Source organism: Streptomyces sp. 6N223 (genome assembly GCF_052246635.1).
GTDB lineage: Bacteria > Actinomycetota > Actinomycetes > Streptomycetales > Streptomycetaceae > Streptomyces.
The window spans coordinates 1-56,718 of record NZ_JBQQCA010000014.1 but is presented as its reverse complement, the minus strand read 5'-3'; the positions used below and the strand labels follow the sequence as shown (position 1 = coordinate 56,718).

Sequence of the window (56,718 nt, the reverse complement as noted above, 5' to 3'; positions counted from 1 at the left end):
CTCCGGCGACCGTCAGGACGGTCAGTGCGCTGCCCACGGAGCGGCAGCCGTCCCAGAGGGGGGTGATGCCACCGTCCGGCATGCCAAGGCGCCCGAGTGCGTCACCGATGTTCGCGACCGAGTGCTTCTGGAACTCCTCCAGCAGACGCCTGCCGGGACGCTGCCACTCAGGACCGACCTCTATGTTCGCCGAGCCTTCCGGGGCCGTCGCATAACCATGTACGGACGGTGCGTCTGCCATCTGTGCCGTTCTCCTGTCATGTGAGGAACTGGGTCTCCGTGCCGCGGGATCGGATGAGGATCCGAGCGGCGGATCTCTCCTGTGTCAGACCGTCTGGATGCCGGGCCGATCGGCGTCCTGTGCCTGGACGGCATCGATCCCGAGCGAGGTGTCCGGGAGCCCGTGAGCCCGGGCGGTCAAGGTGATCCGGCCCGTTTCCCCGGTGGCCCGGATGATGGCCAGGGCTCGGCCCTTGAACGACGTGGTGGAGCTGTCGAGGAAGCTCTCCTCGGTGGACGGGGCTCCGGAACCGAATCCTTGGAGGACGGCGGGACCGTCGACCTCGATGGTGATCTTCGTGTCCCGGTTCGGGTTGATCACGCCGTTCGCGTCGACGAGGCGGACGTCGATGTGGGCCAGCCGCTGCGGATCGGCGGAGAGCGCGCTTCGGTCCGTCTCCAGCCTCAGGCGTGCGGGTTCGCCGGCGCTGTGGAGTGCCGAGCGCCCCACCTCCGCTCCCTCGCGGTACGCGACGACCTCCAGGACGCCTGGCTCATAGGGCACGTCGGCCTCGGCGACGAAGCTCCGCTCGGTACCGACGGGCACGGTCGCGACGGTGGTGCCGTTGAGCCGGAACTCGACATCCTCGGCCACGGCGTAGGCCTCCACGTGGAGCGGTGAGCCGGTGGGGAGGTCGAAGGTCCAGCTGGGCGAGACGTCGGTCCAGGTCCACGCCTTGGGCTTGATGAAGTATCCGTCGTCGCGAGGGCGTCGCACCGCGAGGTAGGGCGTCTGCGTGAGCCCGTAGACGATCTCGCGGTAGTACGAGATCGGCTGGCGCTGTCCGGTGATGTCGATGTCCCCGCACTCGGCGGTGAGCCAGGGGTAGGGGGCGCGGTGCTCCTGCTGGTCCTCGGGATAGACGTGCCGTCCGGTCCCGACCTCGCCGAGGAACTCCCACGCGGTCCAGGTGAAGTCGCCGATGACATGGGAGTTCTCGGTGACGAGCTGCCAGAGCTGGTCGATCTTCGTCGGGAACGTCTCCGAGCCCACGACCACACGGTTGGGAAACGCCTCCTTGTCCAGCACGTACCGGCTCTCGCCGTAGTTGAGTCCCACGACGTCGAGGACGGAGGCGGGCTCGGCCAGCCGCTCGCCGACGACCGGCGAGGCCATGAGGGCGTCGAGCAGATGCACGGCCTGGCCCAGGTAGTCGTTCAGCCCTCGTGGAGCGGTGTCCAGCCGCAGCTCGGCCTTCAGGGCGGGGATCTTGTCACGGGCGATGTACATGCCCTGGAGGGCGTGGGTGACCAGGCGCGTGGGGTCCACCGCGCGCACCCGTTCGGCGAGGCGGCGGCCCCAGCGGGCACCGTGCGGGGTTCCGGCTTCGATGATCTCGTTGCCGATGGAGTACATGATCACGCTGGGGTGGTTGACGTCCTTCGCCACGGCCGCGTCGACGTCGCGTTCCCACCACTGCGGGAATCTCCGCGAGTAGTCGTCACCGGACTTCGCGACCGTCCAGACGTCGAACAGCTCGTCCATGACGAGCATGCCGAGGCGGTCACAGGCATCGAGCATGGCGACACTCATCGGGTTGTGTGCGGAGCGCACGGCGTTGAAGCCCGCGGCCTTGAGCATCCGCACCCGCCGTTCGGCGGCGTCGGCGAAGTCCGCGGCGCCGAGGATTCCGTTGTCGTGGTGGACCGCACCGCCGCGGAGCTTGATGGTCTCGCCGTTGATCCGCAGGCCGCGGATCGGGTCGGCGGTGACGGTACGGATACCGAAGTGCGTGGACGCCTCGTCGAGCGGGCCGCTGTTGCCGCCGTGGTCGCGGAGGCACACGGATGCGTGATAGAGGTGCGGTGTCTCGACGCTCCACAGCGACGGCTGCCGGACGTACGCCCGCTGATGGGTGGTGATCGTGTCGCCGGCCAGGAGCGTGACCCGGGACCGGTCGGATGATGCCACGACCGCGCCCGTGGCGTCCCGGATCTCGAGACGCACCTCGACCACGCGCGTGGAGACGTCCTCGTTGACGATCTCGGTCGACGCCACCACCGTGGCGAGCTCGGCGTCGACGTCCGGTGTGGTCACGCGCAGGCCGGTCGGCGTGACATGGACGAACTCACCGACGAGGAGGTTGACCGGACGGTGGATGCCGCCTCCCGAGTACCAGCGACAGTCCTCGTGCGCCTGGGCGTCCACCCGGACCGTGTTGACCCGGCCGTACTCCAGGAAGGGGTCCGCGCTGACGTGGAAGCGGGAGTATCCGTTGGCCCACTGGCCGGCGAGAGCGCCATTGATGTAGACCATGGCGTCGCGGTAGACGCCCTCGAACTCGAACGTGACGCGCTTCGTCGCCCATGCCGCCGGAACGTCGAACTGCTTCTCATAGGTCCACTTCCCGTCGCGGAAGTAGGCGGTCTGAGGTCCGCCGGAGTTCTCGGCGGAGCGCCCTCCCGTCAGCATGGCGTCGTGCGGCAGGGTGACCTCTTCCTCCCCGGCGCCGGCGACCACGATGGCCTCGTGGACGGACACCAGAGGGCCGACGCGCCAGGTGTCGTTGAACGGAATGCGGATCATGCGACTTCCTTGCTTGGTGATGGCGTGCCGGGCGATCGCAGCAGGGCCGGCGGGCTCACTTCACGCCCCCGGCAGCCAGGCCGGAGCGCCAGAACCTCTGGAGGAAGAGGAACGCGACGATCAGCGGGATCACCGACAGGAACGCCCCCGTGATCGTGACGCTGTAGGGGATACCCTGGTTCACCCCTTCCCGCCAGTTCGCCAGCCCGACGGTGACCGGTTGAAGTGTGTCGCTGTTGAGCATGAGGAGCGGCAGGAGGTAGTTGTTCCAGATGCCGACGAACTGGAACAGGAAGATGGTGACCAAGGCGGGGGACATGATCGGCATGGCGACTCGCCAGAAGATCCGGGCCTCGCTGGCGCCGTCGAGCCGGCCGGCCTCGAGCAGCTCGTCCGGCACGGACGCCGCGGCGTAGATGCGCGACAGGTAGACCCCGAACGGGCTGACGATGCTGGGCAGGAACACCGCCCAATAGGTGTTGACGAGGTGTACCTCGCTGAACATCAGGTACAGGGGGAGGGCGAACATGACGTCCGGGATCAGGACGGCGCCGAGGATGATGCTGAAGACCAGGTCTCGGCCACGGAAGGCGTACTTCGCCAGCGCGTATCCGGCCAGGGCCGACAGCAGTGTGCTCACCGTGGCGCCGCCGACGCTGTAGATGACGCTGTTCACGAGCCACCGGGCGAAGATGCCGTTCTGCTCCTGGAAGACGTCGCGGATGTTGGTCCACAGGTCGAAGTGCGAGAACCACAACCCGTTCGTGGTGAAGAGGTGGCCCTTGTTCTTCGTCGCGGTCACCAACAGCCACCAGACCGGGACCAGGGTGTACACGGCGAAGAACAGCATGACCGCGAACACACCCGCCCGGCTGGCCAGCGGCGTCTTGTGTGCGCGCCGGCGGGCACGGACCTGCTCGGCGGCGGGTGCGGGAGTGACAGCCTGGAGGGAAGTGACAGTCGTCATGAGAACGTGCCCTTCCGCTGGGTGAACTTGAGGAACCCGAAGGACAGCGCGAAGGTCAGCACCGCGAGGATGATCGACTGCGTGGCGGCGTAGTTGTAGTTGTTGATGTCCGCCGACTGCTTCGCGGCCAGAATCGGTGTGTAGGTGGAGGAGACGGTCGGGGCGACCCGATTCAGGATCGCCGGCTCGTTGTACAGCTGCGCGGTGCCGATGATCGAGAACACCGTGGTGAGGATCAGCGCCGGACGCACGGCCGGGATCTTCACATGCCACGCCACCCGCCACCCGGAGCAGCCGTCCATGACCGCGGCCTCGGTGAGCTCGCCGGGGATCGCCTGCAGCGCGGAGTAGATGATCAGCATGTTGAAGCCGGTCCACGCCCAGGTGATCATGTTGCCTGTCGAGGCCAGCACGAGGTTGTCGGACAGGAAGTTCACCTCGAGCCCGATGTGCCGCAGCGCCGAGGTGAACGGGCTGATGCTCGGTTCGTAGAGGAACGACCACATGATCGCGGCGATCACGCCCGGCAGCGCGTACGGCAGGAAGTAGATCTGCCGGAACGTCCGCTTGAACACGGCGGCGCGTGAGTCCAGGAGGAGCGCGAGGAGCAGCGCCGACCCCAGCATCACCGGCACCTGCACGATGCCGAGAACGAAGACCCGCAGGAACGAGGACATGAACCGGCTGTCGTGCAGTGCCGTCACGTAGTTGTCGAGCCCGGCGAAGACGGTCGTCGGCGGTGCCAGCCCGAGACCGCTGCGTTCGAGTTTGAAGAAGCTCTGGTACAGCGCGTAACCGATCGGTGCGAGCATCATCGCCGCGAAGAGGAGCCCGAAGGGTGCCAGGAACAGCACCGCGGAACGGGTGTGCCGTCGGCCGGGGACGCGCCTGGCCGTCGGGCCGGCGACGGCGCGGGTGACCTTGTCGCCGGGCGTTGTTACCGCCATGCCTGCTCCTTGTCCATGCTGTGGACCCCGCGCGGTGAAGTGAAGGATCCGTTGGTCATTTCCGTTTGGTCTTGTCGCGTCGACGTCCCGTGCCGAGGGCTCGGATCGATGGGGCTGGCCGGGCTTCCCGTGGCTGTGCCCCGCGGGCGCGGCCACCCGGCGGCAGAGGACCGCCGGGTGGCCGCTGTCACCCAGGTGGGCATCAGTTCCCGACGTCCAGTCCCTGGTTCTCCATGGCCGCGACCGTGCTCTCCTGCGCCGCGGTCACCGACCGGGGGATCGTGCCCTGCCCGGCACCGGCTCTCTGCAGGCCGTCCCTCAGGTCGGACTGAACCTGGCTCATGGTCGGCCCCCAGACCCAGCCCGTGCTCGTGTTCTCGGCGGCCGTCTTGAACACCTGGTAGATGTTCTGCCCGCCGAAGTACTCCGACGGCTGGTTCGCAGCCGGGAGTTCCTGTCCGCTCGTGGTGGCCGGGTAGATGCCCGTCTGCTCGATCAGGGTCGTGACGCTGTCGGGGTTCGTGCTGAGCCAGACGGCGAACTCGGTCGCCTGCTGCGGGTGCTCGCAGCCCTCGAGCACGACGGTCGTGGAGCCGCCGCGGTTGCCGGCCGCGTGCTCTCCCGCGGTCCACTGCGGCATCGGTGCTACGGCCCACTTGCCGGACAGATCGGGCAGGTTCTCGGCGATCAGCGGCGCCGCCCACACGGCGCTGATCAGCGACAGCACCTGGCCGTCCTGCACCTTCTCGAACCAGGCCGTGTCCAGCATCGGCTCACTGGTGACCAGGTCCCTGTCCAGCAGGTCCTGCCAGTACCGTGCCACCGTCATCGTCGGGGCGCTGTCGATGGTCACCTGCCACCGGTCGTTCGCGGTGTCGAACCAACGGCCTCCGGCCTGCCAGGTCAGCGCTCCCAGGTCATAGGCATCCTGCGGCGTGGTCGTGAGATACGCGGACGGGTCGGCGGTGTGCACCTCCTGCGCAGCGGCGGCGAACTCGTCCCACGTCGTCGGCACCGAGATCCCGTATTCCCTGAACAGGTCGGACCGGTAGAACAGCGCCATCGGCCCGGTGTCGACCGGGATGCCGAATACCTGGTCACCGACGCTGGACATGTTCCAGGTCCACGGCACGAACTGGCCCTTGCTTGCGTTGGCGTACTGGGAAATGTCCTCCACCGCGCCACTGGCGACGAAGTTCATGAGCGTGTCGTAGCCCACCTGTCCGAGGCAGGGTGCGTTGCCGGCCCTGACCGCGTTCTGCATCTTGGAGTAGCCGCCGACACTGCCCGCCGGGATCTGGCTCAGGTTGATCTTGATGTCGGGGTGGGACTCGTTCCACAGCGCGACAACCTTGTCGTAGCCGTTCGCCGAAGCCCAGAAGTCCAGTGTCACCGTCTCCCCGTCGGAACTCGACTCGCTGGAACTGCTGCAGGCGCTGAGGGTGACAAGCGACGCAAGGGCCAGCGCCAACCCAGCACCCTTCACCCATCGTGAAGCCATCGGAACTCCTTCTTGCCGGCCGGAGTGCGCGGGCCATCGCCGCTCACGCCCTCGTCTCAGCCTGAATTATCTACGATTCGTTTCTCATTTAGGGATGTGTCGGCCTTGCGTCGACTCCGCCCCTGATCGAGGTGAAGGGCGACATCAGCCGGGCAGTGTCCAGGTACCGGCATGCCTGGCCCTCGGTGGAGGTGACCCGCCGTAGAAGTACGACATGGATCTCAGTTGGGTTGACTATGAGGCTCGGTCGGCCGCATGTCAACCATTCGTCGCTGATGAGCGAAAAAGGGCCATGCGTCGACGTTCCGTGGCAGTCGGAGACGGGCGCGATTGCCGGCGTTCTGGGACAGCTTTCTGGGAGGGCGCCGCCCTGAGCGGACGGGGCCGGTCACGGTCAGTACGTGGCCGCACTCGTCGCGCGGAGCACGGCCGAACATGTCCTGCCGCCAGGCCGGAAACAAGAAGTTTGTGGAGGTGTGGCGTAACCGTGATCTAAAGCGCACGAGGCAGTCCTGTCCGGACCGTGGCTCGGGCGCCGGTGACTGAATTGGCTCGGTGCAAGATCCATTGCGGGCCGGTCATCGTCGATTTATTGTGCCCGTGGTGAATTGCAAACTCCGGGCGACGGCTTCTTTTCCCATGAGCGGTGCCCGACCGCCGCCCGTGACATAGCTGAACTAAAGCGCCTTGATGACGTGGGCGAAGCGGCGCAGTCCTTCTTCGAGCGTCGCCTCGTCGGTAGCGAAGGACAGCCGTACATGCCCTTCGCCTGAAGGACCGAACTCGGATCCGGCACGTACGAGCACGCCACCGTCGGCCAACCGTTGGACTAGTTCCTCGGAGGAGAGGGAGCTGTTGATGCGGGGGAACGCGTAGAACGCTCCGCGCGGCCGTACGACGCTCACGACATCCAGACCGTCAAGGTGCCGCATCACCAGATCGCGGCGACGCTGATAGCTCGCCGAGAGTGTGTGCAGCTCCTCGGGGATGCGCAGTGCTTCGACTGCTGCGTCCTGGACGAAGGTGTTCATGGGCCCGTTGAAGGTGCGGTGAACAAGGTTGATCTTGTCGGCGACCTCGGCAGCGGCGCAGACGAACCCGATGCGCCAGCCCGTCATCGCGTACGACTTGGAGAAGGTGCCGGCGAGGACGACCCGGTCCAGCACGGGGGTGAGTGTCAACGCCGAAGCGAACGCGATGTCGTCGAAGACGATGTCGCGGTATGCCTCATCGGACAACAGAAAGAGGTCGGGGTGATCACGGAGGATCGCGCCGAGGCCCTCGACATCGGACTCCGGGAGCACCATCCCGGTGGGGTTCACGGGATTGCACAGGATGAGCATCCGTGCACCGGACGCGGCCTCCGCGAGTTTCCGCAGGTCGAGCGAGCCGTCGGGGAGAGTGGAGACCCACACGGCCTCGGCGCCTGCCATGGCCACATGATCCGCGTACAGGGAGTAGGTCGGCTCCGGGATCAGCACCCGATCGCCGGGGCCGACCAGAGCGAGGACGGCTGCCGCGAGTCCAGCGCTGCCGCCGTGTGTCGCGACGACATTGGCGGCGTCGAACCGGTGTCCCGCGGTTTGTGACAGGTGCGATGCGATCTCCCGGCGGAGATCCGGCGACCCGGTGACCTGTGAGTAACGGGTGCGCCCCGCGCGCAGCGCACGGACGGCAGCCTCAACGACTACCGCTGGCGTGCCGCCATCCGGTTCGCCCATCGCCAAGGAGACGATGCCTGGGACCGCGCCGCCCAGCGTCCTCGGCCGCCTCGACGCCGCCCTGATGCGGTCCGGAAGGGGGGCGGCCCGTTGTGGAACGCTCGTGCTCATCCGACCTCCATGGACTCAGGGCTGAAAAGTGAGATTAGAGTCGCACATCGCCTCGAGTGATTCAAGGGTCCTGTCGCCGCCTCCGGCCGCCCTCCCGGATCGGGGGCCGAAGGGGCCTTGGGGTGGACGAGAGACGGACGCCGCCTGGGCTCACTCGGCCGAGCGCCCGAGACGCTTCGTCGCGGACCGACCACGGCATTCTTGGCCTCGCGCAGGATCCAGCCCACGAAGAATTGAGAGATATGTCTTAGTTCTCTGGCGCATGGACAGCATGCGCAGCCGCACCAGGACGCCGGTGGTCGCCTAGGGGTTCGCGCACTGCCCGCAGCGCAGGGCAGGACCGGGGCGTTAGAGTGCCCGAAGGGGCCGGACTATCTTTCCCCAGACCTGAGAGACGACTCTTTCCACACAGGCGCCCGGGAGGTTCCCCTGACGGTCAAGGACGAGGAACAAGGCACCGGACGCGGCATGCGACGCGACGCGATCCGCAACCGGCGCAAGCTCCTGGAGGCTGCCGGGGAAACCCTCAGGGCGGAGCCCAGTGCGGCAACCATGGCAGTCATAGCGGAACGGGCCAACCTATCGGTGGCCACGGCCTACCGCTACTTCCCGTCACTCGATGAGCTGCTCAACGCCTACCTGCTCGGGGTCATCGTCAAGCTGCGCGACTACAGCCACGACTGCCCGAAGACGGGCCCGGCCCTGTTCGAGGATGTTGTCCGGGAATGGGCTCGCCTGGTCCGTAGCTACGGTCCCGCCATGGTCCACATCCGATCACGCACAGGGTTCCTCACCCGCCTGCGCGAGAACGACGAGGTGATCACCCCGGTCCGGGACACCTGGGAGCGCCCCATCCGCACCGTGATGCGGCACCTTGGCGTGCCAGACGAACATTTTGATCACGCGCTGTTCCTGTACAACGCCATGTTCGACCCCCGCGAGATCCTCGACCTGATCAACACCGGGCTGACCGAAGAAGCGGCGATCAGTCACATGACCGCGGCGTACTACGGCGCTCTCCAGGGCTGGGCCCGCGGCTGAAGCCGGGCAGTGGACAGTCTGTGAACTGGCAGGACCTTCGGATAGCCGCAGGCGGCGGTCCGGGCGTCCACAAGGCGGCCCTGGCGCCCACCGTCCCGCGCGGCCACGACCTCGCGACGGAAGCGGGCCCGTAGGAAGTCATCCTGGGCGAGCCACAGCAGCACGACCTTGATCGCGACCAGCCGACCGCCCGGCGAGCACCCGGGGTGGACGACACCCATGCCGGCCTCGCCCGATCGGCCCAGCGCCCGGTACTTGCGCATGCGCTCCGGGCCGCCTCGCTGCCGCGACCTGCCAGAAAGCGTCCCCTGCCTGACGACGTCGCGGTCGCCCCGTCGAGGGGTTGCCATGCCCATGCCAGCTCCCTAAGTTGAAGTGGGGATTGCGACGTTGCAACAAGGCGCCGCACCGGGCGGCGGATCCGCCGTGCCCGCCCCTGGACGGAGTCCACGTCAGTCCACTCTCCTCACGGGACGGAGAAGAAGATGCGTTTCCTCCTCGAACGGACCGCGCCGGGCATCCGGCACGACGGCCCGCCGGGCGGGCGCCGCTCGCTGCGGCGGACCCTCGTCGGTGCCGGGGCCCTGGCCGGTGCGCTGGTGCTGGGACTGCTCGGCGCCCCTGCCGGTGCCGACCCGGCCGCCCCGCCGGGCGCGCCCACCGGCACCGCCGCTCCCGCCCAGCCGCGCCAGTGCGCCGAGCCGGTCAACCCCAACGCGACGCCCCAGGCGCGCGACCTGCTGTGCTACCTCTACTCGCAGTACGGCAACCACATCCTCTCCGGCCAACAGGAGTCCACCTGGGTGGGCGGCCCGGAGTACGAGATGGACTACATCCTGGACAACGCCGGCAAGCTGCCCGCCATCCGCGGCATGGACCAGGCCACCAGCGACTACGTGGGCCGCGCCCTCGAGTGGTGGAACGCCGGCGGCATCGTCGACGTCGCCTACCACATGGGGGCGCCGACCCATCCCGACACGTACGAGGGCACCCAGATGGCGGTCCCCATCGACGCCGTCCTCACCCCCGGCACGGCCGAGAACGACTCCTTCCTGCAACGCCTGGACGCGACCGCCGCCAACCTCCAGCTCATGGAGGACGCCGGAGCTGCCGTCATCTTCCGGCCCTTCCACGAGGCGGGCGGCACCTGGTTCTGGTGGAGCAAGGAAGGCGGCGACCAGTACCAGCGGCTGTGGCGCTACACCTACGACTACCTGACCAACGCCAAGGGCCTGGACAACCTGCTCTGGATGTTCGGTGCGAACGGTGAGCCGGACTCCTCCTTCTACCCGGGCGAGGAGTACGTCGACATCGCCGGCGCCGACACCTACAACAGCCCGCAGAACTACGACCCGCTCAGCGGCCTCTACACCTCGGTCCGCGACATCGTCGGCGAAAGCCTTCCCATCGCCCTGCACGAGAACGGGCCCATCCCCGACCCCGACCTGCTCCAGGAGACCGGCACCCGGTGGCTGTGGTTCCACACCTGGAACGACACCCACCTCACCCAGAGCAACTCGGTCGACCATCTGCGCGCGGTCTACGACCACGACTACGTCATCACCCGAGACGAGCTGCCCGACTTCGGCTGACCGCCTCCGGGCGTACTGCGGCCCCCTGCCCCGAGCCGGGCAGGGGGCCGCACACGGGCCACCGCGCCGGGCCGGGCGGGCGGGCCGCGGCCCTCGTGGTCGGGGGGAACCGTGCCCACCGTCGGCTAAGCTGATCGCGCTGCCGCGTGCCACACCTGCGGCGGAGGGCGAGGAGGAGAGATCCAGTGCAGGCGGGCGAGGGTATCCGCCGGGCCAGCATCCGGCAGGTCGCCGCGGCAGCGGGCGTATCGATGTCCACCGTCAGCAACGTGCTGAACAACCCGCACCGCGTGCTCGCGTCCACCCGGCGGCGGGTCGAGGAGGCGATGGACCAGGTCGGCTACGTGCGCAACAGCGCGGCCAGGCAACTCCGCGGTGCCCGCAGCCGGGTGATCGGCTGCATCGTGCCCAACTCCGCCAATCCCTTCTACGCGGCGCTGGCCCGTGGCATGGAGGACCGCCTGGCCGAAGCCGGATGCGTCCTGGTCCAGTGCAGCACGGACGCGCAGAGTGAGCGCGAGGCCCGCTACCTGCAAATCCTCCAGGAACAGGACGTCGGCGGCATCATGGTCAGCCCCGTGAGCGTCGGACTGGAACGCCTGCTGACGGTGCGCGGCCGCGGCACCCCCGTCGTGCTGCTGGACCGCGAACGCGACCACACCGACCTCTGCGCGGCCAGCGTCGACAACGTCGCGGGCGGCGAGCTGGCCGCTCGGCACCTGCTCGGCCTCGGCCACCGGCGGCTGGCCTACATACGCGCGGAGAAGACCGTGCCCAGCATCAGTGACCGTGCCAAGGGCATCGACAAGGCCCTGCGGTCCGCCGGCCTGGAACCGGCCACCGCCCTGACGGAGGTGCACGTCACGCCGGCAACCACCGACGCCGTCGCCTCCCAGGCGATGGCCGGCCTCCTGGCATGCGAGGAGCGCCCCACGGGTGTCATCTGTTTCAACGACCACACCGCGCTGGCGCTCCTGCGGGGCCTGCGGCAGCACGGCATCCGCGTGCCCTCGGAGATGTCCCTCGTCGGCTATGACGACGTGGACTTCGCGGCCGAACTGTCCCCGAGCCTGACCACCGTCCGACAGCCCACCTATCAGCTCGGGCACGCCGCCGCGGACCTGCTGCTCTCCGAGTACCGCTCCGCTCACACGCATCAGCAGATGCTCTTCAAGCCCGAGTTGGTCATCCGCGACTCCACGCGGGCGCCGCAGGCGTGAGGAGGCCGGCCGCCGCCGGCGGCCTGCGCGCGCTCCCCTCAGCTGGCGCGCAGGTCGTCCACGTAGAAGCTGCCGTCGGTGGTGGTACCGCTCTCCGCCTGGTTGATGAAGATGTTGAACTGGGAGAGGTCGGCGAGGTCCTCCGGGGTGATGCGCCGGTCGGCGTTGGCGGTGTCCCAGGGGGCGGGACGGAAGTCGGCGAAGGGAATCGTCACGGTGCCGCCCTCGCTGCCGGCCATGGACGGGTAGGCCTCGTACGCGACGCCGCCGGCGACGAGCTGAAGCACCAGCTTGTGCTGGGAGCCGTCCGGCTTGAGCCACAGCGAGAAGGTGTCGAACGCGGACCAGTCGCCCTCCAGGCGTCTGCCGATGCCGGTGTAGTCCTGGAAGCCGAAGTCGTAGTCGAAGCGCAGCGCGTTCTCGCCCGTCCCGACCGGGTCGTGGGAGAGGGAGATCGTGTTGGCGCCGTAGGGGCTGTACTCGGAGCGCAGCGCGGTGTCGTCGACATGGCCCTCGAAGTCGTCCACGACGCCCGGGGGCAGCGGCGGCTTCTCACCGAGGATGACGCGGTAGTCGACCCCGAGTGTCCGGTGGCCGGGCACGACGGCGCGGACGCGCAGCTCGGTGACGGTGTTGTCGAGGTTCTCCTCGCCGATGTCCCAGGTGCCGGTGTAGTATCCGGTCGCGCCGTCGAGCCGCAGCCGGTGCCGCGTGGGGTCGTCGCCGAGCGTGTAGTACACCTGCCGCGGCCGGGCGTCGGAGACGCGGGCCCGGACGGTGGCGGCCGGTGTGGTGACGCGCTCGCCGTCGGTGGGTGACACCACGTGCAGGAACGGCTCATGCCGCTCGGCGCGTACCCGCCGGTCGAAGACGTCCCGCAGGTCCAGGCCGGAGCTGAAGACCGAGTCCGGGTCCGCCTCGAAGTCCCGGAAGTCCGGCAGGAGTTCGTGCTCGGCCACGCCGTCGTGCGCCGGATAGGGGACGAAGTACTGGTCGGTACCGAAGTTGGCCCAGGTCATCATGTACGCGCTGCGCGAGGCGTCCGGGTCGGCGGTGATGGCGTCCAGGACCTGGGTGTACCACTGGAGGTTGCCGTTCTGGCCGTTGGGCTTCAGGGCGCCGCTCTCGCCGAACTCGGTGAAGGCGGAGACCTTGCCGCGCTCCTCGGCTATCCGGGCGATCATGCCGAGGTCGGCGACCACGCCGTTCAGCCACTGCCGCGAGCCGTCGGTGCCGTCGTAGTTGTCGTAGCCGAGGATGTCGACGAAGTTGTCCCCCGGGTACGTGCGCATGTAGACGTCGTCGACGCCGCCGTAGCCGCCGCCGGGTCCGTAGGCGTAGAGGAAGTTGTGCACGTCCTTGGTGTCGCGCAGGTACTCGACCGTGTAGCGCCACAGCTCGATGTACTGCGAGGGCGAGGCGTGGGCGGCGCCCCACCAGAACCACGAGCCGCTGTTCTCGTGGAACGGGCGGAAGATGACCGGGATGGGATCGCCTTCGTCGTCCGTGATGGCGTGGGCGAGCCGTGCGACGCGGTCGAGGTAGGCGGTGAACTCGTCGTTGTGGTCGCCTCCTGGCAGGATGCGCTCGACGACGTCGCCCCCGGTGTCGCCGTAGTTGCCGCCGGTGACGAAGTTGTTCATGTGCGCGCTGATGGTGTTGATCCCACCGATGCGGTGCGCGTCCTGGATCAGCTCCACGAAGGTGGCGAACTTCTCCTCCGGTGCGCCGGGTGAGGACCCGTAGCCCTCGTCGCTCATGTCCCAGCCGAACACCGCCGGGTGGTCGCCGACGCCGGCCAGCACGTCGGACCTGACGCCGTCGGCCTCACCGATCGTGACACCGAACTCGGTGGTCTGCTGGTGACCGAAGAGGACGCCGTTCCCCCGCTGATCCCGCAGGTAGGAGAGGAGAGAGCGGGTCTCGGCCGTCGCCTGCGGGTCGGCGATCTCCACCGTGCGGGTCTGGGGCCGCGGTTCCCCCGGAGCGGCCGGTGCCGCTGTCGCGGTGAGCGTGGCGAGCAGGCCGACCGCCAGGGTGCCGACCGCCGCTACGGCGGTCAGCCGCCCACCAAGCCCTGCGGCTCTTCGTGGTTTCTTCATACGCCTCTCCTGCCTGTGGAGTTGAGTGGTGGTGGGAGACGGACTATAGGGGACATACTTAGATCAGTGAAGTAACTTGGCAGGAGCTATTTCAACGTTGCAAGACCATGGCGAGTCTCGGGCGAGGTCGCCTTTGGCGGCGAAGGCGACCTCGCCCTGGCTGTGGGCCGCCTGGCCGCGTCCCGGTCATCGGACCAGGATCCTGCGGCCAGACGCTTGCACCAGCATTGTTTGGTGGTCTGTCAACGAGCCGCAGGCCGCTGCCTCAGCGGGACGTGGCCGCTCCGGTATAGCGGCGGGGCAGGATGATGCCCGGGTTGTCGTCCAGAATCACCTCCGCGGGTCCGAACTGCGCGGCGACTTCCCGGATCTCGGGGGCGTCCAGGAGCAGTAGCCGGCCGCGGTCGATCCACAGCTCGCCGTCCACGTGGACGGTAGGGCGGTCGACCTGGATGTCGCAGTGTGCGAATCCGGGACCCGAGGGATCGGCCTGGCCTTCGGGGTTGAGTCCGTCGATGCCGCAGTAGAAGGCGCCGGCGTGCTTCTCGCGCTCGAACTGTGTGCCCCCGGCCACCCGGACCTTCGGGTTCAGGCCCATGAGTGCGTGACGCATGTAGTAGCCGCCTGGCGCATAGCGGCGGAGCTGCTCTGCGGCGATGCCACCCTCGATCTTGCTGACGATGCCGCCTTCCAAGGTGATCCGCAGCGGCTCCTCCGGCACGCCGGTGACTGCCGAGTCCTCAACGGCGATCACCCCTTCGGTGTTGCCGGGGTAGAAGTTTGTGCCCCCGTACGGGAACGGGCGCCAGTCGCCCGGCTTCAACGGGCCCTCGTCCTGGGTGAAGACAGGTGCGGAGAAGGTGACGTCGGTGCCCTGTGCCGAGGTCACCCGGATCGTGCTGGCCGTGTTGAGCTGGCTCAAGGCCCGTCGCACGAGGGCGTAATGCACCTCGGCGGGGAACCGGGCGCCGGTCAGCATGGCTGTCGCCGTTGCCGCCATGTGCAGTGACGTGAAGCGGATTCCCTTGGCGGCGACCTCGCTGAAGAACAGGGGAGCGGTGTGCACTTCTCCCCACCAGGTTCCGGCGATGACGACGTCGGCCGCTCCGTGCGCCGCGGACTCGATCAGGCGGGACTCGTCTGCGTCCCAGCCCCCGGCGCTGAAGGGGGAGACGGAGAGAATGCTGACCTCCGCGTCCCGGTACGCCGCCGCTGCGGCGATCGCTTGGACCACGACGGGATCGACGGTGTGCTCCATGAGCAGCAGGACTCGCTCGCCGGGGGCTACTTGTGCGTAGTGGACGAGGTTGCGGGCGCCGGGCATGAGCTCAACGATCGAGTTCGGTGCGGCGGTCGGTTCGGCTGTGTAGCTGAACGGCGACGATGCGTAAGGGTTGGTTGTCATCACGACTCCTTCGAGGGATACAGCCCGTGTTGGGCATCGGACATGACGATCGGGGCGGGGGGTCAGCCGATGCCCCACTGCTTCTTGAAGCCGGATTGGCAGGCGGTGCCGTACAGGGCCTGCTGGCTCGTGCCGGCCTGCTTGACCAGAGCCGGAGTGACGAAGCGGGTCGGGGCCACCGGGTTGCCCGGTTCGAGCCGGAGCATTCCGCGCATGGCCTGGTTCAGAGGACCGTGCGGTACTTCATCGTCCTTCCTGCGGCATCGGACCCGCTGGTCGAGTAGACGGTGATGCGGTCGGCGGCGTTGGCCCGCCGCACCGCCGGCACGACGAACGGACTCATGGTGGCCAGGATCGGCGGTATCGCGTTGGCGTCCGGATGGGCGCTGGGGGCCGAGGCGACCTGGGAGTCGAGGCCGGTAGAACGGGCGTCGGCCGGTGAGCGTGGCCGGCGTGGCGATGACAGGGGCCACCGCGCCCATCACCCCGGCGACCGACGGGCCGACCTCACGGGTCACGAGTGCGATGGTCACTGCGAGAACGATGACCCAGGTGATCGCCTCGCTGGACGGAATCGGGCGCACGTTGTCGCCCATGGGCCGCACCCTCCTCACATCGCTGCAAGACTCACTTTCAGACGGTGGCTACTGTATACATTCGTTGACGTGAATGGGCAATAGGCGTGCGGTGAGGGGGCCGCTCGCCGCCGACGCCGACCCGGCGAGCACCACCGAGGAATCCTGCGGAGAGCCGTGGTCTGGCATCGGCGGATCACCAGTCCCGCAATGATCCAGCCGCCTCGAAGATCATTTCGTCAGGGGGTCTTGACGGGACAGGTGGAGGTGCCAGCCCCGCAGTCCGTCCCTGCTCGAGCAGGGCGGCGGGCATGGCCACGTGAGGGTGCGTGTCGGTCGTCCGGTGGCCGTCGTGGCCACTGTGGAAGGGCGCATCGTGCAGGGCGGAGCGCCGGACGCTGCCCTCGATCGCCTCGCGGAGCCAGCCGTCGCGTGCCGGCCCCCTTCGCTCGCCGTGTCACAACCCGACGGCGAGATACTGCGGTTCGAGAAACTCGTGGATGCCGTGGAAGCCACCCTCCCGGCCGAGGCCGGACTGCTTGGTGCCGCCGAACGGCGCGGCGGGATCGGATGCGACGCCCCGGTTGATCGCGACCATGCCGGAGTCCATCTGCCGGCCCACGCGCATCGCGTCCTCGACGGTGCCGCCGACGACGTACGAGATGAGGCCGTACTCGGTGTCGTTGGCCATGCGGACGGCGTCGGCTTCGTCCTCGAAGGCGACGATCGGTGCCACGGGGCCGAAGACCTCGGTTCGCGTGATCGTGGTGCCGTGTGCGACGCCGGCCAGCACCGCGGGGGCGATGAAGGCGCCGCGGTCCGGTGCCTCGCCCGCGGTGTTGACGACGGCGCCTTCGGCCTCGGCAGTCCGGACGAGGTCGGCGATCTTGTCTCGTTCAACCGTGCTGACCATCGCACCGAGATCGTTCACGCGATCGCTGCCCGGGCCGATACGGATCTTCTCCAACGCCCTCGTCAGGGCCGAGGAGAACGCGGCGGCCAGGGATGCATGGACATAGAAGCGGTTGGCGGCCGTGCAGGCGGCGCCGCCGTTGCGCATCTTGGCGACCATGGCGACCTCGACCGCGGTGTCCACGTCGGTGCCTTCGAGGACAAGGAACGGCGCGTTGCCGCCGAGTTCCATCGACGCGGAGACGATCCGGTCCGCGGCCTCGTGCAGCAGGAGGCGTCCCACCGCCGTGGAGCCGGTGAAGGAGAGCTTGTGGACGCGCTCGTCCGCCAGCATCGCCTTGGTGAGCTCGCCGGCCCTGCTGGTGGTGACCACGTTGACCACACCGTCCGGGACGCCGGCCCGCTGCAGAATGCCGGCGATCAGCAGCGCGGTGAGGGGCGTCTCCGAGGCGGGTTTGAGGATCGCGGTGCAGCCTGCGGCCAGGGCAGGGGCGATCTTGCGGGTGGCCATCGCGGCGGGGAAGTTCCACGGGGTGATCAGCACACACACGCCGATCGGCCGGTGGTCCAGCACGATCGTCTTGTCGCCGGCCGGTGCACGGCGGAAGTCCCCCGCGATGCGGGCCGCCTCCTCGGAGAACCAGCGGAAGAACTCGGTCGCGTAGGCGGTCTCACCGGCCGCGTCGGCCCACGCCTTGCCGTTTTCCGACACGATGGTGCGCGTGATGGCCGCCGATTCGGCGGTCATGATCTCCCAGGCGCGGCGAAGGATCTCGGCGCGTTCGCGGGGTGGGGTCGCCGCCCAGGCCGGCAGGGCGTCGTGGGCCGCGGTGACGGCGGTCAGGCCGGTCGGCACGTCGGCGTCGGCGACCGCGGCGAGCACCGTGTCGGTGGCGGGGTCGCGTACGTCGAACCGCTCTGATGCCGGTTGCCACGTGCCGTTGATGAACAGATCGGACAGCGGCGGTGTGGGCAAGGGAAGCTCCTCACGCAAGGGGTATTGTGGCAACTGTCTACAGTATATCAAGATGGGTTCAGCGCGTTGGTTGCGGCGCGGGCGGAGGGGTCCGGGAGTGCTCGCACTGCTGGCAGGAGCCGCAGTGACGTCGGCCGTCCTGTCGTGCGGTGGTGGCCTTGTCGAACCGGCGCACGTGGGGGTTGCGTCAACTGAAAACTGAATACAGACTACATTCGAACGGAAGGTGGCGGTTCAGCATGACCAAGACGGTCCTGGACGGACCCGAGAAGGCGCCAGCGCAGAGGGGCTCCTCGATCGACGTGGCTGCCGTGTCCAAGGAGTTCGGGCGCGGCGCGTCCCGCGTCACCGCGCTCGACGACGTCTCGTTCCGCGTCGAGGAAGGCAGCTTCGTCTCCCTCCTTGGCCCGTCGGGCTGTGGCAAGTCCACGATGTTGCGGCTCATCGCCGGCCTCGACAAGCCGAGCGGCGGGCAGGTGGAAGTGGGGGGCCAGTCGCCGGAGCAGCGCCGCCGGCTCCGTGACTTCGGCATCGTCTTCCAGCAACCGGTCCTCTTCGACTGGCGCACCGTCGAGGAGAACGTGGCGCTGCCGCTGCAGATCATGAGGTGGTCCAAGGCGAGGCGGCGGGAGCGCGCGCAGGAACTGCTGGACCTCGTCGGCCTGAGCGACTTCGCGAAGCGGCGTCCGTGGGAGCTGTCGGGCGGCATGCAGCAACGCGTGGCAATCGCCCGGGCCCTGACCTTCGCCCCGCCGATTCTGCTCATGGACGAGCCGTTCGGCGCGCTCGACATGATGACGAGAGAGCGGATGCAGACCGAGCTCCTGTCCATCTGGGCGAGGAGTTCGAAGTCGACGGTCGTCTTCGTCACGCACTCCATCTCCGAGGCTGCCCTGCTGTCGGACCGCGTGGTGGTGATGAGCGCCCGGCCGGGGCGTGTGATGAAGGTGATCGACGTGGACCTTCCGCGTCCGCGCACGGACGAGACGCGGCAGCTGGCCGCCTTCGGCGCGACGGTCGGCGAGATCAGGCGGCTGATCTTCTCCCAGGAGGAGCGGTGACGGCGCGGCTGCGTGGCGCCGCGCTCGTTGTCCTGGTGTGCGCGGCCGTCCTCGGACTGTGGTACGCGGCCGCCTGGATGGTCCAGTCCGGTGGCGGTCCCGTCGCGGCGGCCAAGCTGCCCTACCCGCACCAACTCGCAGAGCTCTTCGTCGAGGAGCGGGCCGCGCTCCTCGAGGCGACCTGGATCACCCTCAAGCAGGCGATCGTCGGGTTCGTGATCGGCTCGCTGGTGGGGCTCGCGTTGAGCGTGGTGATGGTCCAGGCGGCCTGGATCGAGGCCGCCCTGGTCCCGCTGTTGCTGGCAGCTCAGATGATCCCCATGATCGCGCTGGTCCCGATAGCGCAGAAGCTCTTCGTCAACGACGACGCGACCCGGATCTTCATCTCGGCTTTCATCACCTTCTTCTCGGTGACCATCGCCGCCGTGCGCGGGCTGAAGTCGGCGCCCAAGGAGTCCTATGAGCTGATGGCCAGCTATCGCGCGAGCCGGCTCGACCTGTTCCTCCGGCTCCAGTTCCCCTCGGCCGTGTCGATGCTCTTCAGCGGTCTGCGCGTCGCGGCCCCGCTGAGCCTGGTCGGCTCGATCCTGGTCGACTTCACCGGCGCACAGTCCGGTCTGGGGTATCTGATGGTCGCCGCGCTCACGATCGGATCCAGCGGAGCGATGATCGTGTGGGGAGCGATGCTGATCCTGCTGGCTCTCGGGTTCCTGCTCACTCAGGTGGTGGTCGTCGCCGAGCGGGTGCTGGCCCCGTGGCAGCCCGGCCTGCGGAGGGCGGCGTCATGAGCGCCGCACGCATCCGGTCCGTGGTCGCGCCCGGCGCCTTCCTGGTGGTCTTCTTCACGCTCTGGCAGGTCTCCTTCTTCAACGCGGTCTTCGCACTGCCCGAGTACGCGGTCCCACTGCCTGACCAGATCGCCGAGGCGATGATGGAGACCCGCGGTGATCTCGGGGTCGCCTTCGTCGAAACGTTCCGTGCCGTCGGCGCCGGATGGGCCCTCGGCAACCTCCTCGGCTTCGCCCTGGCGCTCGCCCTGCTCTTCCTGCCGCCCCGAGTCGCCGGCCCGGTCGGGGGCTTCTTCGCGGCGTTCCAGTCGCTGCCGATCATCGCGCTGGCGCCGCTGGTCGCGCTCTGGATCGACTCCCACACATGGTTCAAGGCAACGACCGTCGTCATCATGGTGTTCCCGCAGATGCTCGTCTACGCCTTCCGCGGGCTGACCGGCATCCAACCGGCCGCCATGGACCTGGCGCGATCCTGCGATGCCTCCTGGTCGCAGGTCTTCCGGTTCTTCCGGCTGCCGCTCGCCCTGCCGCACGTTTTCACCTCGCTGCGCTACTCGGTCGTCCTGGCCCTCATCGGCACGGTGGTGTGCGAGATCCTCCGCTCCGCCGACGGGCTCGGCTACCACATACACGACGCCCTCCAGCGGTTCGACGCACCCGGTGCCTGGGGGGCCGTGGCCATCCTCGGGCTCTCGGGCGTCACCGGATACGCCTCTCTGCTGCTCTTCGAACGACTCGTCGCGCCGTGGGCGTTCAAACGCGGCTGATCCGGACCCGCATTCCGCTGTAGGGCCCCGGCCCGTCCCTTGCGAAGGAGCACCACCCCATGTACAGGAAGAGACACCTCACCGCGGCGCTGGCCGCGTTGATGACGACGGCCGCCTGCGGCCTGGTCGGCGGTGACACCGGCGGAGCAGCCGCGTCCGTGTCCGCGCAATGCACCGATGAGAAGGTCACCTACCAGCTGAGCTTCATCGCCAATCCCCAGCACGCCGGATTCCTGGTCGCCTACGACAAGGGGTTCTTCGAGGACGAGGGCGTCGACATGGAGATGAAGGAGGGAGGCCCTGTTGTGAACCCGACGCTGCAGGTGGCACAGGGCAACGTGGACCTCGCCGAGATAACGCTCGCCGATGCCCTGAACGCCACCGCCAACAACGCGGAGATCTCGCTGGTGGCCCAGCAGGCCCAGCAGAACCCGCTGCGCTACATCAGCTGGAAGGACGTGCCGCTGTCCGGCCCCGAGGACCTGCGCGGCAGGTCCGTCGGCATTCAGCGGGCCGGCAACGTCACGCCCGAGATGGCGGTCATGCTCGGAGAAGCAGGTCTCTCCCGCGACGACGTCCAGATCAAGCAAATTGCCTTCGACGTCAGCGACTTCATGGACAGAAAGGTCGACGTCTTCCCGCTCCGCACCTACGCGCACATCCCGATGCTCGAGGAGCAGGGTGTGTCCTACCCCGAGGACGTGAACGTTCTCGACCCGAACGAGTACGGTGCGGGCCTGCCTGACGCGGGCATCTACGCGAACAACGAGTTCCTTCGCGCCCACGGCAACGCGGTGGCGTGCACGTTGCGCGCGCAGCGGGCCGGATGGGAGGCCGCGGCCGAGAACCCGGACGAGGCGAAGAGGATCGTCGCCGAGTACGCGCCGGCCGGGGTGTGGAGTACGAGCGCGATCGACACGGACGTCGACGAAGTCCTGAACTACATGTCGGTCACGCCGGAGGGCGAGACCGTGGAGCCGCTGTCGATCGACATGGACTACCTGACCGACGGGGCACGCAAGCTTCAGGACGTCGGGCAGGTGCCCGAGGACATAGACGTCAGGTCGATCATCGACACCGAGCCCCTCCGGGCCGCAGGCTCGCCCGCGCGGTGACGGCCTCCGCCTCACGCCTCCGCCTCACGCGGTTCATGCCCCCAGGCCGACGGCCTGGCGGCATGAGCCGCGCCGAAGTTCATCCTGTTCTTGCAAGGAACCCCGGGCGTTCACGCCCGGGAGGAATCGCATCCTTGACCTCGGCGACGCGGAGCGTCGCCGCATCGCTTGCGAACTGCCTGGTCGGTGGGCGTTGTCAGTGCCTGTGGTTACGGTGTGGGCGTGAAGCTGGTGGTGCAGGTCAAGCTGACGCCGGATGCCGTGCAGGCAACGGCACTTGAGGCGACCTTGCACGCGGTCAACGACGCGGCGAACTGGGTGTCGTCTGTGGGCGGTCGACCGCCTGCCGCTCACCCCGTCGGCGATCTGGACGGCCCTGGAGGCCGGTGGCGAATCAGGCTAGACAAAACGTGCGCGTGGCGTCGACGATAAACAGCTAACCGCGTTGTTGACAACCGGCCAGGCCTCGGTGACGGCGAGCCGCAACAGGGCTGGCTTCGACCATGTCGTCCAAGGAGTTGCACGAAGAGTAGGACGGAGATGCTGGGTATTGCGGATGTGCCCGCTGCGCTGAGTCCACATCCCGTCTTCGTCGGGCGCGATGTGGACCGCGCCCTCGCGGCCACCAGCGCGGTGGTCAACCCGCACACCGTCGATGTACTCGGGGATCCAAGGAAGATCGACGTCCGGCTGCACGCCGCGAAGGTCGGCGCCGTGACGCTCCTCCATCTCGGCTGGGGCGCGGACGTCGAGATCACCGCTCTCGGCGAGGCGAACTGCTTCTGCATCCAGTTGCCGATGCGTGGTGAGGCGCGCATCGATTGCGGGGACCAGAGCATCGTTTCGTCCCCGACCAGGCCGTCCGTCCCCTCGCCGGGGGAACCATTGCGGATGCGGTGGGAGTCCGGGTCGACGCAGCTGATCCTGCGCATCGACAAGCGCACCGTCGAGGAGCGCCTCCAGCGGTTCATCGACGCGCCGCTGCACCGGGGACCGATCCGGATGCCTCTGGGTATCGATCTTCGTGGTGCGGCGGGTGCGCGCTGGCGCGCGATGTTCGAGCTCGTCGAGGCCGAGATCGCGGTTCGCGACCAGTTCTCGACCATGGGGATGACCAGCGCCGTCACAGTCGAGGAGCTCGTCATCAACGCGCTCCTGTTGTGGCACCCCAACAACTACTCCGCGCAGCTCAGCCACGACATCCTGCCCGCTCGCGCACCCTATGTCCGGCAAGCGATGGGGTACGTCCGCGAGCACCTGGGCACACCGTTGACGGTCCCCGAACTCGCCGACCACGTCGGTGTGAGCGTGCGGGCCCTGCAAGCGGGGTTCGCGCGTGACCTGGGCTGCACGCCCTCGGCCTACATCCGTGATCAACGGCTGGACCGGATCCGGGAGGAACTGCTGCGATCCGACCCGTTCGAGGGGACGAGCGTCACCGACGTCGCCCTCCGATGGGGCTTCTCCCACCTCGGCCGCATGTCCCAGGCCTACCGCACCCGCTTCGGGGAACTGCCCTCACAGACGCTGCGCGGGTCCGGGCACCGAACGGTCCCGGACCCGCGCGCCCACCGAGCCGGCTAGAACACGCCCCTAGGCCGCGCCCACCGAGTTGAAGGCGCCTCGGAAGTACGTCAGCGGCGTCCCCTCGTCGGCATACCGGAGAGCATGCACCCGGGCCACCACGATCACATGGTCTCCGGCGTCGTGCTCCGCCTCGAGGCCGCAGTCGATCCAGGCCAGGCAGCCGTCGATCACCGGGGCACCGGACGTTCCGGCGTGCCAGCCGATACTGGCGAACTTGTCGCCGCCCTTGCGGGCGAGAGCGGTCGCGACGTCCGCCTGATGCTCCGCCAGGACGCTGATCGTGAACCGGCCGGCGCGGCGGAGCAACGGGTAGCTCGATGACGTCCGCGCGGGGGCGAACGCGACCAGCGGCGGATCGAGCGAGAGGCTGATGAACGACTGGCACGTCATCCCGACCGGACGGTCGTCCACCATCGCGCTCACCGCCACGACACCGGTGCAGAACCGGCTCATCGCCGCGCGAAAGCGCTCCTGCGGGATCGTCGCCGAGGCGTCGAGCCGGTTCATCTCAGGCCACCGGAGGCCGCCGGGACGGCCTCCGGCGCCGTCCGGGTGAAGTTGGGCATGACACCGCGGGCGAAGCGCTCCATGTTCTCGATGGTCTCCTCGTTGTTCATCGTGCCGATCTGGAGCAGGGCCAGGAGGTTGCCGAAGCCCATGTCATCGCTCATCTCACCGAGCTGCTCGGTGACGCTCTCCGCGCTGCCGACGATGGCGTACTTGTAGCGGATGACGTCCTCCCACGTCACGTCCGGAAGCTGCTTGGCGCCCGAGGTGAGCAGGCCGCGCAGGCCGCCCTGGGAGAGGTATCCCGCCGGGAAGCGGAGCTCCGCGCGGAGCTTGATCAGCTTGGTGAAGAGCGCCTCGATGTGCGGGCGCGCCTTCTCCATCGCCTCCTCGTGGGTCCTGCCCACGAAGATCGGGATGGACAGACCCACCTGCTCCTTCGCGGGCTCGTAGCCCGACTGGACGGCCGCCTTGCGGAACCCGTCGAACCAGCGCTTGACGACCGGGCTGGGGGCGTAGACCGACATGTAGTTGTAGTGACGCTCCGCGACCCACTTCATGGTTTCGGGGCTGCCGGTGCCGGGCACCCAGATCGGCGGGTGCGGGTCCTGGTAGGGCTGGGGCCAGACGTTGACGTAACGGAAGTGGTAGTGCTTGGAGTGCCACTCGAAGACGTCCCGGCTCTTCCATGCCTTGACGATGAGGTCGTGGGATTCCTCGAACCGCTCCCGGCTGTGCAGCGGATTGATCGACTGCGCGTAGTACTCCCAGCCGATGCCGCGGACGAAGCCGGAGATGATGCGGCCCTTGGTGATGTTGTCGAGCATCGCGACCTCTTCCGCGACCCGGAGCGGGTGGTCGCGCAGGGCGGCGGCGTTGCCGAGGATGGCGATCTTGACCCGTTCCGTGCGGCGCGCGAGCATCGCGGCGATCACGTTCGGCGCGGGCATGAGACCGTACGCCGTCGAGTGGTGCTCGTTGATGCACACCGCGTCGAAGCCGAGCTTTTCCGCGTACTCGAGCTGGTCGAGGTATTCGTTGTAGAGATCCGAGCCCAGCTCACGGTCGTAGTAGGCGTTGGGCAGGATCAGCGAGGCCGAGTCGTACGTGTCGGTGTAGGTCATGTCCAGGTGCCGGTAGGGCATCAGGTGGAACATGTTGAACAGCATGGGATCAGCTCCTAGGCGACGAAGTCGCTGATGCGGGCGGCCAGCTCGTCGGGGCATTCGAGGGACGCGGCATGACCGACCCCCGGCAGCACTTCCAGGCGGGCGCCGGGAATCAGCTCCGCGTACCGTTCGCCATGCGCGACCGGGACCAGGGCGTCCAGCTCCCCCCACAGCACCAGCGTTGGCGCGGTGATCCGGGGCAGCATCCGCGGCAGGCGAGGGTCGTGGCAGAACGGCTGCCACGCGAACCGGGTGAAGGAGGCCTCGTTGCGGGCGAGCGCGAGGACGGTGTCCACGTCCGGGTCGTCCGGGAAGAGCCCGGCCAGCTTGCTCGGGTCGGCCACCAGCGTGGCCATCTTCTCCTGCGGCGACATCGCGAACAGATCGCCGATCGGCGCGCCCTCGACGTAGAGGCCGATCGGGTCCACCAGGACGAGCTTGTCCACCAGTGCGGGACGGTAGGCGGCCAGTTCGGCGGCGATCCACCCGCCGAACGAGGTCCCGACCACCGTGACCGACGAAAGCCCCAGTGCCGCGATCAGGTCGGCGTAGTGGAACGCCAGGTCCTGGACGTCCTCCAGCGCGGGGAAGTCGCCGGAGCCGGCGAAGCCCGGGTGGTCGGGCGCGATGACGTCGAACCCCTCGGCCAGCTTGGCATGGAGCGGCATCCAGGTCCCTGCGCCGCCCGCGCTGTGCAGGAACAGTACCGGGTCGCCCGAGCCGCCTCGCAGCAGGGACACGGTGTCGTCGCCCAGGTCCAACCGCTCATGGGTCACGCCGGGCGGCTGTGGAATCTCCGCGGTCGTGCTCATGTTCCTCCTCGCTCTGCGTGATGCCGGCTAATGGATACAGATGACAGTAGACGGGATCCCGGGTGAGAGGGCTAGCCGCTTCGCGAAACCGCCTATCCGCTTTGCGAAGCGACTTTTCCGGCACTCTTCCGCGCAAATTAACTACTGAATACAGTGTTCACATGGCTGAGGTATTTCACGATGTAGAGATCGTCCGCCTGCGGGCCGCGGCCGGCCGGGAGGACGCGCTGCTCGCGTTTCTCGACGGTCACGCGTGCTTCGCGCAGCCGGAGCTGACGGCCCGCATCCTGGCCCCGAAGGACGGGCGGGAGGTGGTCCTGGTCATCGACTGGGCCGACGCCGAGGCCCCCAAGCGCGCACTGTCGTCCCCGGCGGGCGAGGCGTTCCGCGAAGGACTCAAGCCCCTGCTGAGCGGTCCGCCGGAAATGGCCTACTACCGGGATGCGCCGTGACGGCCGGCCTGCGGTCCACCAGTTTGCGCCGGGACGAGTGCGAGGACGGGTACGCGCGCCTGGTGGAGCTCGACGACGCCAAGTGCTGTTGATCCGGCTGGGCGACGAGGTGCGGGCCGTGTCCGCCTGGTGCACCCACATGCACACCCTGATAGGCGCGCAGCCGGTGCACGAGGACGGGCTCGTGGAGTGCCCCTTGCACGGCGCCGTGTTCGACAGCACCGACGGATCCCTCCAACTCGGACCGACCTGTGACCCGCTCCCCGTCTTCGAGGTCACTATCGACGCCGAAGGCGAAGTCACGGTCCACGTCGACGAACCCGCCGCCGCTCCCGTCGTCCGGACCTCTGGCTTCGGCGCCGGGGGCGCTTTCAGCACCTGAGATTCCCCAACTGATGAGGAGCGTCACCCCCGCCAACGTGACCGACCGCGACGCCGGGAAGGAAGTCCTCTTCCGGCTGCGGCTGATGCACCCGGAGATCACCATCGTCTGGGCCGACACCGCATACGCCGGCGCCCTCGTCACCTGGGCGAAGCGCTGGCTGGGCCTGACCATCAAGACCGTCTCCCGCTCCAAGGACGCCGTCGGCTTCGTCGTCCTACCCCGCCGCTGGGTCGTGGAGAGGAGTCTGGCGTGGATCATGCACGCCCGCCGTCACGCGAGGGACTACGAACGACTGCCCCAGCACTCCGAGGCCCTGATCACGTGGGCAGCCATCACCCTGATGACCAAGAGGCTCACCCGCACCGGCCGACTCCCGAAGCCGACGTCGACACGGGCCTCGCTCGCTCCCGCGGCCTGATCATGCCCCGGGGCCGGGACCACCACAGGAGCTGAGAGTCGCCGTCCCCTCGCACGACCAGCAGCTTGCCCGAACGGTCCGTGCGCCTGGAGGCCCGCCGCCCTCCTCTGTGCCGTGCGTCCTCTTGCCACTCGATAGGCGGCCTTGGCGGAGACTCGCGGAACGCCGGATGCCGATACCCGTGCTGCGATAAACAGGCACTCAGAGCCGTCTCGTGGTGAACAGGTTGGTTCCGTACACTGCGTCCACTTCCCTCCGCTCGGTTTCAGTGAATCCGACCTTGGCCAGCACGCGTCGAGAAGCGATGTTCCAGTCCCAGACCGTGGCCCACAGACGTTCGTACCCAGATGCTCTCGCCCATTCCAGAACCGCCAACGAGGCCTCGGTCGCGTATCCCTGTCGCCAGACTCGGCGTAGCAGCTCGAATGCCAGTTCCGGTTCCCCTACCGATCCTCGCCAGCCGTCGACCAGCCCGCAGTAGCCGATGACGTCACGAGAGGCTTTGCGCTCGACCGCGAGCAACCCGATCGACGACAGCTGGTTGTTGCGGATCGAATCCTCGAGTTCCGCGATCGTGGGGCGTCCGTCCGCGTCGATTCGGCGGTGCGGCGGCACTCGTGGATCACGTTCGGTCCACAGCTCACGGTGGACGACAGCCTCGGCTACCCGCCAAGGTCTGAGCAGCAGGCGACTTGTCTCGAGTACAACCTCACTGCCCGGAGCCGCGCCAACTGACATGGCAGCAACCATGTCACGGGCGTTGACCGTACTCCGATACCGGGCTCACGTTCTCATGTCTGCCCGGCCCCCTGCCGGGAATCCGGGCGTCTCGCGCCTGCCCATCGAGCCGCCTTCGGATCGCCTCGTTCGAATCCTGACCTGGGAAGACTCTCACCCGAGGTTCAGACACAGGCTCTCAGCTTGTCATTTAAGGTCCGGGGGGCGCATCGAAACGCCCCGGGTGGCCAGTTGATAGCGAGACGTCGAGTCGTGCCGCTGTGTAGAACCTCTCTCGGGTCACGCGTTGCTTCCTGAGCAAGGTTGACCACGCATCCGAATCATGGGTCTCATCCCGCACGAACCGTTCCATCTCGGCGACCGTGCTCGCCCATGCATGTGCCACGTCCACAACCTCGGGGGCTGCCAGCAGCAGCATCGTTTCCCACGCCTGGTCACGGGCCTCGGAGGCACTGGCCAGCCGCGGAGTCGCCTCAGCCGGTGTCAAAGGATGGGGGTGCGGGTCATTGCCGAAGTGGGCCGAGGCCCTGAACAGCACGCTGATCATTGCCTTGAGTGATCCGCTGTACTCCGTATCGGCGGTCAGGCGCCGATCCTCCCATCGGGCCATCTGCTCGCGGCGGAAACGCGATCGATCGCCGAGAGTGACTGCCAGATAGGAGCCGAGGGCGCCGACGACCACGCCGATCAGCGCGGGAAGTTGCTGGAGGAAGGCCGACATCGCGGCACCGTATCGGCTACGGCCGAGCCGTGTCCCTTCCCGGCGTCGAAGCCCTCAGCTTGCCTGTGAGCCCGCGCGTCGTGGCTTGGTGCCCTTCTTGTGGTGAGCCGGGCGGGCGTATGCCTCGCCGGTGGCGAGGACCCGTCCCACGTCGTGACGTGGTACCGGCCGGCGGTTTTTCGACCCCAGTGGGCGCCCGGGGCCGGGCGCAGAGGGTTTCGGTGCACGCGCTGGTGACAGGGTCTTCGCGTGGAGGTTCCGGAACCCCCGGCGGACTCGGGCTGGGGTGAGTTTGTGCAGCTCGGCCTTCCTCTCCCACGGACGGCGGAGGTCGACCGCCAGCGGCCGGGCGAGCCGGAGCTGGGTGTGGGCGGCGGTGACCAGCCAGGTCCAGCGGTCGGCCGCCTGCGGGCTGCGCAGTCGTGGCTTTGTCCAGCCCAGGGTCTGCTTGAGCATACGGAAGGTGTGCTCGACATCGAATCTGCGCAGGAAGGACTGCCAGTAGCGGTCGACGTCCGCCGCAGTGGCGCCGGTGCCCGACCACCACAGCCAGACCGGCTTGTTGACCCCACCGGAGGGCAGTTTCTCGACGGTCAGGCGGATGACGGTGCCCTCGATGATGGGCAGTGGTCCCTCGTAGTCGGTCCAGGCCGCCCGGCGGGTCAGCCGCGGGTGCAGCCGGTCCCACGCCTGCGCGATCGCCTTCCCGTAGAGCCGGGTGTCGGTGACCGTGACGGCCTGCTCGACGCCCCAGGTGTCGGGTTGGCCGAAGACGAACTCGCTGCCGTGCTTGGGCGGTCGGCCGCCCTTGGGGTCGTGGACGCGCGGCGGCGTCGGGCGGCGCATCACCCGGTCAGAGCGCAGTCGACCCAGGATATCGACGGGCAGGCCGGCCAGCAGGTGAGCGATGCGCGGGGCGTCGTATCCGGAGTCCAGCACGATGAGGATCTTCGGGTCGCCCTCATGCCACTGCCCGGCAACAATGAGCCGCTGGACGACCTCGCGCACCTGGGCGGTGGTGACGGCGGCGAGGTCGGCGCCAGGCCGAAGACGGAGGGCGTCGAGTACAGCGGTCCAGGAGGTGTGGCCCGTCTCCAGTGCGGTCACGATGGAGTACGGCCAGCCCGGGATCGTCTGGTGCTTGGCGTCGCCCCGGCCGTAGGTGTGGCAGAAGGAACGGTCCGGGCAGGTCGCGGCGTCCGGCCGAAGCCACGGTGAGACGTCGACCGCCAGGACCAGACGCCCGTCGGCGGCCTTGGGCAGCGGAAGTCCGGCGATCGTTCGCCGCAGCCGGCCGATGTCCATATGCCCATTGTTCAAGCCGCCGTACAAGGCGCCGTGGCCACGGCGGTTTTCCGGCGCCAAGGCGAGGTCGACCAGCGTTCTGACCGGGCCGTCCGTACACAGCAACGCGTCGGTGAGCTCGAACAGAGCATCCCCGCGCCCGTTCAGGCAGTCGTAGAAGTCGCCACGGAAGCGTGACAACCTCGCGAACGCCTCCTGCCGGTCCCCCTGCTGCAGCACACTCATCTCCACCGCCTCGGTCTGGTCATGTGTGTCCTTTGTCGGAGCACATGATCAGGCCGAGGCCACCCGCACGTCCGGTGAATGCCCAGGTGAGCGACCCAGTTCGAGGAACGTTTCGACCCCGTCAGATAAACGACAAGCTCAGTCATGACAATGCAAGCCGAGCGGTGGGAGACCCGGCTGAGGGACGGTACGGACGTCGCCGGCCTGGTCAGCGAGAGCGCCGGCGAGGTCTCGCGCCGGATCTATGGCGGTCCGGAGATCTTCGAGCTGCCGCCACCGCGGAACCCCGAGCGACAGCCCGCTCCTATCTGCTGGGCCTGCTCTCGGGCGTCGAACGGAAGAACCGCTGGCGACTTGCCGAACAGGCCGGCATGGCCCGGCCCGGGCCGATGCAGCGCCTGCTGCGATACGCCCGGTGGAACGCCGAAGCCGTCCGCGATGACGTCCGCGCATACGTCGCTGAACAACTCGGCACCGACGGCGGGGTTCTCGTCGTGGACGAGACCGGCTTTGTGAAGAAGGGCCGGGCATCGGCAGGCGTGCAGCGGCAGTACACCGGCACCGCAGGAAGGCTCGAGAACAGCCAGGTCGGCGACTTCCTCGCCTACGCCACCGGCCGAGGGCAGGCGCTGATCGATCGCCGCCTCTACCTGCCCGAGCACACCTGGTGCTCCAACCCCGAGCGCCGCCAGGCAGCCGGGATACCCGACGAGGTGCAGTTCGCGACCGAACCCCGCCTGGCCGGGGAGATGATCGCCGCCGCGCTCGACGCGGGAGTGACGGCGACATGGGTGACCGGCGACGAAGCCTGCGGCCAGGACCCGCACCTGCGTGCCGCCCTTCAGACGCGCGGCATCGGCCACGTGATGGCCGTCGCCTGCTCCACGCGGGTGCGGATCAACCACGGCCGCACCCCCATCCGCGCGGATGCCTTCCCCGGCCGCCTGGCCACCACCGCCTGGCAGCGGCAAAGCGCCGGGGTGGGTGCCAAGCCGTCCACCGCACCCGGATACGCCACACGTCCTACCGTGGCCATGCCAAAACCCATCTCTCGAACGTCCTGTCCGCCACCGCTGTCAACCTCGTCCACATCGACGCCTGGCTGAACGGCACTCGCCTCGGCACAACCCGCGTCTCCCACCTCGCCCGCCTCGACCTCGCCGCATGACAGACCAAGACATTCGAAACAGGGATTTCCCAACGAAGTCCTTCAGGACCGAGTGGTTGACACCGGGGCCGGAGCGGGAGGCTGCTGCGCGGCCTCGTGGTAGCGGTCGATCAGCCAGCGGGTGAAGCCGACCAGCGCCCGCTCCCTGACCGCGATGGGTCCCCGCGCGGCGAAATCGGAGTTGATGCCGCGCTGGACGAGCGCGAAGGCGTCGTCGTCCTGGGAGACGAACGCACGGGTCGCCTCGGTCTCCGCGCGATGCCGCTCGGCGAAGTCGGGCCGGGCCAGGGTCGCCTGCGGGTAGAGGCGGTGCCGCTTGACCCGCATCGACCGCGGGCCCGTCGGGAAGAAGGACAGCACGATCACGCTGTCCGGCATGAGGATCATCGTGACGTTCGGCGCGATCGTGACTCCGTGGGTCTCCCAGCGCTGTTGCTCGGACAGGGTGGGGATGGGCGGCCAGATCGCCTTGCCGAGGTGGTTGAGCGTGACGTCGATCTCCTTGCCCGGAATGGTGAACTGGAAGACGCCGTTCGCGGCGTCCTGCACCCCGAAGCTCAGCCTGGCGCAGGCCGAGTTCTGGATCACCGGCGTATCACCGTGGATCTTGTCGCAGTGATAACACTCGTTCTGCCCGTCGGCGTAGACCTTCCAGTTCCAGTCGTAGTCGAACTCGAACCTGTAGTCCGGGTCCGTCGTGAACTCGCCGCGCAGGTCCTCGAGCGCGTACGGGGCGACGACCTTCTCCAGGGTCGCCAGGCGCGGGGCGAGCGGCGCCGCGTCGTCATCGAAATTGACGAAGATGAAGCCGTGCCAGAGTTCGGTGCGGAAGGCGGGCAGGCCGATGCCGCGGCGGGTCATCTCGATCGCCTGGGGCGCTCCGATCAGCGTGCCGGCACGGTCGTAGGCCCACTCGTGATAGGGGCAGACGAGGGCCTTCCCGCAGTGGCCCCGGCCCTGGGCGACGAACATGCCGCGGTGCCGGCAGACGGCCGACATGGCGGTCACCGCGCCGTCGTCGCCGCGGACGACGATCAGCGGTTCGCCGTCGATCTCGATCGAGAAGTAGTCTCCGGGCTCGGGTATCTCCTCCAGCCGCCCGATCATGAGCCACTGCCTGCGCCAGACGGCCTCGCGCTCGAACTGGTAGAACGCCTCGGACTTGTAGGCCTCGGGCGGGAGGAACAGAGGCTGCGACGGGTCGCTGAAGGATGCCTCGAGCTCCTCGGACGGAATCGGGCACTGCATCATTGCTCCTCCTTCCTTACGCGCCTTGTTACGCGGTTCACGACGACTCCCAACCGGCGCGTGGTCACTCGGAGACGCTGATCGCCTGCACGGGGCAGAGCATGGCCGCCGACTCGACCTTGGCGCGGTCGCCGTCGGCGATGTCCTCCTTGAGCAGAGTGGCCTTGCCCGAGTCGTCATTGAGGTCGAAGTGGTCCGGGGCCTCGATGACGCAGTGCCCGTAGCCGTTGCACAGGGTCTGGTCGACGCTGATCTTCTTCATGGGGTTTCTCCGTTCTCGTCGGTGGAGGTCAGGGAGGTCAGGGCATCAGGAGGCCGCCGTTGACGTGCACGGTCTGTCCGGTGACAGCGCGGGCGGCGTCCGACAGGAGGAAGAGCGCGACCTCCGCACAGTCCTCCGCCTGCGGGATCCAGCCCATGGGCATCGCTGCGCGGACGGCCTCGACCCCCTCGTCTCCACCGTTCATCGCCCGGAACCGCGGGGTGTCGGTCGGTCCGGGGGCCAGGCAGTTGACCCGCACGCCGCGGGCGGCCACCGAGCCGGCCAGCGACCGGGTCAGGGAGATCACGCCGGCTTTCGCCGCCGCGTAGCCCGCGCGGTCGGTCGCGGCCATCACCGCCTGGCCACTGCTGGTGAGCACCAGAGCGCCCGCGCCGCGCGCGGCGAGTACGGGGAGCACGCAGTGGGCCACGTGATAGGCGCTGGTCAGGTTGAAGGACAGCTCGCGGTCCCAGACGGACTGGTCGAGATCGGGGACGTCGGCGATCGTGGCGCCACCTACGGTGGTGAGCACCTGGTCGAGTTGCCCGTGCCGAGCCAGCACGTGCCCGACCGCTGCGGCGACCGAGGCACCGTCGGTGACGTCGCACTCGATGAAGCCGATCTCCGCCCCGAGTCGCTGTCCGAGCTCCGCCAGCCGACTCCGTGCGACGGGGTCGAGGTCGGCGACGGTGACCCGGTCGCCGCGCCCGGCCGCCAGGCGTACCGCGGCGAGGCCGATGCCGGAGCCGCCGCCGAAGACGAGGAGCGAGGGCGCCGTGTCACCGCTGACGTCGTCCATGGTGGCCGTCACAGCAGGAAGGTGACGTTGCCGAGGGGGAAGTCGCTGTTGACCAGGCGGATCTCCTTGAAGACGATCGAGTGTCCGCCGTCGGTCCGCCGCAGGCGGTGGTCGACCTCGCCCGCGTACACGTGCTGGCGGCCGCGCCGCGCCTCGGTCACCATCAGGTTGGAGGTGACATGGAGCAGCCCGTCGCTCTCGCCGGTGGTCACCCGGACGTTGCCGACCAGGTGGACGGTCCGGGAGGGTGGCTCCTGGGCATAGGCGAAGCCGCTGTTGAGGCGCAGCACCCGCTCCGCGAGGCGGGCGCGGTTCTCGTACAGCAGGCTCACGCGGTGCAGGGGATCGGCCCGGGCGTCCTGGGGAACCGAGTAGATCGCGTCCTCGGCGTACAGCCCGAGCCAGGCGTCGAAGGACCTCGAGTCCAGCAGCCTCGCCTCGTGGTACAGGAAATCCGCTGCTTCGGCGACCAGCTGGCTGTCCAGCTCGGCCCGGCTACTGAGTGGGGTCACTTCTCTCCTCCTGTCATGGAACGGAACCACTGGCGGTAGAACGCCCGCTGCGGCAGCTCGTCGTCCGCGCGGCCGATGATCCGGCCGTCGCCGGCCGGCTCCTCGCGGTGCAGGCCGCGGCTGAGGTACAGCCAGTCGTGTTCCGTAGCCCGCAGGCCGTCCGCGACCCGGTCGAAGGCGACCTCGACGTCGTCGCTCCCGCCCATGCCGGCCGGGCCGAAGAAGCTCTCGTGGACGCGGAGGATGCCGGCGTTGTGCTCCTCGGACTCGCCCTCGTGCAGCATGGGATAGAGGCGGACCTGGGTGCGGTCCGCGGACTTCGGCAGCACGTGGCGCACCTGTGCGCCGACGAAGCACAGGTTCGGGAAGATGATCAGGTTGAACGGCAGGTCGCCGAGCTGGCCATGGTTGTTGCCCGACCGAGGGTCGCCGAACTCGTGTGCGGAGTGGCCGTTGCCCAGGTCGACGGTGCGCCATTCCGGGTTGGTGAGGATGTTCTTCACGATCGGCGGCGGGGCGCCGATCCGGTCGGCCAGGACGTCGAGGAAGCTGCGGTGCACGAAGCCGAAGTGGTAGTTGTCGATGGTGTTCTCGATCTGGAGCTTCCAGTTCGCCCTGAACTCGATGTTGTGTCCGCCGGCCGAGAGCCGGATCCCCTCGGGCCCCTGCTGCGAGACCGTCGTCAGATAGGGCGCCGCGTGGCCCAGATGCTCCTCCAGGGACGGGCCGTCGGCGGCGAAGCTGGCGAAGACGAAGCCGGCGTGGCTCGCAACCCGCGGCAGCCGGACCAGGCCCAGCTCGCCGCGATCGAGGCCGGCGTAGCCCGCGTCATACGTGATGCCGCGCAGCGAACCGTTGTTGGCGTAGGTCCACCCGTGGTAGGCGCACCGGAAGAAGCTGGAATTGCCCTGCTCTGCCTGGCAGACCGACGCCCCCCGGTGCCGGCAGCGGTTGAGCAGGACGTGCACCTGACCGTCGTCGCCGTCACGGGAGACGATCACCGGCTGGGTGCCGGCGTACGTCGTCACATAGTCGCCCGGCTCGCGCAGCTGGCTTTCATGCGCCACGTAGAGCCACTGGGACCGGAACACCCGCTCCTGCTCGGCCGCGAAGAGGCCGGGGTCGGTGTAGATCTGTCCGGAGACCTGCCAGTCATCGGTTATCAGCGTCGATGGGTCAACCGTCGCCATCGGTCATCTCCTCATAGTTGCGCCAGCCGGACTGGCTTGGATCCAGGAAGGGCCCGAGGTCGCGGTGCTGGAGCCAGGTGAGGCTCGCGAGCTCAAGCGGGTCCAGGCAGACGGCATGGCCGTTCTGGCGGTTCTCGATGCGCAACCTGGGGCCGTTGCCCGCCAGGTCCACGTCGATGCGGACTGACGCGAACTCGCTCGTGAGCACGATGTCGGGCTCGCTCTCCGGTCGGGTCTGATCTGTGGCCATCAGGTGTCTCCCGGCACGCGGACGAGGCATGGATGTAGCTCCTGAGGAGACTACTGTATACAGGCGTCGATATACTAACAATGGCTTGGCATGATGGACTCTGCTGACGATCGGCGGAGAGGGACGGTATGAGCAGCGCTGACCTGTCGAGACTCGAGATGCCTTCGGACTTCCAGCAGAACCGCGTCACCGCGGACCTCGTGGCGGACAAGCTGCGCACCGCCATCCGCACGGGTGCGCTGCCGGACGGAGCGGCGCTCAGCCAGGCCGCGATCGCGGAGCGCTTCGGCATCAGCCGCCAGCCGGTCAGGGAGGCGATGCGGCAGCTCATGGCGGAAGGGCTGGTCGAGAGCCGCGCCCATCACGGGGCGGTGGTGCGCGCTCTTTCGGTCGAGAGGCTCGCCGAGATCTACGACAACCGCGCGCTGCTCGAAGGGCACATGCTCATGCGCGCGATCCCGCACATCCCGGCCGGCGCGATCGAGCAACTGCGCGTGCAGGATGCCGCGATGGCCTCGGTGACCGACCTCGACACGTGGCTGGCCCGCAGCAGCAGCTTCCATGACGGACTCCTGCGGTTCGCCGGCGACGAGACGGCGATGGAGCTCGTCGCGCAACTGCGCGCGCGGGCGGAGCGGTACGTCCACATGTGGACGGGCATCGGGAGCCTGCGGCAGAACGATCTGGCCGCGGGCGAGCATGCCGCCGTGCTCCACGCGATCGAGGTCGGAGACGGCCCCGGTGCGCGCTCCTTGCTGGAGGCACACATCCGCGACACCGGGCGGCGCCTCGTCGAACTGGGTCGCGCCTACGCCGCGGGACGGAAGTAGCGTCGGCGGTAGTTCGCCGTCGAGGCGAGGGTCAGGCTCGAAGACAAGACATGTAGACTGTCTATGTGTCTACACCTGCCGACCTGTCAGTCATCGACGTCGAGACCGCGCAAAAGGGCCGCCGGATCACGGCGGACTACATCGCCGACGCCCTGCGAGGAGCCATCGTCTCCGGGCAGTTCGCAGATGGCGCCGAGCTGAATCAGGTGGAACTCGCGGCGCGCTTCGGCGTGTCCCGTGTTCCGGTACGCGAGGCGCTGCGGCAGCTCCAGGCGGAGGGGCTCGTCGATTCACAGGCGCACCGCCGGGTCCGGGTCCGCGGCACGACGCCGGCGCGGCTGGTCGAGATCTTCGCGCTGCGGGGGCTCATCGAGGGGTGGCTGGTCGAGCAGGCCGTTCCGCACATCGACCAGGCCACGATCGTCACGGCGCGGGCGATCAACGAGCGGCTGCGCACCGAATCCGACCACCCGGCGTGGCTCGAGCTCAACCGGGAGTTCCACCGGCTGCTGTTCAGCCCCTCGGGCGCCGAGACCGCCGCCGAGCTGCTCGAGCCGTTGCGGCAGCGTTCGGAGCGCTACACACGGTTGTGGTCCCGGGGCAACGGCGTCCACCGGCCGGCGGAGACGACCGCCGAGCACGACGAGATCCTCCGGCTCATCGAGGCGGGGGACGCCGCGGGAGCGAGGAAGGCCACGGAGGAGCACGTCCGGCACACCTGCGAGGCGGTACTCGCGGCAGGTAGGAAATCGGCACAGTAGAAGTGTAGACAACTGACCACGGAGGCCGTAGTCTCGAGACGTCTGTATACAGTTGCCCATCTACAGAATGAGGGCATCCCAGTCGCCGTGCCCTGACCGCAGCCGAGGAGGCGATCGTGCGATGAGTACGCAACGTGAGCTGACCGACCGCATCCGTGAGTCCGTCATCCCGGAACGGGGAGAGATCCCGCTGTTCGTGTACAGCGACCCCGACGTATACGCACTGGAACTCGAGCGACTGTTCGGGCAGACGTGGCTGTTCGTCGCGCATCTTTCGGAGGTACCGAAGCCCGGCTCGTTCGTCGTGCGGTCCATGGGGGAGGAGTCGGTGATCGTGGGCCGCGGCGACGACTCCGTCGTCCGGGTCTTCCTCAACGCGTGCCGGCATCGCGGGATGAAGCTCGCGTGCGAGGACTTCGGCGAGACGAACATGTGGCGATGCCCATACCACGGCTTCACCTACGGGTCGAAGGGCGACTTCCTCGGCACGTTCCTGGGCGCGCCGTTCGAGCGAGTCGCCTATCCGCAGGGGCTCGACCGGGCGGCGCTGCACCTGTTGGAGGCCCGCTGCGAGGTCTACAAGGGCATGGTGTTCGCCACCTGGGCGAAGGAGGGGCCGTCACTCGAGGAGTTCCTCGGCGATGTCCGCTGGTACCTGGACCTGATCATCGGCCGCGCCGAGATGGAGGTCGTCGGCGTGCCCGAGCGGTGGGTGGTACCGACGAACTGGCGGCTGCCGTCGGAGAACTTCATCTCCGACGCCTATCACACCGCTACCGCGCACTCCTTCCTGTCGCGCCTGGACATGGTGAAGGGCGCTGACTTCGGCCGGGATGGCTACCACGTGGACCCGGGCGGCGGCCACGGTCTCGGCGTCGGTGTCCACGTCGACGGCGAGTCGTACTTTCCGGCGGAGCTGGCCGGCGAGTACGCGGCGAACCTCGGCGAGGGCCAGCTGGAGACGCTCGCCCGTATCAAGAACATGCACGGTGGCGTCTTCCCGAACATGTCGTTCCTCATCCCGAACTTCATCGAGCTTGACGGACGCCGGGTCAGCGGGGCGATGATCCGCGTGTGGCAGCCGGCCGGGCCGAACCGCACCCAGGTGTGGTCGTGGCATCTGGTCGAGAAGAACGCGCCCGAATGGTGGAAGAAGCTCGGCCGCCGCATGTACACCCAGACCTTCAGCTCGTCCGGCATGTTCGACCAGGACGACACCGAGAACTGGGAGGCGCAGACCCGCGTCTCGGACGGCGCGCTGTATCGCAAGGACGAATTCGTGCTGCATTACGGCATGGGTCTGGAACTGCCGCCGCTGCCCTCCGACGAGTTCCCCGGGCCCGGCGGTGTGTACGACGGAAAGTTCAGCGAGGCCGCGGGGCGCACGTTCTACCGCGTGTGGCTCGACCACATCCTGCGGGAGAAGACGCGATGACCACCGCTGCCCGGGTCGACCTCGCGACCCGCATCGAACTCGAGGACTTCTACTACCGCGAGGCGGAGCTGCTCGACGAGCGGCGCTGGGAGGAATGGCTGGAGCTGTTCGCGCCGGAGCTCGAGTACTTCGCGCCGCTCCTGGCCACGCGCAAGTCGCCGGCCAGCACCGTGGTCGAGGAACTGGGCCACTTCGACGACACGAAGCCGTCCCTCTGCCTGCGGATCAGGCGGCTGCGCACGGACGTCGCCTGGGCCGAGGACCCGCCCTCGCACACGCGCCGCCTGATCACCAATCTGCGGGCGACCGCGGCGGAGGACGGCGGGGTCACGGTGCGGACCAACATGCTGCTGTACCGCAGCCGCGGCGACATGGGCGCGTTCGACCTCATCGTCGGAGAGCGGCGGGACCTGCTGCGCCGCGCCCCGGACGTCGACTCCGGCGCCGGCGGCTGGCTGATCACCAACAGGCGGATCATCATCGACCAGTCCTCGCTCGCCACCAAGAATCTGGGAGTGCTGCTGTGAACGACCCTCATTAGACGACTGGTTCCGCACCAGCCGCCGTCCTCAGGGGCAGCTGGGCGCACATTAAGTGTCGACAGTTGACAGACTGATCGAATGGCAGGCAGAAGGGATCCTGGACATGGCACTGGCCTACTCCCGCGGCGAGGTAAAAGACCGCGCCCGCACCGAGTGGGAGGGCGGCTGCTCGGTCACGCTGCCGTCCTTCACACCGGATTTCGCCGGCCTGAACGAGGCCGGCATCAGGCACGACGTCAAGCGCGCCGCTGAACTCGGCTTCTGGGGCACCCTGGTGGCCGCGGAGTCCGGCACCACCTTTGCCGAGTACCAGCGATTCCTCGAGATCGCCGCCGACGCGGCGCCGGCGGGCTTCAGGACCGTCGCGCACCTGAGCTTCGACACGGTCGAGCAGTCACTGAGGATCGCCGACCTGGCCGCGGCCGTCGGCGCCGAGGCGGGTCTGCTGTCCTACCCGCAGAGCTTCCGGCCGAGGAGCGCGGCCGAGATCGTCGCCCACACCCGGCACGTGGCCGAGTCCACCGATCTCGCGCTGATCCTGTTCGCCGCCACCGCCTGGGGGTTCAAGCCCCTGCATCCGGCGGGCTTCCCCGTAGAGGCGCTCGAGGAGATGAGCAAGCTGGAGACGGCGGCGGCGCTGAAGTACGAGGGCGGCGGCTCGGCGCTGTTCTCCTCGTTCGCGCAGGTCTACGACAGGTGCAGTCAGCACCTGATCGTGCAGAACCCCATGGAGCAGCACGCCCCCGCCCTCGCCCGCCACTTCGGCGTCCGCTGGTGGGGCACGAGCGGGTACGAGGCGTTCGGTGACCGGATCCCGACCATGATGCGGCAGCTCAACGCCGGCCAGTTCGACCAGGCGATGGAGACGTTCTGGAGCTACCACCCGGGGCGCGAGGCCAAGGGCGCATTCCACGCCACCTTCCACGGCGCCAACCTGATCCACCGCAACGGCTGGAAGTACCTCGGCTGGCTGCAGGGCATGAACGGAGGCCTGCTGCGCATGCCGCAGATGCGGCTCTCGCCCGGCCAGATGACGTCGCTGCGAGGAGGGCTCGCGGCCTCCGGCTTCGAACTGCCCGCCGACGACGCTGCCTTCTACACGGGGCGGGTGCAATGACGCTGCACCTCGACAGCGCCGACATCACCCGCCTGGCCACCGAGGACGTGGCGCGCGAGGCGGCACGGCTGGCGGTGCGCGTCCAGGCCGAAGGTGCCTACGCGCTGCCGCCGCGCATCGACGTGAACGTGCCCACCGGATTCTTCCGGGCGATGCCCGCGGCTCTCGGCGAGTTCATGGGCGCGAAGGTCATGACGCTGGCGAAGGGGCACGGCAACCGCTACCTGCTGCTCGTCTGCCGGCAGGACACCGGTGAGCTGCTGGCCACGCTCGACGCGGCCGAAGTGACGCGGCTGCGCACCGCGGCGACCACGGCGGTGGCCGGCGAGCTGCTGTGCCCGCAGGGCACCGACGTGCTCGGCATGGTCGGCACCGGTTACGAGGCGGTCGGCCACCTGCGCGCGTTCGCCCGGCTGTGGCCGCTGTCGAAGGTCCTCGTCTACAGCCGGTCCGCGGAGGGGCGCCGGGCATTCGCCGACCGGCTCGGCAATGACCTGGGGATCTCGATCGTCCCCGTCGAACGGGTCGAGGATGTCGCCGGCGCATGCCCGGTGACGGTGCTCGCCACCAAGGCGTTCGAGCCGGTGGTGAACGGTGCCGACTTCGCACCGAACGCCACGGTACTGTCCATCGGCTCGACGCGCCCCGCTCTCCGCGAGCTCGACGCGGCCACGTTCGCGCGGGCCCGCAAGGTCCTGGTCGACGATCCGGCGCAGGTGCTCGCCGAGTCCGGCGACGTCGCCGCCGCGGTCGCCGCGGGCGCGATCACCCCCAGCAGCCTCGTGGCCATGGCGGACTGGGATGCAGGCGCGCCAGACACCGCACGCACGCAGGCCGACCGCCGCGACCTGCTGGTCTTCAAGTCGGTCGGCACCGCCCTGCAGGACCTTGCCCTCGCCGCGGCACTGATCGCAGGCGCGCGGGAACAGGGAATCGGCCGTGAGCTCGGGGATCTCGCCGAGCTGAAGGCCGAAGACATGGGGAGGGGGAACTGAGGTGCCGAACGGAACGTCGCCGCGCCCGTACGGCTCCCTCAACCGGATAGCCGTCACCGTGCCGGATCCGCAGGCGACCGCCCGGTTCCTGGCCGACGGCTTCGACTTCGAGGTCCGCCAGGAGGGCGACCGGCTCCTCGTCGTCTGTGGCGGTGACTACGGTACCGACAGCGGCCAAGGCGCGATCGAGCTGGCGCAGGGCCCGGGGCACGTCGTGGAGCGGGTCGTCTTCGGCGTGCACGATGCCGCAGACCTCGACGACCTCGCCGCGGCCATCGGCGGCAAGCGCGCCGGCGACACCAGCGTCCGGGTCACGGACCCGACCGGCATCGTCGTGTCGCTCGAACCCTGGTCCACGCTGCGGGTCGCCGCGCCGCCACCGTCGGTGCTGCGCCCGCGCCGCATGGGACACGTCAACCTCAAGACACCGTGCCCGCCGCAGACCGCGGAGTTCTTCACCGAGCGGCTGCACCTGCGGCTGTCGGAGTACATCGGCGAGGCGCTGTACTGGATGCGCACCGACACCGAGCACCACGCGGTGGCCCTGCGCCCGGGGGAGCCCTCCGTGCCGCACCACCTCGGGCTCGAGATCCCCGGCTGGCACGCCTACCAGCCACTGCTCGACCATCTCGGCACCGCCGGATACACGGTCGAGTACGGCCCGGGCCGGCACCGCCCGGGCCGCAGCCTCTTCTCCTACGTGGCCGACCCGTCGTCCGGCCTGCGGATCGAGCTGTACGCGGACATGGTCCACATCACCGACCCGGACGCCCCGCCGATCGGCTGGGAACCGGGCGACCGGCTGACCAAGACGCTCAACACCTGGGGCCCGACGCCGCCGGAGAGCTTCCTGGCCTGAAGCGGCCGACGACCTGACGAAGAGACGAAGTGACGAAGTGACGAAGAGATGAAGAAGGGAGACGCCATGACGGATGTCGTCCTCGTCGCCGGCGCGGCCGGCGGCATCGGCCGGGGGCTCGTCGACGCCCTGCTCGCCACCGGTGCGGGGGTCGCGGCACTCGACCTGGAGGCCAACCCGGCCGCCAGCATGTCGCTGCCCTGCGATGTCACCGACCAGGCGGCCGTCACCTCCGCGGTGACCAAGGTCACGGCCGAACTCGGCGCACCGACACGTCTGGTCTGCGCGGCCGGCACCGTCTCCGAGGCACCGCTCACCGACCTCGACACGCACGAGTGGCAGCGGGTGGTCGACGTATCGCTGAAGAGCACGTTCCTGCTGGCCCAGGCTGTCCTGCCCGGCATGGTCGACGCCGGTGACGGCGCCATCGTCACCATGTCCAGCGGCTACGCGAGAAAGGGCTACCCGCTGGGCGCGCACTACGCGGCGGCGAAGTCCGGCGTCGAGGCGCTGACCAAGTCCATCGCCCTGGAGTACGCGGGCCGCGGTGTGCGGTGCAACGCGCTGGCCCCCGGCCCGATCCGGACACCCATGATCGAGAAGAACCCGGCGTTCGACGAAGCGGGCCGGGCGGCGCTCATCCCCTTGGGGCGGATCGGCGAGGTGGCCGATGTGGTCGACCCGGTCCTGTTCCTGCTGAGCGACGCCGCGCGCTACATCACCGGCCAGGTGCTGCACGTGAACGGGGGACTGCTGATGCCCTGACGGAACTCTTCATGCCTGCAATCCAGCGACTGCACGGACCCAGGTCCAGCAGCCAGTCCCATCACCGGGTCGCGCTGAACGCGACAGTCAAGGCGAGGAGATGCCTCATGACGCAAGCACGCCGAAGCCGCTACGGCTCGGACGTCATCGTCGAGCTGATGCTCGAGGCGGGCATCGAGCACGTGGCCTTCAACCCGGGGGCCAGCTTCCGCGGCATCCACGACTCGCTCGTCCACACAGCGGGTGCGCCACGGATCACGCTCTGCATGCATGAGGCCGTGGCAGTCTCCGTCGCACAGGGCTACGCGAAGGCGGCGGGCAAGCCGATGGCGGCCCTGCTGCACAACGTCGTCGGCCTGCAGAACGCCAGCATGGCGATCTACAACGCCTGGTGCGACCGCGCTCCCGCGCTGCTCCTCGGCGGCACCGGCCCCAAGGCCAAGGGCCGCCGCCGCCCATGGATCGACTGGATCCACACCGCGTCCGTCCAGGCCAACATCGTCCGCGACTTCACCAAGTGGGACGACGAGCCGCACGACGTCCACAGCGTCGAGGAGTCGTTCGCCCGCGCCATGGGCGCCCTCGGGTCCGTCCCCAGCGGGCCGGTCTACCTCTGCTACGACGTCGACCTGCAGGAAGACCCCCTGCCCGAGGACTTCACCCGGCACGGTCTGGACCGCTTCCCGGTCCCGACCCGGCCCGCGCCGGCAGCCGACGACATCGCCTGGATCGTCCGCACGCTGCGCGCCGCGCGGCGTCCCGTGATCCTGGCCGGATACGCGGGCGAGACGTCCGAGGCGTTCGCCGCTCTGGTCGAGCTCGCCGAGGCCCTCGGCGCCCCGGTCGTCGACACCGGCGTGCGGCACGCGTTTCCCACCACACACCCGCTTGCCGCGATGCACGTGCCCGGGATCCTGCGGGAGGCGGACGCCGTCCTCGCCCTCGACGTGGAGGACCTTCAGTCGCCACTGGCCGAAGCGGCCGGCGACACCGAACGGCCCCAGGCGGTCATCAACGTCTCCCTCGCCGGCCTCAAGCTGCGCGCCTGGGCGCACGACTACCAGGCGATGGCCGCGGCCGAGCGGCACATCACCGCCGCCGCCGACCGCGTCGTCGAAGCCGTCCTCGACCAGCTGCGCCGGCAGCCACTGCCCGCCGACCTGGTCGCCGCGCGGCGTGCCGAGTACGCCGACCGCACCACCGCGGCGCGGCGCGGCTGGGCGGCCACGGCCGCCGCGGCGACGGCCGACGGGGCGATCCCCCTCGAGCGCGTGCTGTACGAGGTGGCCGGTGCCGTCGACGGGACCGACTTCGTGCTCGGCGGCGGCAGCAACGGCCGGCTCGAGCACAAGTATCTGCCGCTCACCAGGGCCCGCCAGTACACCGGTTGGGCCGCCGGCGGCGGCCTCGGCTACGGCGTCGGCGGCGCGCTCGGCACCGCGCTCGCCCAGCAGCCCGGCACCATCACCATCGACGTACAGGCCGACGGCGACCTGCTGTTCCTGCCGTCCGCGCTGTGGACCGCCGCCCACCGGTCGCTGCCGGTCCTGGTCATCGTCAACAACAACCGCCAGTACGGAAACACCGTGGAGCACGCCGGCACGATCGCCCGGCAGCGCGGCCACGACGATGCCCTGCGCTACGTCGGCGCCGGGCTCGCCGACCCGCCCGTCGACCTCGCCGCGATGGCCCGGTCGTTCGGCGTGTGGGCCGCAGGGCCCATCAGCGACTCGCAGACTCTCGCCGAAAACCTCGCACAGGCAGTCAAGGTCGTCAGCTCGGGAAAGCCGGCGCTGCTCGACGTGCTCACCCCCGGATTCTGACCGGATTCTGAACCGAGACAGGAGGGTCAGGCATGACCACCACGCAGGGGGCCGATCCGATCGCCACGCATGTCGCGGGCTCCGACTTCAAGATGCTCATCGACGGCACGTTCACCGACGGCGCCGAGGGCGAGGTGCGCCAGGTGACCGACCCGTCCACGGGCGCGCCGCTGACCCGGATCCCGCTGGCCGGAAAAGGCGACGTCGAGCGCGCTGTCGCCGCGGCAGCCGCGGCGCAGCCGGCCTGGGAGATGCTGGGCGTGCAGGGGCGCAGCCGGTGCTTCGCGCGGTTCGCCGACCTCGTCGCCGAGAACCGGGAGCGGCTGGCGATGCTGGACGCGATCGACTGCGGCAACCCGGTCAAAGCCATGCGGACCGACGTGGACATCTGTGCCGCCTACCTCGACGGCTGGCCGGCGTTCGCCAGGTCCATGATGGGCCAGGTCATCCCGGCCAGCCCTGGCAATCTGCACTACACCGCACACCGTCCCTACGGCGTCGTGGGCCGCATCACCGCGTTCAACCACCCGGTGATGTTCGCCATCACCCGGCCGTTGCCGTCGCTCATCACCGGCAACACCCTGGTGATGAAGCCGTCCGACGAGACCTCGCTGTCCACGCTCGCGCTCGCCGAGCTGTTCCACGAGGCATTCCCGCCCGGCGTCGTCAACATCGTCACCGGCGACGGCGCGACCGGCGACGCGATCGTCACCCACCCGGACGTGAAGCGGCTCGCGTTCACCGGCTCGGTGACGACCGGTCTGCTCATCCAGCGCCGCGCCGCCGAATCCGGTCAGGTCAAGCACCTGTCGCTGGAGCTCGGGGGGAAGAACGCGATGGTCGTCTTCCCGGACGTGGACATCGACGAGGCCGTCGAGGGCGCGATCCACGGCATGAACCTCGACGTCTGCCAGGGACAGTCCTGTGGCTCCAACTCCCGCGTCCTGGTGCATGCGAGGATCTACGACGAGTTCGTCGCCACCATGGCCCGCAAGCTCGGCGACTACCGCGTCGGCATCGCCTACGACGAGACCACCGACGTCGGCCCGGTCGTCAGCAAGGCGCACTGGGACCGCGTCACCGGCTACATCAACGCGGGTGTCGAGCAGGGGGCCACCCTGGTGCGCGGGGGAGACCGGCCCGCCGGCCTGCCGGAGTCCGGACACTTCATCGAGCCCGCACTCTTCGCCGACGTGACCCTGCGCATGCGGATCGGCCGCGAGGAGATCTTCGGCCCGGTCATCTCGGTGTTCCGGTGGGACGACTACGACACGATGATCGCCGAAGCCAACGCCCTCGACCTCGGCCTCACCGCGAGTGTCTGGACCAACGACCTGGCCATCGCCCACAAGACCGCGGACGCGCTCGACGCGGGCTACGTGTGGATCAACGACTCCACGAGGCACTACTTCGGCACCCCGTTCGGCGGCTCGAAGAACAGCGGCATCGGCCGCGAGGAGTCGCCGGACGAGCTGCTCAGCTACCTGGAGCAGAAGGTCGTGCACACCCGCCTTTCAGACGCCGAGACGTCCCTCATCCGGCTGCTCGACACATAAGGGGAGATGACATGACCGCACCGTTCTTCGACCACTCGCCGATCGTCGCCCGGCCCGCACTGCGGCTGCCCGAGGGCAAGCGCATGGCCGTGTGGTTCGGACTCAACCTTGAGCACTACGAGTATGGCAAGCAGGCGCTTTCCCTGGCCCCGTTCACCGCCGGGCTCACCCCCGACCCGCTCAACCACGGCTGGCGCGAGTACGGGCCCCGGGTCGGTGTCTGGCGTCTGATCGACGTCTTCGACCGAGCGGGAGTCCAGCCGACGGCCATCCTCAACAGCGAGGTCAGCGACCGGTACCCGGAGATCGTCAAGGCCGGCGTGGAACGCGGCTGGACCTGGGTCGCCCACGGCAGCAACAACTCCACCTGGCAGACGCTCCTCGAACCGGAGGAAGAGCGCGGCTACATCACCCAGGTCGCCGACCGGATCACCGAGGCGACGGGGGTGCGCCCCCGCGGCTGGCTCGGGCCGGCGCTGACCGCGTCGCCCAACACGCTCGGACTCCTCGCCCGACTCGGCTTCCGCTACTGCCTCGACTGGGGGATCGACGACGAGCCGTTCCCCTTCAGGACCGACGGCAACGGCGGCCCCCTGCTGTCGGTGCCCTACAGCACGGAACTCAACGACATCCCCTTCTACGTCCTGCACCACCAGACCGGTGAACAGTTCCGTCAGGCCATCGTCGACGCGTTCGACCAGCTCTACGCGGAAGGAGCCACCCGGCCGCGGGTGCTGGGCATCGGGCTGCATCCGTTCCTGTCCGGTCAGCCGTACCGCGCCCGCTATGTCGCCGAGGCGCTGGCCCACATGAAGCGGTTCGCGGACGTGTGGTTCCCGTCGGCAGACGAGATCGCCGACTGGTACCTCGAGGAGACGTCATGACGCCGGACGCCGCGGGGCAGGAGAAGCGGGAGGTCGTCATCGTCGGCGCGTCGCTCGCCGGGCTGCGCTCCGCACACACGCTGCGAGACGAGGGCTACGACGGGCCGCTCACGATCATCGGCGACGAGCATCATCCACCGTACGACCGGCCACCGCTGTCGAAGGAGCTGCTGGCCGGCAGGTCGGAGCCGGCGGACCTGTCGCTGCCGGTCCACGAGGACCTGCGGGCCAGATGGCTGCTCGGCCGGCGCGCCGTGGCGCTCGACACGGCGCGCCGCGTCGTCCGGCTGGCGGACGGCACCGAGGTGCCCTACGCGGGTCTGGTGCTCGCGACCGGCAGCGGCACCCGCACGCTGCCCGCCTTCGACCACGCCGCGCCCACCGTGCACGTGCTGCGCACGATGGCCGACGCGCTGGCGCTGCGTGACGCGCTCGGCCCCGCCACCCGGCTGCTGATCGTCGGCAGCGGGTTCGTCGGCGTCGAAGTGGCCTCGTCCGCGCGCTCGCTCGGCGCCGAGGTGACCATGGCGAGCCTGGACGAACCCCTCGCGGTTGCCGGGCACCTGGTGAGCGAGGCGGCACGGCGGCTGCTGACCGACGGCGGCGTCCGGCTCGTCACCGGGCACACCGTGACGTCCGTGGACGCCGCGGCCGGCGCCGCGCACCGCATCGGTCTGTCCGACGGGTCGGCGGTCGACGCCGACCATGTCGTGGTCGCCATCGGCTCAGTGCCGAACACCGGCTGGCTCGACGGGTCCGGCGCCAGCCTGGGGGACGGCGTCGTCTGCGACGAGCGGCTGCGCGTGCTGAGCACCGACGGTGCCATGGACGACCGGCCGCTCGACGGGGTGGTCGCGGCCGGTGACATCGTCAACTGGCCGAACCCGGCCTTCGGCGGAATGCCGATGCGGGTCGAGCACTGGAGCAACGCCGTCGAGCAGGGCGCCGCCGCTGCGCGGACACTGCTGCACGGCGCGGAGGCCAAGCCGTTCACGGGCGTGCCGAGCTTCTGGTCCGACCACTTCGGCATCCGGCTGCAGAGCGTCGGCCTGCCCACCCTCGCCGACCGCTTCGAGGTCATCGACGGCACGGTCGCGGACGGCAGGTTCGCCGCCGAGGCATACGCGGGAGACCACCTCGTCGGTGGCGTTGCCTACGGCAGGCCGAAGGCGATGGTCACGCTCCGTATCAAGCTCGCCAGGACCGGTGTACCGCCCGTGCTGACACGGAGCAAGCCATGACAACACCTGTCGAGTCGCCCTGGTGGGCCGAGCTGTTCGAGGGCGAGGAAGCCCATGCGTACCGGGGGATGGGCGGAGCGGCCCGCCGTCCTCTCGGACGGAAGCCGGCCGTGCTCGTCATCGACGTCGTCCGCGCCTTCACCGGTACCGAGGGGCAGAGTCTCTCGGAGGCCGTCGCCGACTTCCCGACCAGCTGCGGCCCGGCGGCATGGACGGCGATGCCCCATCTGAAGCGCGTGATCGACCTGGCGGCCGGCCATGGCTGGCCGCTGATCTACACCGTCGCCGAGATCGGCGCGGCCGGCCGCTACGGCGGCACGGTCAAGGGCGACGGCGGCGCTATGGGATCGCCGATGGACAAGCCCGGCGCGCAGGACATACCCAAGGAGATCGCACCGCCGCAGGGCGCGCTGGTCATGCCGAAGCCCAAGGCCAGCGCGTTCTTCGGCACGTCGCTGACCGCCTACCTGCTGCGGCGCTCAGTGGACTCGCTGATCGTGACGGGCTCCACCACCTCGGGCTGCGTGCGGGCGACCGTGACCGACGGCCACTCCCACGGCTTCCCCGTCTTCGTGGTGGAGGACGCCTGCTTCGACCGCGCCCGGCTGAGCCACGGCGTCAACCTGTACGAGATGAACGCCAAGTACGCCGACGTCCTCACCGCCCACGCTCTGGCGCGGCTGGCCGCCGACGGCGCCGGCGGCGAATAGCCCAGGAGGCAAGCTCAGTGCGCATCGCTTTGGTCCAGGTCGCCTCGCCGGCCGGTGAACCGGTCGCCCGGCGACGAGCCCGGGTCGCGGAACTGGTGGCCGACGCCGCGGGCAGCGACCTCGTCGTGCTGCCGGAACTGTGGGCGATCGGCTACTTCGCCTTCGACTCGTACCAGGCGGCGGCCGAGCCCGCCGACGGACCCACCACGACGGACGCCGCCCAGTGGGCCCGCGACCTGCACTGTCACATCCTCGCCGGCAGCTATGTCGAGCGTGACGACGACGGGCGCCTGTTCAACACCACCGCGCTGATCGGCCCGGACGGCACCGTGCTCCACCGGTACCGCAAGGTGCATGTGTTCGGCTACCAGTCCCGCGAAGCAGCACTTCTCACCCCGGGTGACGAGGTCTCGGCGGTGCCGACCCCGTTCGGATCGCTGGGCGCGACGACCTGCTACGACCTGCGCTTCCCCGAGATCTGGCGAGGGCTCGTCGGCGTCGGCGCCGAACTCGTCGTGACGCCGGCGGCATGGCCTCAGGCACGGCTCGAGCACTGGCGGCTGTTCACACAGGCCCGCGCCGTCGAGGAGCAGATCCTGCTGATCGCGTGCAACGCGGTGGGCGAGCAGGGCGGGGTCCGGCTCGGCGGGCACTCCCGGGTGATCGATCCGTGGGGAACCGTTCTCGCCGAGGCGGGCCAGGACGAAGGAATCACAACGGTCGAGGTCGATCCGCGGGTCGTCGCACGGACGCGCGCGTCCTTCCCGGTGCTGGGCGACCGGTACGAGGCTTTCGCGGCGGACGGCAGCCGTGCGTCGGCGGTGGAACGGAAAGGAACGCTCCCAGTGCGGCTGCGAGTCATGGGCACCGGGGACACCCTGGAGGTCGCCGGGACCTTGATCATCGCCGGGTACACCGGGAGCGATGCCGACCGGGTACGGGAGCACATCAAGGAGCTCGCGGCGATCGGCGTGCCGCAGCCGCCCGAGGTGCCGATGGTCTATCCCGTGGACTGGTCGCTGCTGACCACGGCGCCGTCGATCTCGGTCGCCGGCTCCGGCACCTCGGGGGAAGTCGAGCCGGTCCTCGTCCGCCACCGCGGAGCCTGGTACCTCGGCGTGGGATCGGACCACACCGACCGCGAGGTGGAACGCGAAAGCGTGCACGAGTCGAAGAAGGCATGCCCGAAGCCGATGGCCGACACGGTGATCGCGCTCGGTGTGGACCCGATGACCGGCGCTTACGACGCGGACTGGAAGGCCATCAGCCTGACCAGCGGCGTCGACGGCGTCGCATACCAGCGGGGCAGCCTGGCCGCGATCCGCATGCCGAGCGACCTGCTGCCCCGCGTGCTGACGGGCGTCGACCCGGATGAGGACCTCGTCGTGTTCTGCGGCACGGTGCCCATCCTCGACGGCGAGTTCCGTCCCGGGTGGCGGTTCGACTGCCGACTCGCCGTGCCGGGATCCCGTCCGATCGACCTCACCTACACGACCCGGAGCCATCGAGGGAAGGGAACCAAGTGAAAGCTGAACGTGAATTCGAGGCCGTGAGCGAGACCCCGTTCACCCCGACCGAGCCGCGGCTCGACGGCCTGGACGAGCGGATCATCGCGCGGACCGGCACGCCCGGCGTCGTCACGCGCATGCTCCGGTTCGCACCCGGCCTCGACACGACGGCGAACGGCACCCTGGCCCACGACTTCTGGGAGGAGGTCTACATCCTCGACGGCGAGATAACCGATCTGCGGCTCGGGAAGACGTTCGTGGCCGGCGACTACGCCTGCCGCCCGCCGGGCATGGACCACGGGCCCTGGCGGGCCGGAGACGCCGGCTGCCTCACCTTCGAGGTCCGGTACAGCGCCGACACGATCTGACAGCCCCAGGGCCGCCCGGACGGCGTGGATGCCGCCGGTGGCCGACTGATCTACCTCACCCCCAGGAGAACGCGCACGTGCTCACGTTCGGCATCCCAGACGTCATCTCCCCCTCGTACTTCCCGCTCATCGCCGCATCCGACCTCGGCTGCTTCGCGGCCGAGGGCCTTGAGACGACCGTCGACCTCGTCGCCCCCGTTGATCACGCCGTCGAGGTGATGCGCGACGGCGGGCTCGACTTCGTCGGAGGCTGCGCCCACAGTGCGCCGCACGCGTTCCCGCAGTGGCGGGGTGCCAAGATCGTCGGCGCACTCTCGCAGAACACCTACTGGTTCCTCGTCGTACGCCCTGATGCCGGCGTCACGGCAGCCAACCTGTCCGCGCTCAGCGGCCTGACCATCGGGGCGGCGCCGCTCGTCGACCTCGCGCTCCTGCGCACTCTGCGCGAACTCGGGATCGAGGATGTCGATGTGCGGCCAGTGCCCGGGGCCTTCCTCGGCTCCGACAGGAACTTCGGGGTGGCCGCGGCGAAGGCGCTCGAGGCCGGACTCATCGACGGGTTCTGGGCCAACGGCATGGGCACCGAGGTCGCCGTCCGAGCGGGGACCGGCACCGTGGTCCTGGACGCACGCCGCGGGCAAGGGCCGCCCGGCAGCGAGCACTACACGTTCGCCGCACTCCTCGCGACCGACGCTCTGATCCAGCGTGAGCCCGACACGGTCGCCGCGGTCGTGCGCGGGCTGGTGGCAGCACAGCGGGCACTTGCCGCCGACCCGTCGCTCGCCGCGGAGGTCGGGTGCGAGCGGTTCCCGGAGTTCGAGGCCACTCTCATTGCCGATCTCATCGCCAGGGATGCGCCCTTCTACCAGGCAGCCGTGGCGCCCGAGCGCATCGACGACCTGTCGCGGTTCCAGCTCGACATGGGCCTCGCCGACGGACCGGTCAGCTTCGGGGACGTGGTGGCGGCGGACTTCGCGCCACTGTGGAGCTGACCCCACCGCGCCCACGACGGCCAGCCGGGCGTCTCCCGCGATCGAGCCTCACCATCTGCTGGACGTGACTCGGACCCCGCCCAGCCGCACGACCCCAGGTCCGTAAGCCTCAGATCGCGCACGGACAGCATCAGCACGATGTCGACCACCCCAAACCCCCTTTAGCGGACCAAGCCCTCTGCCGAGCCGGAAACGAGCCCGCAACAGCAGTCACCCTACCGAGCCCGCACGTCGGTGCTCGGGAAGCAACGTCAGCTCCACCGCCGATTGCACCGCACCCGGGGCACACAGCACCGCGTCCGCCAGTTCGAACAGCTCATCGCCCCGCACGGTCAGACACGCGTACAACTCGTCCCGGAAGCGTGACGCTTCCGCGAACGCTTCCCTTTCAGCAGCATCAGGCAGCAGACTCACCCCCACGGCCTTCGTCGTGGTCACGTGCACCGTGGTCGGAGCACATGATCAGGCGAAGGCCGCCCCAGCGTCCGGCGAATGCCCAGCTGAGCCACCCAGTTCGAGACGCCGTTCGACGTCAGTCAGGCAGCGCCACGGTGAGATCCACCTCGACGAGCTGTCCGGGAAAGCCCAGCTGGGAGACGCCCAAGAGCGTGCTGGCGGTAGTGAACGCCGGACCGAGGGCAGAGTCGGTGAGTCGACGCCACGCGTCTCCGAGAACATCCCTCTCATCGCTCCGCACGTAGATCACTGACCGCACCACGTGGTGCGGCTGGGCACTCACCGCTGCCAGGGCAGTGAGCGCGTTCGCGACAACCTGGTCGACCTGTGTCTCGAGGGAACCGGAACCGACGAGGTCACCGTTCCGACCAAGTGGGCACTGCCCCGCCAGATAGGCCGTACGGCCTGTCTCCACCACGGTGATGTGGTGGTAGCCGGGCGTCTCATGTAGCTGCTCGGGGTTGATGCGGGTGATCTTCTCAGTCATGCCCCCGAGCATGACCAGCATGGTGCCGGCACGCACCGCAATTTCCCCGCCGGCAAGCACTCCGCAGCAACCCGGGGATAGAGAACAGGCTGAGAGCCCGGGTCAGCGGTCCTCACCGGGGACCCGTTGCCGCGCGCCACCGGAGGTACCTCCGGGCGAACCGGCTGACTGGCGGCCGGCTCCGACACGGGGCCACTCGGCGCGACCTCTGCGGTCGGCGACGCCGCACTCGACTGACACCGCAGAGCACTGAATGCCGCGTCTCCGGGGCTGCGCACATCGGCCGGCGATGCCGAGTCACTGACCGCACCTGCATATCCCTTCATAATGGACATATGCAGGGAGCTCCACCCCGGCGAGGAGCACGATGAACGCCTCCAGCGACCACGACAGGGGCGAGGCGTTTGCACTCGGCGGCATCGCGTCCGCGCTGGTCGACGGCGAGGGTATCGTGGTGCGATGGTCCCGTACGGCCGCGGAGCTGCTTGGCCGTACGGCCGCGGAGGTCTGTGGCCGGCCGATCGGACGGCTGCTCGCCGACGCACCGGACCACCGGGATCGTCGCGCCACGCGCGGCGAGGCCGGGATGCCCGCGGCGGGGCAGGCGGTGCTCCGGCACCGCTCCGGCCGGACGGTCGAGGTCACCTTCCACGCGCTGCGGCTGGACGACCGCTCAGAGTGGCTGCTCCTGGCAGCTCCCACCCGGCAGGTGACCGACTGGGAACAGGGCACGGCCTTCCTGCGCGCGCTGCTCGCCCAGGACCGGATCGGCGTCGGCATCCACGACACGGACCTGACCGTGGTGCGGACCAACCTCACCCCCGACATGTTCGGCGGACCGGCCCCGGCGGTCGGCGGCCGGCTGCGCGAGGTCCTCCCCGCCCGGGACGCCGAGGACGCCGAGGCGGTGCTGCGCCAGGTCCTGGACACCGGCGTGCCGGTGATCGATCGAGACCAGGCACGGTCACCGTACGTGTCCGGACGAGTGCGGGCCCTGTCCCTGTCCGCCGTCCGGCTCGAAGACGCGGCGGGCCGCCCCACGGGTGTCGCCGCGGTGTTCACCGACGCCACCGAGCGCCAGCGGGCCCGTCGGCGCCTGGAGCTGACGCACGAGGCCGCCACCCGGATCGGCGGTTCCCTCGACGTCACGCGCACCGCCCAGGACCTGGCGGACGCCCTCGTCCCCGCCTTCGGAGACCTGGCGTCGGTGCACCTCGCCGAGGCCGTACTCGAGGGGGACGAGCCACCGAAGATCCTCGGCGGGGGAGAGCTGAACCTGCGCCAGGTGGCCGTGTCCTCGGCCACCGGCGTGTGGCCTGCGTCCCTCCCCCCGGCGGGCGCGGTGCTCCCACCGCTACCGGACTCGCCCCGCCTGCGGGCGTTGCAGCGCGGTGAGACCTTCCTCCTGCCCGACCGGGCGAGCGTGCTCGCCGCGGTCGAGGGCAGCCCGGACGTGATGCGGCTGTTCATCCCCGAGCACGGGCAGTCGATGGTGGGGACCGCGCTGTCCGCCCGTGGCCTGCTGCTCGGCACAGTCACGGTGTTGCGTACCGAGCAGGCCGAACGCTTCGAGCAGCAGGACGCGGACCTGCTTGCCGAGATCGCCTCGCGGGCCGCACTCAGCGTGGACAACGCCCGCCGCTACACGCGCGAGCACCGCGTAGCCATCGCCCTGCAGCAACGCCTGCTCCCCGCCGCCACCCCCGACACCCCGGCGGCGGAGACCGCGGGCCTGTACCGGCCCGCCGCCGGCGGGGCCGAGATCAGCGGCGACTGGTACGACGTCATCCCCCTGCCCGCCCTCCGGGTCGCCTTCGTCGTGGGTGACGTGATCGGCCACGGCCTGCCCGCCACCGCCACCATGGGCCGCCTGCGCACCGCCGTCCACACCCTGGCCGACCTGGAGCTCGACCCCACCGAACTCCTCACCCACCTCGACGGCCTCGTCCAGCAACTCGCCGGCGAGGCGCCCCCCGGGCAACGGGACACCATCGGCGCCACCTGCCTGTACGCCGTCTACGACCCGGTCACCCGCCGCTGCGACCTCGCCAGCGCCGGACACCTCCCACCCCTCGTGGTCCGGCCCGACGGCACCACAACGGCGATCGACATCTCTCCCGGACCGCCCCTCGGTGTCGGAGGCATGCCGTTCGAGACCACCACGCTCGACCTGGAACCCGGCAGCGTCCTCGCGCTGTACACCGACGGGCTGATCTCACGCGACGACCACGATCTCGACGCCGGCATCCGGCGGCTGGCGGGCAGCCTCGCCGCGCTGTGCCGCCCCGACCGGGACGTGGACGACACCGGCCGCGCCCTCCTGGCCGACACCGGCTTCGCCCCGCCCCGCGACGACATCGCCCTGCTCCTCGCCCGCACCCGCGCCGTCCCCACGGAGCACACCGCCAGCTGGGAGTTCCCCGCGGAGCCGGCCGTGGTCGCCGACGCCCGGGAGGCGACCGCCCACCAGCTGGCCCGCTGGGGCCTGCACGAGCTGGTCTTCACCACCGAGCTGGTCGTCAGCGAACTGGTCACCAACGCCGTCCGCCACGCCGGCGGCCCGGTCGGCCTGCGCCTCATCCGCGAGAACGTGCTGATCTGCGAGGTCACCGACCCCAGCAACACCCAACCCCGCCTCCGCCGAGCCCGCACCACCGACGAAGGAGGCCGCGGACTGTTCCTGGTCGCCCAGCTCACCACCCGCTGGGGCAGCCGCTACCGCCAGCACGGCAAGACCATCTGGACCGAACAACCCCTCACCACAGCCACGCGTCCCGCGCTCTGAGCGGTGCCACACCGCCATGACCCGCGTGCGACGTCTTGAAGGCACGGGCGAGGCTCCCTAGAGTCCTTCGGTAAGCGGGGTTGCAACGTCACAATAGGTCTTCTACACCTGGAGCCGCCCATGTCCCCCCACGGGATCAGCCGCCGCCGCGCCCTCACGTTGGGCGCCGCACCCGTGGCCGCCGCCGCTCTCGCCGGCACCGTCGCCGCCACCCGGTCCGCCGCGTCCACCCCCACCAACAACGCCGCCGGTTCCCGAGCCACCGCCGGCGCGGGCCTCCTCGCGGAGCCCGTGAACCCCAACGCGACGCCCCAGGCGCGCAACGTGCTGGACTTCGTCACCAGCCAGTACCGCAACCACATCCTCTCCGGCCAGCAGGAATCCACCTGGATCGGCGGGCCGGAGTACGAGATGGACCACATCTACGCGAACACCGGGAAGTACCCCGCCATCCGCGGCCTCGACAAGGGCGACTCCCCGGACTACGCCTCGCGCGCCATCGCGTGGTGGCAGGCCGGCGGCATCCCCATGGTCGGCTACCACATGGGGGCGCCCACCCACCCCGACACGTATGAGGGCACCCAGATACCCGTGTCCATCGACGCGGTTCTCACAGAAGGCACCGCCGAGTACGCGTCGTGGATGGAGCGCCTCGACGGCGCAGCCGCCCAACTCCAGCAGTGCGCCGACGCGGGCGTCGCCGTCATCTGGCGTCCGTTCCACGAGGCCGGCGGCACGTGGTTCTGGTGGAGCATGGAGGGAGGCGAACAGTACAATCGCCTGTGGCAGTTCATGTTCGACTACTTCACGGACACCAAGGGCCTGAACAACCTCGTCTGGCTGCACGGCTTCAGCGGCGAGCCCGACGGGGCGTTCTACCCCGGCCCGGAATACACGGACATCGCCGGCGCGGACACGTACGCGGGCGACCACAACCACGACCCGCTCAAGGCGTTGTACGACCAGACCCACTCGATCGCCGGCGACACCATCCCCATCGCGCTCCACGAGAACGGGCCCATCCCCGACCCCGACGGCATGCAGTCGGAGGGAGCCGCCTGGGTGCTGTTCAACACCTGGCACGGCAATCACCTGACGGTGAGCAACTCCGTCGAGCATCTCGCCAAGGTCTACAACCACGACTACGTCATCACCCGCGACGAGGTCCCCGACCTGTCCTGACACGAGCCGTCCCACCTCCCCCCGCCGGGCCGCGCCCGGCGCCCCAGGACCGCCACGCCCTCCGGGC

The 56,718-nt window shown here is 69.2% G+C and carries 51 protein-coding genes and 3 pseudogenes (1 of these 54 only partly in view); 30 read left to right on the top strand and 24 right to left on the bottom strand.

The features are described 5' to 3' along the window. From ACTWQH_RS11665 to ACTWQH_RS11640, 6 genes are all read right to left on the bottom strand, one after another. Positions 1–241: the 5' portion of an RraA family protein gene (locus ACTWQH_RS11665; RefSeq protein WP_443286376.1), read on the bottom strand. Its footprint begins 425 nt before the window's first position; only the first 241 of its 666 coding nucleotides appear in the window; the start codon lies at positions 239–241; its stop codon lies beyond the left edge, outside the window. A gap of 84 nt (positions 242–325) precedes the next feature. Then, the gene (locus tag ACTWQH_RS11660) at positions 326–2,806 is read right to left on the bottom strand and encodes a glycoside hydrolase family 2 TIM barrel-domain containing protein (protein ID WP_443286375.1); all 2,481 of its coding nucleotides are present in this window, start codon (positions 2,804–2,806) and stop codon (positions 326–328) included. 55 nt (positions 2,807–2,861) lie between these two features. Beyond that, the gene (locus tag ACTWQH_RS11655; RefSeq protein ID WP_443286374.1) at positions 2,862–3,773 is read right to left on the bottom strand and encodes a carbohydrate ABC transporter permease; all 912 of its coding nucleotides are present in this window, start codon (positions 3,771–3,773) and stop codon (positions 2,862–2,864) included. Continuing rightward, positions 3,770–4,720 carry a carbohydrate ABC transporter permease gene (locus ACTWQH_RS11650; RefSeq protein WP_443286373.1) on the bottom strand — a complete coding sequence of 317 codons (951 nt, stop codon included), beginning with the start codon at positions 4,718–4,720 and terminating at the stop codon, positions 3,770–3,772. The genes ACTWQH_RS11655 and ACTWQH_RS11650 overlap by 4 nt, the downstream gene beginning before the upstream one ends. A gap of 202 nt (positions 4,721–4,922) precedes the next feature. Next, positions 4,923–6,221, bottom strand: coding sequence for an ABC transporter substrate-binding protein (locus tag ACTWQH_RS11645; RefSeq protein WP_443286372.1), 1,299 nt, complete (start codon positions 6,219–6,221; stop codon positions 4,923–4,925). Positions 6,222–6,898: 677 nt separating this feature from the next. Next, complete coding sequence (locus tag ACTWQH_RS11640) at positions 6,899–8,053, bottom strand: pyridoxal phosphate-dependent aminotransferase (RefSeq protein WP_443286371.1); 1,155 nt, start codon at positions 8,051–8,053, stop codon at positions 6,899–6,901. A 468-nt stretch (positions 8,054–8,521) separates the two neighbouring features. Between ACTWQH_RS11640 and ACTWQH_RS11635 the strand changes: the two genes are divergently transcribed. The 3 genes from ACTWQH_RS11635 to ACTWQH_RS11625 all read left to right on the top strand — a co-directional run bounded on the left by ACTWQH_RS11635 (position 8,522) and on the right by ACTWQH_RS11625 (position 11,906). Continuing rightward, entirely contained in the window at positions 8,522–9,094 is a 573-nt protein-coding gene (locus tag ACTWQH_RS11635) for a TetR/AcrR family transcriptional regulator (RefSeq protein WP_443286370.1), read from the top strand. A gap of 485 nt (positions 9,095–9,579) precedes the next feature. Then, on the top strand, positions 9,580–10,686 hold the full coding sequence (locus ACTWQH_RS11630; RefSeq protein WP_443286369.1) for a glycosyl hydrolase: 1,107 nt from the start codon (positions 9,580–9,582) through the stop codon (positions 10,684–10,686). 185 nt (positions 10,687–10,871) lie between these two features. Continuing rightward, the gene (locus tag ACTWQH_RS11625) at positions 10,872–11,906 is read left to right on the top strand and encodes a LacI family DNA-binding transcriptional regulator (protein WP_443286368.1); all 1,035 of its coding nucleotides are present in this window, start codon (positions 10,872–10,874) and stop codon (positions 11,904–11,906) included. 38 nt (positions 11,907–11,944) lie between these two features. Here the strand turns inward: ACTWQH_RS11625 and ACTWQH_RS11620 are convergent, their stop codons facing one another. The 4 genes from ACTWQH_RS11620 to ACTWQH_RS11605 form a co-directional block, all read right to left on the bottom strand. Beyond that, the gene (locus ACTWQH_RS11620; protein WP_443286367.1) at positions 11,945–14,008 is read right to left on the bottom strand and encodes a glycosyl hydrolase; all 2,064 of its coding nucleotides are present in this window, start codon (positions 14,006–14,008) and stop codon (positions 11,945–11,947) included. A gap of 265 nt (positions 14,009–14,273) precedes the next feature. Then, on the bottom strand, positions 14,274–15,416 hold the full coding sequence (locus ACTWQH_RS11615) for a hypothetical protein (protein WP_443286366.1): 1,143 nt from the start codon (positions 15,414–15,416) through the stop codon (positions 14,274–14,276). Positions 15,417–15,475: 59 nt separating this feature from the next. Beyond that, complete coding sequence (locus tag ACTWQH_RS11610) at positions 15,476–16,009, bottom strand: hypothetical protein (protein WP_443286365.1); 534 nt, start codon at positions 16,007–16,009, stop codon at positions 15,476–15,478. Positions 16,010–16,445: 436 nt separating this feature from the next. Beyond that, positions 16,446–17,876 carry an NAD-dependent succinate-semialdehyde dehydrogenase gene (locus ACTWQH_RS11605; protein WP_443286364.1) on the bottom strand — a complete coding sequence of 477 codons (1,431 nt, stop codon included), beginning with the start codon at positions 17,874–17,876 and terminating at the stop codon, positions 16,446–16,448. Between the two features lie 152 nt (positions 17,877–18,028). On the opposite strand from ACTWQH_RS11605, the gene ACTWQH_RS11600 reads away from it, so the two are divergent. From ACTWQH_RS11600 to ACTWQH_RS11580, 5 genes are all read left to right on the top strand, one after another. After that, the gene (locus ACTWQH_RS11600) at positions 18,029–18,937 is read left to right on the top strand and encodes an ABC transporter ATP-binding protein (protein WP_443286363.1); all 909 of its coding nucleotides are present in this window, start codon (positions 18,029–18,031) and stop codon (positions 18,935–18,937) included. Continuing rightward, entirely contained in the window at positions 18,934–19,725 is a 792-nt protein-coding gene (locus ACTWQH_RS11595) for an ABC transporter permease (RefSeq protein ID WP_443286362.1), read from the top strand. Before ACTWQH_RS11600 ends, ACTWQH_RS11595 begins: the two co-directional genes overlap by 4 nt. After that, the gene (locus ACTWQH_RS11590) at positions 19,722–20,492 is read left to right on the top strand and encodes an ABC transporter permease (RefSeq protein ID WP_443286361.1); all 771 of its coding nucleotides are present in this window, start codon (positions 19,722–19,724) and stop codon (positions 20,490–20,492) included. The genes ACTWQH_RS11595 and ACTWQH_RS11590 overlap by 4 nt, the downstream gene beginning before the upstream one ends. Positions 20,493–20,551: 59 nt before the next feature. After that, entirely contained in the window at positions 20,552–21,607 is a 1,056-nt protein-coding gene (locus ACTWQH_RS11585) for an ABC transporter substrate-binding protein (protein ID WP_443286360.1), read from the top strand. A 540-nt stretch (positions 21,608–22,147) separates the two neighbouring features. After that, positions 22,148–23,191 (top strand): AraC family transcriptional regulator, encoded by a 1,044-nt coding sequence (locus tag ACTWQH_RS11580; RefSeq protein WP_443286359.1) that lies wholly within the window; start codon positions 22,148–22,150, stop codon positions 23,189–23,191. Between the two features lie 9 nt (positions 23,192–23,200). On the opposite strand, the gene ACTWQH_RS11575 is transcribed toward ACTWQH_RS11580, so the two are convergent. The 3 genes from ACTWQH_RS11575 to ACTWQH_RS11565 are packed head-to-tail and all read right to left on the bottom strand — an operon-like array spanning position 23,201 to position 25,682. Then, positions 23,201–23,701 carry a flavin reductase family protein gene (locus ACTWQH_RS11575; RefSeq protein ID WP_443286358.1) on the bottom strand — a complete coding sequence of 167 codons (501 nt, stop codon included), beginning with the start codon at positions 23,699–23,701 and terminating at the stop codon, positions 23,201–23,203. Continuing rightward, entirely contained in the window at positions 23,698–24,870 is a 1,173-nt protein-coding gene (locus ACTWQH_RS11570) for an LLM class flavin-dependent oxidoreductase (protein WP_443286357.1), read from the bottom strand. Before ACTWQH_RS11570 ends, ACTWQH_RS11575 begins: the two co-directional genes overlap by 4 nt. An 11-nt stretch (positions 24,871–24,881) precedes the next feature. Then, complete coding sequence (locus ACTWQH_RS11565; RefSeq protein ID WP_443286356.1) at positions 24,882–25,682, bottom strand: alpha/beta fold hydrolase; 801 nt, start codon at positions 25,680–25,682, stop codon at positions 24,882–24,884. A gap of 161 nt (positions 25,683–25,843) precedes the next feature. On the opposite strand from ACTWQH_RS11565, the gene ACTWQH_RS11560 reads away from it, so the two are divergent. From ACTWQH_RS11560 to ACTWQH_RS11550, 3 genes and pseudogenes are all read left to right on the top strand, one after another. After that, on the top strand, positions 25,844–26,134 hold the full coding sequence (locus tag ACTWQH_RS11560) for a putative quinol monooxygenase (protein WP_443286355.1): 291 nt from the start codon (positions 25,844–25,846) through the stop codon (positions 26,132–26,134). Between the two features lie 82 nt (positions 26,135–26,216). Next, positions 26,217–26,516 (top strand): Rieske (2Fe-2S) protein, encoded by a 300-nt coding sequence (locus ACTWQH_RS11555; RefSeq protein WP_443286354.1) that lies wholly within the window; start codon positions 26,217–26,219, stop codon positions 26,514–26,516. 10 nt (positions 26,517–26,526) lie between these two features. Beyond that, positions 26,527–26,907: pseudogene (locus tag ACTWQH_RS11550) on the top strand (transposase); the annotation flags it as partial. Between the two features lie 231 nt (positions 26,908–27,138). On the opposite strand, the gene ACTWQH_RS11545 reads toward ACTWQH_RS11550, so the two are convergent. From ACTWQH_RS11545 to ACTWQH_RS11535, 3 genes are all read right to left on the bottom strand, one after another. After that, positions 27,139–27,675: a GNAT family N-acetyltransferase gene (locus tag ACTWQH_RS11545; RefSeq protein WP_443286353.1), complete on the bottom strand. Its 537-nt coding sequence runs from the start codon at positions 27,673–27,675 to the stop codon at positions 27,139–27,141. 190 nt (positions 27,676–27,865) lie between these two features. Next, positions 27,866–28,396: a hypothetical protein gene (locus ACTWQH_RS11540; RefSeq protein ID WP_443286352.1), complete on the bottom strand. Its 531-nt coding sequence runs from the start codon at positions 28,394–28,396 to the stop codon at positions 27,866–27,868. A 54-nt stretch (positions 28,397–28,450) separates the two neighbouring features. After that, positions 28,451–29,926 carry an NF041680 family putative transposase gene (locus ACTWQH_RS11535; RefSeq protein WP_443286351.1) on the bottom strand — a complete coding sequence of 492 codons (1,476 nt, stop codon included), beginning with the start codon at positions 29,924–29,926 and terminating at the stop codon, positions 28,451–28,453. 281 nt (positions 29,927–30,207) lie between these two features. Here ACTWQH_RS11535 and ACTWQH_RS11530 point away from each other — a divergent pair. Then, positions 30,208–30,918, top strand: a pseudogene (locus tag ACTWQH_RS11530) (IS701 family transposase); the annotation flags it as partial. A gap of 218 nt (positions 30,919–31,136) precedes the next feature. On the opposite strand, the gene ACTWQH_RS11525 reads toward ACTWQH_RS11530, so the two are convergent. The 6 genes from ACTWQH_RS11525 to ACTWQH_RS11500 form a co-directional block, all read right to left on the bottom strand. Continuing rightward, positions 31,137–32,342: an aromatic ring-hydroxylating oxygenase subunit alpha gene (locus ACTWQH_RS11525; RefSeq protein ID WP_443286350.1), complete on the bottom strand. Its 1,206-nt coding sequence runs from the start codon at positions 32,340–32,342 to the stop codon at positions 31,137–31,139. A 64-nt stretch (positions 32,343–32,406) separates the two neighbouring features. After that, positions 32,407–32,604 (bottom strand): ferredoxin, encoded by a 198-nt coding sequence (locus tag ACTWQH_RS11520; protein WP_443286349.1) that lies wholly within the window; start codon positions 32,602–32,604, stop codon positions 32,407–32,409. A 37-nt stretch (positions 32,605–32,641) separates the two neighbouring features. Next, positions 32,642–33,415, bottom strand: a complete 774-nt coding sequence (locus tag ACTWQH_RS11515) for an SDR family NAD(P)-dependent oxidoreductase (RefSeq protein ID WP_443286348.1) — start codon at positions 33,413–33,415, stop codon at positions 32,642–32,644. Further along, positions 33,412–33,915 carry an aromatic-ring-hydroxylating dioxygenase subunit beta gene (locus ACTWQH_RS11510; protein ID WP_443286347.1) on the bottom strand — a complete coding sequence of 168 codons (504 nt, stop codon included), beginning with the start codon at positions 33,913–33,915 and terminating at the stop codon, positions 33,412–33,414. The genes ACTWQH_RS11515 and ACTWQH_RS11510 overlap by 4 nt, the downstream gene beginning before the upstream one ends. Then, positions 33,912–35,105 (bottom strand): aromatic ring-hydroxylating oxygenase subunit alpha, encoded by a 1,194-nt coding sequence (locus ACTWQH_RS11505; RefSeq protein ID WP_443286346.1) that lies wholly within the window; start codon positions 35,103–35,105, stop codon positions 33,912–33,914. The genes ACTWQH_RS11510 and ACTWQH_RS11505 overlap by 4 nt, the downstream gene beginning before the upstream one ends. Next, positions 35,092–35,355, bottom strand: a complete 264-nt coding sequence (locus ACTWQH_RS11500; protein WP_443286345.1) for a hypothetical protein — start codon at positions 35,353–35,355, stop codon at positions 35,092–35,094. Before ACTWQH_RS11500 ends, ACTWQH_RS11505 begins: the two co-directional genes overlap by 14 nt. Before the next feature lie 128 nt (positions 35,356–35,483). Between ACTWQH_RS11500 and ACTWQH_RS11495 the strand changes: the two genes are divergently transcribed. The 16 genes from ACTWQH_RS11495 to ACTWQH_RS11420 all read left to right on the top strand — a co-directional run bounded on the left by ACTWQH_RS11495 (position 35,484) and on the right by ACTWQH_RS11420 (position 51,741). Next, positions 35,484–36,185: a GntR family transcriptional regulator gene (locus ACTWQH_RS11495; protein WP_443286344.1), complete on the top strand. Its 702-nt coding sequence runs from the start codon at positions 35,484–35,486 to the stop codon at positions 36,183–36,185. 65 nt (positions 36,186–36,250) lie between these two features. Continuing rightward, complete coding sequence (locus ACTWQH_RS11490; protein ID WP_443286343.1) at positions 36,251–36,946, top strand: GntR family transcriptional regulator; 696 nt, start codon at positions 36,251–36,253, stop codon at positions 36,944–36,946. A gap of 121 nt (positions 36,947–37,067) precedes the next feature. After that, positions 37,068–38,381 (top strand): aromatic ring-hydroxylating oxygenase subunit alpha, encoded by a 1,314-nt coding sequence (locus ACTWQH_RS11485; protein ID WP_443286342.1) that lies wholly within the window; start codon positions 37,068–37,070, stop codon positions 38,379–38,381. Next, positions 38,378–38,908: an aromatic-ring-hydroxylating dioxygenase subunit beta gene (locus ACTWQH_RS11480; RefSeq protein WP_443286341.1), complete on the top strand. Its 531-nt coding sequence runs from the start codon at positions 38,378–38,380 to the stop codon at positions 38,906–38,908. The genes ACTWQH_RS11485 and ACTWQH_RS11480 overlap by 4 nt, the downstream gene beginning before the upstream one ends. 118 nt (positions 38,909–39,026) lie before the next feature. After that, positions 39,027–40,040 carry a dihydrodipicolinate synthase family protein gene (locus tag ACTWQH_RS11475; RefSeq protein WP_443286340.1) on the top strand — a complete coding sequence of 338 codons (1,014 nt, stop codon included), beginning with the start codon at positions 39,027–39,029 and terminating at the stop codon, positions 40,038–40,040. Further along, positions 40,037–41,035, top strand: coding sequence for an ornithine cyclodeaminase family protein (locus ACTWQH_RS11470; protein ID WP_443286339.1), 999 nt, complete (start codon positions 40,037–40,039; stop codon positions 41,033–41,035). The genes ACTWQH_RS11475 and ACTWQH_RS11470 overlap by 4 nt, the downstream gene beginning before the upstream one ends. A 1-nt stretch (position 41,036) precedes the next feature. Next, positions 41,037–41,894 (top strand): VOC family protein, encoded by an 858-nt coding sequence (locus tag ACTWQH_RS11465; RefSeq protein ID WP_443286338.1) that lies wholly within the window; start codon positions 41,037–41,039, stop codon positions 41,892–41,894. A 66-nt stretch (positions 41,895–41,960) separates the two neighbouring features. Then, a complete protein-coding gene (locus tag ACTWQH_RS11460) occupies positions 41,961–42,659 on the top strand; it encodes an SDR family NAD(P)-dependent oxidoreductase (protein ID WP_443286337.1) in 699 nt (232 codons plus the stop codon). A 107-nt stretch (positions 42,660–42,766) separates the two neighbouring features. Then, positions 42,767–44,482, top strand: a complete 1,716-nt coding sequence (locus tag ACTWQH_RS11455) for a thiamine pyrophosphate-binding protein (protein WP_443286336.1) — start codon at positions 42,767–42,769, stop codon at positions 44,480–44,482. A 32-nt stretch (positions 44,483–44,514) separates the two neighbouring features. Continuing rightward, positions 44,515–46,038 carry an aldehyde dehydrogenase family protein gene (locus ACTWQH_RS11450; RefSeq protein WP_443286335.1) on the top strand — a complete coding sequence of 508 codons (1,524 nt, stop codon included), beginning with the start codon at positions 44,515–44,517 and terminating at the stop codon, positions 46,036–46,038. A gap of 11 nt (positions 46,039–46,049) precedes the next feature. Further along, positions 46,050–46,922 (top strand): polysaccharide deacetylase family protein, encoded by an 873-nt coding sequence (locus tag ACTWQH_RS11445; protein WP_443286334.1) that lies wholly within the window; start codon positions 46,050–46,052, stop codon positions 46,920–46,922. Next, on the top strand, positions 46,919–48,163 hold the full coding sequence (locus ACTWQH_RS11440; protein WP_443286333.1) for an NAD(P)/FAD-dependent oxidoreductase: 1,245 nt from the start codon (positions 46,919–46,921) through the stop codon (positions 48,161–48,163). Before ACTWQH_RS11445 ends, ACTWQH_RS11440 begins: the two co-directional genes overlap by 4 nt. Further along, positions 48,160–48,873, top strand: a complete 714-nt coding sequence (locus tag ACTWQH_RS11435; protein ID WP_443286332.1) for an isochorismatase family protein — start codon at positions 48,160–48,162, stop codon at positions 48,871–48,873. Before ACTWQH_RS11440 ends, ACTWQH_RS11435 begins: the two co-directional genes overlap by 4 nt. A gap of 17 nt (positions 48,874–48,890) precedes the next feature. Further along, positions 48,891–50,399: a nitrilase-related carbon-nitrogen hydrolase gene (locus tag ACTWQH_RS11430; protein WP_443286331.1), complete on the top strand. Its 1,509-nt coding sequence runs from the start codon at positions 48,891–48,893 to the stop codon at positions 50,397–50,399. A gap of 23 nt (positions 50,400–50,422) precedes the next feature. Next, the gene (locus tag ACTWQH_RS11425; protein WP_443286330.1) at positions 50,423–50,749 is read left to right on the top strand and encodes a cupin domain-containing protein; all 327 of its coding nucleotides are present in this window, start codon (positions 50,423–50,425) and stop codon (positions 50,747–50,749) included. Positions 50,750–50,826: 77 nt separating this feature from the next. Next, the gene (locus ACTWQH_RS11420) at positions 50,827–51,741 is read left to right on the top strand and encodes an ABC transporter substrate-binding protein (protein WP_443286329.1); all 915 of its coding nucleotides are present in this window, start codon (positions 50,827–50,829) and stop codon (positions 51,739–51,741) included. A 228-nt stretch (positions 51,742–51,969) separates the two neighbouring features. Here the strand turns inward: ACTWQH_RS11420 and ACTWQH_RS11415 are convergent. Then, positions 51,970–52,155: pseudogene (locus ACTWQH_RS11415) on the bottom strand (NF041680 family putative transposase); the annotation flags it as partial. A 118-nt stretch (positions 52,156–52,273) separates the two neighbouring features. Next, positions 52,274–52,684, bottom strand: coding sequence for a RidA family protein (locus tag ACTWQH_RS11410; RefSeq protein WP_443286328.1), 411 nt, complete (start codon positions 52,682–52,684; stop codon positions 52,274–52,276). A gap of 367 nt (positions 52,685–53,051) precedes the next feature. Between ACTWQH_RS11410 and ACTWQH_RS11405 the strand changes: the two genes are divergently transcribed. Both ACTWQH_RS11405 and ACTWQH_RS11400 read left to right on the top strand, forming a co-directional pair. After that, positions 53,052–55,469: a SpoIIE family protein phosphatase gene (locus ACTWQH_RS11405; RefSeq protein ID WP_443286327.1), complete on the top strand. Its 2,418-nt coding sequence runs from the start codon at positions 53,052–53,054 to the stop codon at positions 55,467–55,469. Between the two features lie 120 nt (positions 55,470–55,589). Beyond that, positions 55,590–56,651, top strand: a complete 1,062-nt coding sequence (locus ACTWQH_RS11400) for a glycosyl hydrolase (RefSeq protein ID WP_443286326.1) — start codon at positions 55,590–55,592, stop codon at positions 56,649–56,651. Positions 56,652–56,718 lie beyond the last annotated feature (67 nt).

Bases quoted from the DNA above. Each gene is read 5' to 3' on its own strand.
- ACTWQH_RS11660 (WP_443286375.1), bottom strand. From the start codon at position 2,806: ATGATCCGCATTCCGTTCAACGACACCTGGCGCGTCGGCCCTCTGGTG.
- ACTWQH_RS11655 (WP_443286374.1), bottom strand. From the start codon at position 3,773: ATGACGACTGTCACTTCCCTCCAGGCTGTCACTCCCGCACCCGCCGCC.
- ACTWQH_RS11650 (WP_443286373.1), bottom strand. From the start codon at position 4,720: ATGGCGGTAACAACGCCCGGCGACAAGGTCACCCGCGCCGTCGCCGGC.
- ACTWQH_RS11645 (WP_443286372.1), bottom strand. From the start codon at position 6,221: ATGGCTTCACGATGGGTGAAGGGTGCTGGGTTGGCGCTGGCCCTTGCG.
- ACTWQH_RS11640 (WP_443286371.1), bottom strand. From the start codon at position 8,053: ATGAGCACGAGCGTTCCACAACGGGCCGCCCCCCTTCCGGACCGCATC.
- ACTWQH_RS11635 (WP_443286370.1), top strand. From the start codon at position 8,522: ATGCGACGCGACGCGATCCGCAACCGGCGCAAGCTCCTGGAGGCTGCC.
- ACTWQH_RS11630 (WP_443286369.1), top strand. From the start codon at position 9,580: ATGCGTTTCCTCCTCGAACGGACCGCGCCGGGCATCCGGCACGACGGC.
- ACTWQH_RS11620 (WP_443286367.1), bottom strand. From the start codon at position 14,008: ATGAAGAAACCACGAAGAGCCGCAGGGCTTGGTGGGCGGCTGACCGCC.
- ACTWQH_RS11610 (WP_443286365.1), bottom strand. From the start codon at position 16,009: ATGGGCGACAACGTGCGCCCGATTCCGTCCAGCGAGGCGATCACCTGG.
- ACTWQH_RS11590 (WP_443286361.1), top strand. From the start codon at position 19,722: ATGAGCGCCGCACGCATCCGGTCCGTGGTCGCGCCCGGCGCCTTCCTG.
- ACTWQH_RS11585 (WP_443286360.1), top strand. From the start codon at position 20,552: ATGTACAGGAAGAGACACCTCACCGCGGCGCTGGCCGCGTTGATGACG.
- ACTWQH_RS11580 (WP_443286359.1), top strand. From the start codon at position 22,148: ATGCTGGGTATTGCGGATGTGCCCGCTGCGCTGAGTCCACATCCCGTC.
- ACTWQH_RS11575 (WP_443286358.1), bottom strand. From the start codon at position 23,701: ATGAACCGGCTCGACGCCTCGGCGACGATCCCGCAGGAGCGCTTTCGC.
- ACTWQH_RS11570 (WP_443286357.1), bottom strand. From the start codon at position 24,870: ATGCTGTTCAACATGTTCCACCTGATGCCCTACCGGCACCTGGACATG.
- ACTWQH_RS11565 (WP_443286356.1), bottom strand. From the start codon at position 25,682: ATGAGCACGACCGCGGAGATTCCACAGCCGCCCGGCGTGACCCATGAG.
- ACTWQH_RS11560 (WP_443286355.1), top strand. From the start codon at position 25,844: ATGGCTGAGGTATTTCACGATGTAGAGATCGTCCGCCTGCGGGCCGCG.
- ACTWQH_RS11545 (WP_443286353.1), bottom strand. From the start codon at position 27,675: ATGTCAGTTGGCGCGGCTCCGGGCAGTGAGGTTGTACTCGAGACAAGT.
- ACTWQH_RS11540 (WP_443286352.1), bottom strand. From the start codon at position 28,396: ATGTCGGCCTTCCTCCAGCAACTTCCCGCGCTGATCGGCGTGGTCGTC.
- ACTWQH_RS11535 (WP_443286351.1), bottom strand. From the start codon at position 29,926: ATGAGTGTGCTGCAGCAGGGGGACCGGCAGGAGGCGTTCGCGAGGTTG.
- ACTWQH_RS11525 (WP_443286350.1), bottom strand. From the start codon at position 32,342: ATGCAGTGCCCGATTCCGTCCGAGGAGCTCGAGGCATCCTTCAGCGAC.
- ACTWQH_RS11520 (WP_443286349.1), bottom strand. From the start codon at position 32,604: ATGAAGAAGATCAGCGTCGACCAGACCCTGTGCAACGGCTACGGGCAC.
- ACTWQH_RS11505 (WP_443286346.1), bottom strand. From the start codon at position 35,105: ATGGCGACGGTTGACCCATCGACGCTGATAACCGATGACTGGCAGGTC.
- ACTWQH_RS11500 (WP_443286345.1), bottom strand. From the start codon at position 35,355: ATGGCCACAGATCAGACCCGACCGGAGAGCGAGCCCGACATCGTGCTC.
- ACTWQH_RS11495 (WP_443286344.1), top strand. From the start codon at position 35,484: ATGAGCAGCGCTGACCTGTCGAGACTCGAGATGCCTTCGGACTTCCAG.
- ACTWQH_RS11485 (WP_443286342.1), top strand. From the start codon at position 37,068: ATGAGTACGCAACGTGAGCTGACCGACCGCATCCGTGAGTCCGTCATC.
- ACTWQH_RS11480 (WP_443286341.1), top strand. From the start codon at position 38,378: ATGACCACCGCTGCCCGGGTCGACCTCGCGACCCGCATCGAACTCGAG.
- ACTWQH_RS11475 (WP_443286340.1), top strand. From the start codon at position 39,027: ATGGCACTGGCCTACTCCCGCGGCGAGGTAAAAGACCGCGCCCGCACC.
- ACTWQH_RS11470 (WP_443286339.1), top strand. From the start codon at position 40,037: ATGACGCTGCACCTCGACAGCGCCGACATCACCCGCCTGGCCACCGAG.
- ACTWQH_RS11460 (WP_443286337.1), top strand. From the start codon at position 41,961: ATGACGGATGTCGTCCTCGTCGCCGGCGCGGCCGGCGGCATCGGCCGG.
- ACTWQH_RS11455 (WP_443286336.1), top strand. From the start codon at position 42,767: ATGACGCAAGCACGCCGAAGCCGCTACGGCTCGGACGTCATCGTCGAG.
- ACTWQH_RS11450 (WP_443286335.1), top strand. From the start codon at position 44,515: ATGACCACCACGCAGGGGGCCGATCCGATCGCCACGCATGTCGCGGGC.
- ACTWQH_RS11445 (WP_443286334.1), top strand. From the start codon at position 46,050: ATGACCGCACCGTTCTTCGACCACTCGCCGATCGTCGCCCGGCCCGCA.
- ACTWQH_RS11440 (WP_443286333.1), top strand. From the start codon at position 46,919: ATGACGCCGGACGCCGCGGGGCAGGAGAAGCGGGAGGTCGTCATCGTC.
- ACTWQH_RS11435 (WP_443286332.1), top strand. From the start codon at position 48,160: ATGACAACACCTGTCGAGTCGCCCTGGTGGGCCGAGCTGTTCGAGGGC.
- ACTWQH_RS11410 (WP_443286328.1), bottom strand. From the start codon at position 52,684: ATGACTGAGAAGATCACCCGCATCAACCCCGAGCAGCTACATGAGACG.
- ACTWQH_RS11405 (WP_443286327.1), top strand. From the start codon at position 53,052: ATGAACGCCTCCAGCGACCACGACAGGGGCGAGGCGTTTGCACTCGGC.
- ACTWQH_RS11400 (WP_443286326.1), top strand. From the start codon at position 55,590: ATGTCCCCCCACGGGATCAGCCGCCGCCGCGCCCTCACGTTGGGCGCC.